This is a genomic window from Allotabrizicola aquatica (SeqCode) (genome assembly GCF_965194375.1).
Lineage (GTDB): Bacteria > Pseudomonadota > Alphaproteobacteria > Rhodobacterales > Rhodobacteraceae > Tabrizicola_A > Tabrizicola_A aquatica.
Genome location: NZ_CBDAEL010000011.1, coordinates 1 through 57,671 on the forward strand (window position 1 = coordinate 1; position 57,671 = coordinate 57,671).

The following is a 57,671-nucleotide window of genomic DNA, read 5'->3' on the forward strand; positions in this document are numbered from 1 at the left end:
CGTCAGTGGTGAGCAGCAGACCCCGTCAGTCACTGCGTTGTCCGATGGCGGCTGGGTGGTGACTTGGATGTCCCATGGGCAGGACGGTTCTGGCTGGGGCGTTTATGGCCAACGCTACGGTTTGGACGGTGCTGCAAGTGGCGCCGAGTTCCGGGTCAACTCCTTCGTCAGTGGTGATCAGCAGACCCCTTCAGTCACTGCATTGTCCGATGGCGGCTGGGTAGTGACTTGGATGTCCCAATGGCAGGACGGCTCTGACTGGGGAATCTACGGCCAACGCTACGGTTTGGACGGTGCTGCGAGTGGAGCCGAGTTCCGAGTCAATACCTACGTCCAAAGCGTCCAGGCAAGTCCTTCAGTAACGGCGTTGTCTGACGGCGGCTGGGTGGTGACTTGGCATTCTGCCGGCCAAGATGGCTCGTCTTGGGGTATCTATGGTCAACGCTACGGTTTTGACGGTGCGGTTAGTGGCGCCGAGTTCCGGGTCAACTCCTTCGTCAGTGGTGATCAGCAGACCCCTGCGGTTACTGCGTTGTCTGACGGCGGCTGGGTGGTGACGTGGATGTCCCATGGGCAGGACGGCTCATCATGGGGAGTCTACAGCCAACGCTATACCGCCGATGGATACGCTTATGGCAATGTCGACCTGCGGTTAATCGGCGCACCGACCGATGACCGATTGGTCGGTGATGCCGCTGACAACACTTATGCAGGGGGGCATGGAAACGATTTGCTCCGCGGAGGTGCGGGTAATGACCTGCTGATCTCGGGTAGTGGTGTTGATGCCTTGTTCGGGGACGCAGGCGATGATCGGCTCGTGGTGTCGGATAAGTTACTGGTACGCGATGCCCTTGACGGCGGCGATGGGTCTGACACGCTGGTCGTATCGGACGGGATGGACCTAACTGGTTCTACAATCAACCGAATTGAAAACCTGAAAGGCAACGGAACCATCATACTTCGTGGTGACCAACTGGCCGGAATGACCAGCATCGATGGAGTGGCTGTACAGCTTGTGGGCAGTTCGACCGCCTTCACCCTGCAAGGCGGCCTGACCTTGCGCAACGATGCGCAAGTCCGGCTCGCTGGTGCCGATCTGGTTAATGCGCCTGATGGCACGCAGATTTTCGGCACGAAGAACGATGACATGTTGACCGGCAACGCTGATGCCAATGTCATTGCAGGCGGTCGCGGAAGCGACACGATCCTGGGCGGAGACGGGAATGACACTCTCTATGGTGGCAGCGGAAACGATGTAATCGGTGGCGGGGCGGGTGATGATCGAATCGTCGTGCTTCCGTCTGAAATGCCCGACGCTTGGGTTTCGAGCTATACTAGCGATCGTCTTGACGGTGGTACCGGCACAGACACGCTGGAAATCCGCTACGGCAGTTACGGTCAGCGATTCAATATCAACGATGGCGCTCTCGTTTCGGTTGAGCGGCTGATCCTTTCAAATCTTAACTACAGTCATCTATCAATGTCTGCCGCACAATGGCGCGAATTTGAGAGTGTTGTTCCAAATAGTGAGATCCGCTTGGTACTGGCGGGCGACGGCGGCAATATATCATTCGCCAGCCTTCAGGGCAGCGCAGCGTCAAGATGCTACCAGTATCTGGAAGGTACCTGGGGCGAAATCGACGCCCGCAGCATCACCGCCAACATCGAGCGCCTTACCCGTTTCGACAGCCTCTGGCTTGGCGAAGGTGGCGACCGGATCCTTATCGATTCGGATGAGATCTTTACCCTTACCGCCGGTGCCGGTGATGACCTAATTCGCTTCAGTGGCTCACGACTCGCCGCGACAATCGACGGCGGAGCCGGCGAGGACAGCCTCGACTTGTCTAGCAACACGTATCTTGACCTGACAGCAGCGACGCTGACTGGGGTCGAGACAATCAACCAGGGTAATGCCACGCTGCTGGTGACCCAGCAGCAGCTTGATGGGTTTAGCTTCGAAGGCGCAGGAAAGAAGTACCTCAAGGACGGGATCAGTATCATCGGCACTCAAGAGGCCGACAGCTTCCAGGGCACTGGGGTAGAAACCTTCCGGGGCGGCAAGGGCGATGACTCGGTCAGCAACGTTAACACCTTTGTGCTGAGCGGCAATAGCGCCGATTACAACTTCACCCGTAACGGCGCGCAACTGACGATTGAACATGCGCGCGGATCGCTGGCCGATGGCACCGACGTATTGTCGGGCGTGATGAACCTGAAGTTCGCCGACGGCCTGCCCATGCAGTTGGATGATACGCCAGACAACGCCGGGCTGTTCTTCGGCTTAGCCGACCGTTCGCGACTGACCGATGTCGCCTATGATAAACAGATTTCGGGCAGCAAGAGCTATTCGGTCGATACCGATGTCTTCAGGGCGACGCTGGTTCCTAATTCCCCCCTAGCGCTGGAGGCGTCTTCGCAGACAGGTGGCGGATGGAATTTCAGTTTCTGGGATGCGGCCACCGGACAGCAACTTGCTTTCCGTTCTCTAGTGAACGGCGAAGTATACCATGTTTACTACCATTGGATGCAGGCAGGCAATAAATGGCTTCCCGGTTTTCAGACAAGTGAAGGCTTTCGTCCTTACTCTGGGGGCGAGATTGTTTTCCAGGCCAACATCTACACCGACGCCAACATTAACAAGGGTCAGACTGACTACGCCTTCACCCTACGATATCTTGATGATTACGCGGGCAGCATCGCCACCAATGCGACGCTTGACCCGCAAATGGGCGAGATCCGTGGTTACATAGGCACCAAAGCCGATAGCGACTGGATCGGGACCGAGCTAATTGCTGGGACCAAGTATGAATTCAGCCTAGCCGGCCTTTCCTCTGGTAGAGGCACACTTGTCGATCCAAAGCTGCGGCTGATGGACGATGCTGGACGCCACATCCTTGACGGTATCAACAGCAGTGTGAACACGGCGGGGCTGGATGACAGTATAGTTTTTCGCCCTCTGAGCACGGGCACGTATTTCCTTGCGGTGTCGGATGTTGCAGGGTTGTCGACCGGCTCTTGGACTCTGACGCAAAAAAGCCTTGATACCATCGCTGGTAACGTCTCGACTACCGAAAGGGTGGAATGGGGAAGTGCAAAGCGCTTTGCCGTATCAAGCGAAATCAATGCGCTGACAGATCATGATTGGTTCCGCGTTTGGCTCGATAAGGGTATTAGCTACACTTTCCGTGCCTTGGGCAGCGCTGGCGGAGGCGGCACGCTGGTCGATCCGCTTCTGGCATTGCGCTCGGCCACCGGTATCCTTGTATCGCAAGGTGACAATGACGGAGACAGCACAAGTTCCCGTATCACATTTGCAGCACCGGACTCTGGCTGGTATTTCCTAGACGCAGGCGCCTTCGGCAATGCCTCGAAGGGCACCTACATGATCCATGGCTCAACGCTCGTGGACGACTATGCTGGTGGCTCGCAAACGGAGGGCAGCGTTGAAGCGAACGGTAGCCCAGTTTCAGGCCTGATCTCATTCAGTGGCGACAGTGACTGGTTCGAAGTTGGCCTGAGCAAGAACCAGACCTATGTCATCGAATTGGCGGGCGACCTCTCGGACGGTGCGCAACTGGACCCGCTGATTGATCCGCTACTTCTCATCCGAAGCCAAGATGGTTCTATCATCGCGCAGGTCGATGATTTTGGGGGCTCGTTGACCCCCAGAGCCTATTTCCGCCCCGCAGCTGACGCAGTCTATTTTATCGAGGCAAAAAGTGCCTTCCGCTTTGCTGTGGGTGCCTATCAACTGAAGGTTGGTCTTGCACCGGCTGACGATTTTGAAGGCACCATGACCGGTGCTGCGTCGATCGTCATCGGCACCAGCAGAACGGGCGAGATTGGCATTCCAGGCGACCGAGACATGTTCAAGGTCACGCTGGAGGTCGGAAAAGTCTATCAGATTGGTCTGGCGGGAATGGCAGGTCACGCTGGAACAATGACCGACCCGCATCTACGCATCTTCGATGCTGCTGGGCGTTTGGTCGATTTCGATGCAAATGGTGGTGTGGGCAATGATTCCCAACTGTATTTTAGCCCAAGTGTGAGCGGCGTCTTCTATATTGAGGCCTCAGCCAACGGCGATCGTGGCATGGGGACATACAGCGTACAGGTTGTGCAGCGCGATCTGCCTGCCGACGATTATGCGGGAAACTTATCAACTGCTGGCCATATCTTGCCTGGTCAGGCGATAACCGGAACGCTTCTGACCCACCACGATCAGGACTGGTTCCGCGTGACTTTTGAAGGCGGTAAAGACTATGTCCTTCGACTGCAAGGGTCAAGCAGTGGCAATGGAACGCTATCGGACCCGCTCCTGGAAATCCGTGATGCTGGTGGCGCTCTGGTGCGAAGCATAGACAATACGCTTTTGGCAAATGAGTCGGCCACCCTTTTTGCCCCAGTTACGACCGGGACCTATTTCCTTGTAGCACGCGCCGCTGACGGCGCTACCGATACGGGCAGCTACCGACTTGTCGTGCGCGCGCCGGATGACCACGGCAACACACGTGACGATGCTAGTGCCATGGTGCTGAATGCAACGGTAGATGGTGCCATCCAGTGGTCTGACGGCGATTTCGGGGTGCGCGCCTTTGACAGTATGGGCCTAGCCACCGACATGGACGAGGACTGGTTCCGGTTCGAGGCGCAGCAGGGGCAGGTTTTGTCTTTCCGTGTCCAGATGGCGGAGGGTTCGACCCTGAGCCGACCGATGGTCGAAATCGTCGACGCGCTTGGCCGTATGGTCGCACTTGCCGACGGCCTAGAAACCGTCAACGGCAATGCCACCGCGATGTTTCGCGCAGCAAGTGCGGGCACATACCATGCCCGCGTGATCGACGGGGCCGGTGCGACAGGCAGCTACAACGCCACTCTAAGCACGGGTGACGTTTCGGACGAAGATGCGAATGGCGTGGTAGCCTTGGCATTCGATAGCGATGCCACTGTGCCGAAGGCCGAAGCGACGGCGCGCCTTGGCCTTGCTGAAGACACTGACAGCTTCGATGTCGTGCTTCAGAAGGACCACAGCTACCGGATCGAGGTTATCCCCGTGCGCGATGGCACTACTGCACCGCTTGCGTCGGGCCGACTAGGTCTTTCATGGCACCCGACCGGTGTAGATGGCAGTGAGGCGGTTGAGATTGTGCGCGACTACGGCACTGCGTCGTTTTTTGACAGTACACTGTTCACGGCGACAAGCGATGGTGCTATGCGCATTGCCGTTTCAGCAGACGATACATTGCAGACCGGCCAATACCGTTTGCGTGTCACCGACCTTGGTCAAGACGAACTGGATCAGAGCCCTGACCGAGTGTCGGATTATGATTCTGATCGCCACGGCGTTTTAGCAGTGAACGAGAATGTTGCCGGCAAGATCGACAATCTGGATGACAGTGACCTCTTTGCAATCGACCTGACCGAAGGTCAGGTGTACGATTTTTCGGTCAAGGGCTTCGCGGATGGTATTGGCACTTTGGCGCAGGCCAACCTCACATTGCTGGACGCGGCGGGACAACTGGTTAGCAGTGGACTGTTCGATCCCGAAATGGGCCGTACCGATCTTGTGATTTCGGTCTTCGACACCGGTCGATATTACGTGAAGGTTTCACCTGCCGAACTCAGTGGAAATACTGGGACATATATTCTGAACACCCAGTTGCGGGACGCTATCAGCCTTCCCGCCGACGACATCTCTGGCGATAGCCGTTCCGGTGTTAGCGTCGCGCCTGGCCGCACTATTGCAGGGCGGATCGACTATGCGGGCGATTCAGACTGGCTCCGGATGTCGTTGGAGGCAGGCAAGGTATATGTCCTTGACGTTCTGGCGGATGGCGATGGCGCGGGCGGTACCCTGCTGGATGCCACCCTACGCCTGTTTAACGAACAGGGTGTTGAGATCGCCAGCGACGACGACAGTGGTGCAGGGCGCGATGCGAGGCTTCAAGTGGCGCCCCTTGTGAGCGGTACTTACTACCTTGATGTTGGCGGTGGGGCGGGCGCGACGGGGACCTATACTGTCCGGATGCGTGAGTTGTACAGTGGCGAAGCCGATCCCCTGCGAAGCGCTCAGTGGTATTTGCCAAAACTCGGACTGGACAGGGTCGACGGGCAGGTCAGCGGGGCTGGCGTCACAATCGGTATGATCGACGACGGGATCGACACATCGCACCCCGATCTGATGCGCCAGATCGACTATCGCAACAGCTATGACACGGTCGGCAATACCAACGACGGTAAGAATAAGATCCCCTTCCCCACCATTCCCTTCGGAGATTTTCACGGAACCGCTGTTGCAGGACTGATGGTGGCTGAGGCGAATAACGAAACCGGCATCGTCGGTGTCGCCCCAGATGCCGAAGTCGCCTCGATTCGCGTGAAATGGACGTGGGAACAAATCACCGAAGCGTTAGGGCTGCAACACCAGTTCGACATCAGCAATAACAGCTGGGGGGCCATTGCGCCCTTCTCGGATAATTTCAATAGCAGCAGCCTGACCTTCGCTTATGAAGCTTTGCGCAATGGGGTCGAGGATGGCCGAGAGGGCAAGGGGACTGTGTTCGTGTTCTCGGCGGGGAATTCCTCTGCCCATGGCATGAACACCAACTACTTCAACTTCCAGAACGCGCGCGAAGTCGCCACCATCGGTGCCGTAAATGAAGATGGAAGCGGCGCATCTTTCACCACACCCGGAGCCAATGTCCTCGTTGGTGCTTACGGGGTGAACCTATTGACGACCGACCGGCACGAACCAGGTCTTGGTCTGGCCGGCGGGAGCAACTACACAACGTTCAGCGGAACCTCGGCAGCCGCGCCGGTTGTCTCTGGTGTCGTGGCGTTAATGCTAGAGGCGAATCCGTCTCTCGGCTACCGTGACGTTCAGAAGATTCTCGCCTATTCGGCCGCACATTCGGAAGTTCAGGACTGGAAGACCAACGGTGCTTCGGACTGGAACCTCGGGGGGCTTCGGTTCAACGATGTTAGTGGCTTCGGACATGTTGATGCTGCCGCTGCTGTTGCGCTAGCCGAGACCTGGACCGAGACTAACAGCGCGATCAATGAGCGCGTCGTCTCTGCAAGGTCCTTTGGTATGAATACCAGCATTCCCGATGCTGGCGTGTGGAGAAAGACCTTCACGATCGCAAATTCGCTGCGCGTCGAACATGTGGAACTGGGCATTGACCTCTCGCATACACGGCTTGGTGATCTTGTGATCGAACTGACTTCGCCTAACGGCACAGTTTCGACGCTTATGAACCGCCCGACCGTCAATGCCGAACAGCCCTTCGGCCTGACCGGAGATGATAGCGGTGTGCCGACGCACCTACTTTGGGATTTCTCGTCAGTGCAGTTCTGGGGTGAAGATTCTGCCGGTCAATGGACGATCACAGTCCACGACCTGCGTGCCGAAGAAACCGGCTCCCTGTCTAGCCTGTCGCTGCGCGTCTATGGCGAGGATGAAGATGGCAACAACGTTTATATTTTCACCGACGAGGGTTTTGCTGATGTCGCGCCTGGCGTGCTTTCGGACGAGCGGGGTAACGACCACATCAACGCCGCACCTGTGCATCATGATATGATGATCGATCTTGAAGGTCGCCAAATTGCCGCCAATGGCGTCGGGCATCGCATCGACAACTGGACAGTGATCGAAGACGCAACAAGTGGCAGCGGCGATGACCGGTTGGTCGGAAATGCTGCTGCAAACCGCCTGAACGGCCGTGGTGGTGACGATGTGCTGGAAGGTGGGGTGGGCAACGACACGTTGATTGGTGGGAACGGGGCCGATGTGGCGCGGTATGGCGATACAATGGCGGGCTACCGTCTGTCATGGAATCCGATGACGCGGCTGCTGTCAGTCATTGATGTGAAGACGGCGAACGGCGATGACGGGAGCGACCTGCTGTCGGGAATTGAACGGCTGATGTTTACGGATGGTGAGATCAATCTGGCGCAGCAGACGGGCAACGCTGCCCCGATTGCCAACCGTTCGGTCTTTGATACGCCGGTGATCGCGGGCAGGGGCATGGGCCTTTACTATGACTTGCCGGACAACGCTTTCAGAGACGACGGCGGTGCCGAGGAGACGCTGCAGTTTACCGTTACCGCAGCGTCAGGTGGCGAATTGCCTGATTGGCTGGGATATGATCCTGAAACCGGCAAGATCGCTGGTGTTCCGCCCGAGGATATGCTCGGCCAGATCCGTCTGCTGGTCACGGCCACAGATTCCTTTGGCCAGAGTGCCACCGAAATGCTGACCATTCAGTTCGGAGATAATCAGGCACCGCTCATGGAGTATCCGCGCGAGCTTGTATTGGCCGAGGATTCTGGTCTGGTGCACCTTGGCCTGACAGTACCCGTTGATCCCGAAGGAACGATGGTCGAAGTGACAATCCTCGAGGTGCCTATACTTGGCACACTACTGGACAAGGCGGGCAATACGCTTTCCGTAGGGTCGAAGATAGCTGCCAGTGACCTGCAGGAACTGCATTATCAGACTGCAGGCGATGCCAATGGCGATGCTGGCTTGTTGCGCTTTGTTGCGCAAGACGAAGATGGCGTGGCCGCTGAAACCGGACTGCGGATCTACATTGATGCGGTTAATGACGCGCCGCGATTTGCGACGCCGTCTAGCAAGCTAGTTATCCAGTTTCCAAGTCAGTCAGAGGTGGCACTTGATCTGGCCCGCCCGTCTGATCCAGAAACTAAGCTCACCGATGTTCGCGTCGTCGCTCTACCGGCATTGGGGCGCGTCCTTTTGGACGGACAGGTATTGGCAGTCGGTCAAATGCTGACTTTGGACCAGATGGCGCGATTGAGCTTTGCGCTGTCAGAGAATGTGAATGGACCAATTGGTGCGCTAACCGTTCAGGCCCGCGATTCACAGGACGCGCTAGCCGAATGGAGCCTGAGCTTGGAGGTGCAGGGCGAAGCCGGTTCGACGCAGGGAACCGCTGGACATGATGCTCTTTATGGCAGCATCGGGCCTGATACGTTGTATGGCTATTCAGGCAACGATGTGCTTGTGGGCAACGCGGGCAGCGACCGCCTTTTGGGTGGGCTGGGCGAAGATACGTTGGTCGGTGGCAGCGGCAATGACCATCTCGACGGGTCCAGCGGCAATGATTACCTCGATGGTGGGACGGGCACCGACACCATGAGTGGTGGTCCGGGCAACGACATATACATCGTCGAAAATCTTGGGGATGTGGTTCTTGAGGTTGTTTCCGGCGGCGCAGGTGGGAAGGACAGCGTGGTCACAGCAGTCAGCATAACGGCACCTGCCAATGTTGAAAACCTCCTGGCCCAATCTGGCCCTGCCATCGATCTGACTGGAAACGCGCTGGACAACAGCCTTTCCGGAAACGAGATGGACAACCAACTGCGCGGCCTTGCTGGACGCGATGTTCTTATTGGGCATGCAGGTGATGACACGCTCGATGGCGGTGTGGATATTGATCGTATGCTCGGTGGAGCGGGCGATGACCTCTACTTTGTCGACTCGCGCTTTGACGAGGTGGTCGAAGTGTCGGGCGAAGGGATCGACAGTGTGCGGGCAACTAGTAGTTACACGCTTTCGGCACATGTCGAAAGGTTGTATCTGCAGGAAGGCGGTGACTGGACAGCCGGCGGCAATTCACTTGACAACCTTCTGGTGGGCAATTCAGGTAACAATCTGTTGTCTGGCGGCCTTGGCCGGGACACGCTGGAAGGCGGCATTGGTAACGACATCTATGTACTGGGCGACACGCTTGATTTGATCCTTGATGCTGGCGGGATTGATACTATCAGATCCAGCCTAGACATCGTCCTGCCTAGCGATATCGAAAACGGCGAGTTGATGGGGATATCAGATGCCAGCTTGTCCGGCAATTCTGGTGCGAACCGGTTACAAGGCAACACCGGCAACAATATTCTGGATGGCCAAGGCGGCGTTGATACCCTGACCGGTGGAGCTGGCAGCGATCAGTTTATCTTCCGCTCCAATGGACCGGCTTGGCCTCAAGATTTGGTCACTGATTTCAAGGCGGGTGAAGATCTGTTGGTCATTGATCTTGCGTCCTACGGTTTTGATCTGAAGGACATGGGTGTAGTGGCTTCGGGCCTTGTTTCGGCTGGCTCTTTTGTCAAGCGGGCCGGAGCGATGGCGCTGGACTTGGACGACCACTTCATCCTCGACACTGCACAGAACAGGTTGTTCTTTGACACTGACGGCTCTGGAAGCGCGGCCATGGTGGAACTAGCGCAGTTTGGTCCGAGCCTCGACACTAACTTCGGTGCCAGCAGCCTTTACGTCGTGATCTGATCGGGGGACCTGCATGAGCCTGCTCTTGCTTGCTGCGCCCGATCTTGCTCGCGTTTCTGTTGGCATTCCAAACCTGCACTATCTCGAGCCACTGGGGTTTTCGGCTGAAGGTCGGCTGCTCTTGGTGCGCGCAAGCTATACCGACAGTTTCGATGCCAACGGATCGGACCTGCGAACCGCCGTTTGGATCTACGATGTGGCCGCAGGTTCCTACACCATCTGCTTGAACGAGGTGGTGGCGGTCGATGCGGCGCTAGCGCGTGAAACAGACATTTTGTCCGCCAGTTTTGCCGGTGGCACGGAAGCAGAGCCACGTTTGATCGTCCACAGCGCTACCGACGAAGTCGAGGGCAGCGAGCAGCTATCCGTCGTTGTCGGCCAATCCGTGCAATCGAACATTCTCGGCGGAGTTCTGGGCGCGAATGTCCTACCGTCGTTGCAGACCTACGCCATCACCGAGGACGGGCGGTTTTTGGCAATCCAGACCGACAGCAGCCATTTCTCGGAGTTTGACACTAACACCACGAGCGACATCTATTTGATCGATCTTGACACTTGGAAGGTGACAAGGGTCAGCCTACTGGAAGGTGCGGAGGTTTATGCGTCGGTGTCTCTGGCTGGGGTGAGCGCAGATGGTGCCTTGGTCCGTGTAGCCTTCACGACCGAAGCCACATTTGCCCGCTCGGATGGCAACGAAGGCGCAAGTGACCCTGCCGGCCGTGTCGATGCTTATGTCTGGACCTGCGCTTACGTCGAGGGTGGTCTAATTGGGACGGGGTCGTTCCAGCTTGCTTCAGTGAGCTTGACGAACACGGCCAGTGGCTGGGTGTCGGCCGATTGGCCGCTTGCACTCACGGGCGAAGGTCTGTTCTTCACCAGCAGGGCCGCGATCCTTTCGGCCAACGACGACAACGGAGTAGAGGACGTATTCCTGTTCAGCTCTGAGGGGAGTGTCCAGCGTATCGGTCCCCCAGATTTGGCAGGTTTGCCCGAAGGTGCGCGGTTTATGGACAGCAGTTCAGATGGCCGCCTCGTTGCCCTTCTTGCAACGCCAGCAGAAGGTCTTCCTGCCGTAAGTGGGATCGCTCAGTTAATCGTGCTGGACCGTGAGACAGGCAATTGGATTGTAGCTTCAAGCGGGCCATCGGGTCCGGCGGATGACATGGTCATAGCTGCAATCATGGCTTCAAATGGCGGTTCCGCGGCCTTTGTGACGCAGGCGACGAACCTTAGCGGTGGGACGGCAAGCGCAGCAAGTGGCAGCCTCTATGTGATTGGTGATCTTTTCGGGCGGACCAACGGTGATACGACCGCCCCCACGGTTTCGACCTTCAGCCCCACCGACGGCGCCACGGGTGTGGCGGTTAGCAGCAACATCGTTGTGACCTTCAGCGAGACGATCGCACGGGGAACTGGCAACATCGAGCTGCGTGCTGGCTCAGCCACAGGGGCGATTGTCGAGACCTTCAACGCGGCCACAAGCGCCCAGCTGACCCTCTCCGACAACCAGCTGACCATCGACCCAACCGCGACCCTGTCCAACAGCACCCAGTACTTCGTCGTTATGGCCTCTGGCACGATCAAGGACAGCGCTGGCAACAACTACACAGGCACCAGCACCTACGACTTCACCACCGTCGCGGCGGGACCAACCGAAGGTAGTGACACCTTAGTCGGCACGGTGTCGAATGAAACAATCAATGGGCTGGGTGGAAATGACACAATTAGTGCGCTTGCTGGCAATGACACGCTGGATGGCGGGGCTGGCGACGACACGCTGGAGGGTGGCGCAGGTAATGACGTTCTGACGGGGGGCGAAGGAACGGACACGGCGAGCTATGCGAGTGCCACGGCTGGTGTGACGGTGAGCTTGGCGCTGGCGACGGCGCAGAACACGGGTGGCGCTGGCACGGACACGCTGGCGACGATCGATAACCTGACGGGCTCAGCGTTCAACGACGTGCTGACGGGCAGCGCAGCTGCGAACCGGATCGAGGGCGGCACGGGCAACGACGTGATGAACGGCGGTGCTGGGATCGACACGTTGGAGGGTGGCGAGGGCAGCGACATCTATCTGGTGACGTTGCTGGCCGACAAGACAGCGGCAGAAATCACCGACACGGGCACCACGGGCACGGACGAGCTGCGCTTTGCGGCAACTGCAGCCGGCACCCTCACGCTGCTTGCAGGAGATACAGGCCTCGAGCGGGTTGTGATCGGCACAGGCACAGCTGCAGCGGCCGTGGCGACGGCCACGACAGCTCTGAACGTCGATGCGACCTCGGCAGCCAATGCGCTGAGCATCGTCGGCAACGCTGGGATCAACACCCTGACGGGCTCCGCCTTTAACGACACGCTCGATGGTGGCGCAGGCAATGATACCCTGATCGGGGGCCTCGGCAACGACAGCCTGATCGGCGGCGCGGGCATCGACACGGCGAGCTATGCGACGGCGACAGAGGCGCTGACGCTGTCACTTGCAGTGCTGACGGGCCAATCGGCGGGCAGCTTTGGGACCGACACCTTCTCGGGCATTGAGAACCTGACGACGGGTTCAGGCAATGACAGCCTGACCGGGGACGCCAATGCCAACACGCTGATCGGCGGTGATGGCGACGACACGCTGGATGGCGGTGCGGGCAATGACGTTCTGACGGGCGGCGCTGGGGCGGACACGGCGAGCTATGTGAGCGCGACAGCCGGTGTGACGGTGAGCTTGGCGCTGGCGACGGCGCAGAACACGGGTGGCGCTGGCACGGATACGCTCACGACGATCGATAACCTGACGGGCTCAGCGTTCAACGACGTGCTGACGGGCAGCGCAGCTGCGAACCGGATCGAGGGCGGGGCGGGCAACGACGTGATGAACGGCGGTGCTGGGATCGACACGTTGGAGGGTGGCGAGGGCAGCGACCTGTTCGTCATCGCGCTGGTTGGCGACCATGTTGCGGGAGAGACGATATCTGGGGGCGATGGCACGGACGAGCTCCGCTTGACAACTGTAACGGCCAGTACGCTGACGCTGCAGGCCGGCGTGACGGGGATCGAGCGGATTGTTATCGGCACCGGGACGGGGGCCACAGCGACGACGACTGGTACGGTTGCGATCAACGTGGACGCAGCTGCTCTGACGAGCGATATGTCGATGACGGGGAACTCCGGCAACAACATCCTGACGGGCGGCTTAGGCAACGACACGCTGGATGGCGGAGCAGGCAATGATACGATGCGCGGCGGCGCAGGCGATGACAGCTACGCTGTGAACGCCACCGGCGATGTGGTGGACGAGAGCATTGCGGGCAGCAATGGCACGGACACGGTGCTGTCTTCTGTGACGTATACACTGAACACCACGGCGGCAGGGGGGATCGAGAACCTGACGCTGACGGGGACAACTGCGATCAACGCCACCGGCAACGCGCTGGCGAATATGCTAACGGGGAACGCGGGCAATAACAGCCTCACGGGCAACGATGGCGACGACACGCTGGAGGGTGGCGCAGGTAATGACGTTCTGACGGGCGGCGAAGGAACGGACACGGCGAGCTATGCGAGTGCCACGGCTGGTGTGGCGGTGAGCTTGGCGCTGGCGACGGCGCAGAACACGGTTGGCGCCGGTACGGATACACTTGCGACGATCGAGAACCTCAGTGGCTCGGCCTTTGGCGACAGGCTGACCGGCAGCATTGCAGCCAATCTCCTCGACGGCGGCGCCGGCGACGACACTCTTACCGGCGGTGCGGGCAATGACACCATCGTTGGGGGCGATGGGACGGATACGGTGGTGTTCTCCGGAACCCAAGGAGCGACCTCAGTTGTCTACGACAAGGCATCAGGTGTGTTCACAGTCACGGGTGCGGATGGCACAGATAGGATGTCCGGGGTCGAGTTCTTCCAGTTCTCCAGCGGTACAGTCTCGGCGGAGAGCCTCTCTTACGAGGTTCTGACGGCCGGTAATGACACGCAGAGTGGAAGCGAGTTGGATGACCGGATCGACGGGCTTGGGGGCGATGACACGATCTCAGGTCTTGCCGGCAACGACGGGCTTCGCGGTGGTTTGGACAATGACGTGCTCGACGGCGGCGACGGCAATGACGTGCTGGACGGTGGCTCTGGCGACGACACGCTCACTGGCGGTGCTGGCAATGATGCGCTGACCGGGGGCGATGGCAGCGACACGGCAGTGTTCAATGGGAACCGTGCCTCTTATGTGATCAGCTATGCGGCAGGTGTGTATACGGTTTCTGGCCCCGAGGGGACGGACGTTCTGACGGGGATCGAGGAGCTGCAGTTTGCGGACGGCACGATCGACATTCCGGCAATTGTCTCAATTGCCGGGACCTCATCCTCGGTCCAAGAGGGCAACAGCGGGACGCGTGAAGTCAGCTTCACGGTGAGCCTCGATGAGGCGTCCTCGCAGCAGCAGACGGTCGGCTATGCGATCGTGCTGGGCAGCGGTGGGGGTTTTGCGAGTGCGGCGGATTTTGTGGGCGGCACGGCACCGTCCAGTGGGACTCTGACCTTTGCTCAAGGCGAGAAGCTAAAGACGATCACGATCTTGATCGCCGGGGATACGCTCTCAGAAACGGATGAGACTTTCACGGTTCAACTGACGACGCCCTCCTCTGGCCTTGTGCTCGGGACCTCGAGTGCGACAGGCACGATTGTGAACGATGACGCTGTGACGCTGACGTCTGGCAATGACAGCTGGACGGGGACATTTGGTGACGATTGGGCGCTTGGTCTTGGCGGCAATGACACGCTGAACGGTGGTTTGGGGGATGACCTTCTTGAGGGCGGGGACGGCAACGACAACCTGCAAGGCGGTGATGGCGACGACACGCTGGATGGCGGTGCGGGCAATGACGTTCTGACGGGCGGCGAAGGAACGGACACGGCGAGCTATGCGAGTGCCACGGCTGGTGTGACGGTGAGCTTGGCGCTGGCGACGGCGCAGAACACGGGTGGCGCTGGCACGGACACGCTGGCGACGATCGATAACCTGACGGGCTCAGCGTTCAACGACGTGCTGACGGGCAGCGCAGCTGCGAACCGGATCGAGGGCGGCACGGGCAACGACGTGATCAACGGCGGTGCTGGGATCGACACGCTGGATGGCGGCGAGGGCAGCGACATCTATCTGGTGACCTTGCTGACCGACAAGACGGCGGCAGAGATCACCGACACCGGCACCACGGACACGGACACGGACGAGCTGCGCTTTGCGGCAACGGCAGCGGGCACTTTGACGCTGGCGGCAGGTGACACGGGCCTTGAGCGGGTTGTGATCGGCACGGGTACAGCCCCATCGGCCGTTGCGACGGCGACGACGGCGCTGAATGTCAACGCAGCCGCGGCAGCTAATGCGCTGACCATTATGGGCAACGCTGGGATCAATACGTTAACGGGGTCCGCCTTTAATGACACGCTAGACGGCGGCGCAGGCAATGACGTGCTGATCGGGGGCGCTGGCAACGACATCCTGATCGGCGGCGCGGGCAATGATGTGATCGACGACGGCCTTGGTACTGATACGATTGACGGCGGAGAAGGCATCGACACCCTTCGTCGGCAGCTCTCTTCGGATTACGACTTCACCTTCACGGCTGTTGTCGACCTAGCTGCGGGCAGGTTCTACAGTGTTGGTTTCCCTGAGCCATTCGACACTCTAATCTCTATCGAGAATGTCGACATGCTGGGCACGTTCGATGACATCCTGCTCGGGTCCTCGGTGGCCAACCAGCTATCGGGCGGTGGTGGCAACGACAGCCTTTACGGCGATGCAGGCAATGACACGCTGATCGGCGGTGATGGCAACGACACACTGGATGGTGGCGCGGGCAATGACGTCCTGACGGGCGGCGCAGGTACCGACACGGCTAGCTATGTGAGCGCGACATCCGGTGTGACGGTGAGCTTGGCGCTGGCGACGGCGCAGAACACGGGTGGCGCTGGCACGGACACGCTGGCGACGATCGAGAACCTGACCGGCTCAGCGTTCAACGACGTGCTGACGGGCAGCGCCATCGGGAACCGGATCGAGGGCGGGGCTGGCAACGACGTGATCAACGGCGGTGCTGGGATCGACACGCTGGATGGCGGCGAGGGCAGCGACATCTATCTGGTGACCTTGCTGACCGACAAGACGGCGGCAGAGATCACCGACACCGGCACCACGGACACGGACACGGACGAGCTGCGCTTTGCGGCAACGGCAGCGGGCACTTTGACGCTGGCGGCAGGTGACACGGGCCTTGAGCGGGTTGTGATCGGCACGGGTACAGCCCCATCGGCCGTTGCGACGGCGACGACGGCGCTGAATGTCAACGCAGCCGCGGCAGCTAATGCGCTGACCATTATGGGCAACGCTGGGATCAATACGTTAACGGGGTCCGCCTTTAATGACACGCTAGACGGCGGCGCAGGCAATGACGTGCTGATCGGGGGCGCTGGCAACGATACCTTCATTTTCACCGCTGTGGCACAGTCCGGCATAACTGCGACAGCGTCGGATGTGATAGCCGATTTTGTACAGGGCGAGGACAAGATCGACATCAGTGCTATCGATGCCTTTGCAGGATCAGCGAACGTCAATGATACCTTTATCTGGCGAGGCACTGCGGCATTCAACAGCACCACTCAAGGTGAAGTTCGGTACGAGAAGTTTGATGTTACTGGAACCGCCAACGATCACACAATGGTCTGGATCGACAATGACGTAGACACCGTCGTGGAAACGGCGATCCGTTTGACCGGTTTGTATGACCTAACGGACAGCGATTTCATCCTCTAAGCACGGTCAGCTTTCTCGGAATGCGGCGGCGAAGTAGTCTGTGAAGGGTTTGAGAAGATAGGCCATTGGGCTGCGCGCGCCGGTCTGGATGAAGGTTTCGACAGGCATGCCGGGGATTAGGGTCAGCCCTTCAAGGCGGTCTATCTCGCCGGGGTCAAGCGCGATTTCGGCCTTGTAATAGGCCATCTGAGCGCGTTCATCGACCAAAACATCGGCCGAGACGGTGACGACATGACCGTTCAACTCGGGCGTGGTGCGGGCCGAAAAGGCTGGGAACATCAGCCGCACCTTTTGGCCGACAAAGACCTGATCGACGTCGATGGTCTGCACCTGCGCGGTGATGATCAACGGGCGATCCTGCGGGATGAGATAGAGCAAGGGTTCCGCTGGACGGATCACGGATTGCGGTGTGCTGACCGCAAGGCCAAGGACCGTGCCAGACACTGGCGCCCTGATCTCCAGCCGGGCGATTTGTTCGGTCAGCGAGCGGCGGCGCTCAGCCAGTTCCAGAACGCGTGCGCCGATGTCGCGCAGTTGGGTATTGGCCTCTTCCCGCCGCACGGCAGCAAGACGCAGCACCTCAAGTTCCACCTCGGTCGCGCGACCCTCGGCCTGCGCGCGCGAGGCCTGCAATTCGCCCACCGACCCCTGCAGCCGCGAGGCTTCGCGTTCCAGCGCCAGCACGCGGGAGGATTGGGCCAAGCCCTTTTCCAAAAGCGTGCGTTGATCGGTCAGCTCTTGTTCGATCAGGTCGAGTTGCTGACTGAGAGCGGCAACCTGCGCATCCACGCCCTCGATCTGCGAGCCGATCTGGGCGGCGCGCTTCTGCAACTGTTCAGACTGTTTCAGAACGGATTCCCGGCGCGCGGTGAAGAGGCTGCGCTGACCTTCGATCAGGTCGGCCACTTCAGGGCGGGTCTTTGCCAGTTCGGCCAGTTCGCCCGAAAACTCCGGCGCGGGGGCGTCGTTGCGTTCAGCCTCAAGCCGGGCGCTGCGGGCCATCACTTCGAAAAGCTGGCCTTCGACGATCGCGAGTTCCGACTTCACCAAGGCCCCGTCCAGCCGGATCAGAAGATCGCCCGCCTTCACCGGTTGCGCCTCTTTCACCGCGATTTCGGCCACCACCCCACCATCGGGGTGCTGCACCACTTGGCGGTTCTGCGATACCTCGATCTGGCCCGAGGCGACCACCGCCCCGGCGATTTCTGATGCGACAGACCAGACGCCAAAGCCGAGCACCAGAATTGCGGCGGTCACGCTGCCGACAATCACCGAAGTACGGGCCGAGAGAAGGGACTGCACTTCGGAAGGCGCGCGCGGTTTGGGTGCGGCAAGCTCTGTCTTGGCGGGCTTTGCCGGCAGAGGGGTATCTTTATGGGCCACAGTCGGCCCCGGCTTTTTGCGCAGCAGGCTCATGACACACCTCCGGGTCCGGCGGAGCGGACAATCTCGCTGTGGTTCTTGACCATTTCTTTCAGCACCTGATCACGCGGACCAAAGGCGCGGCGCATGCCATCTTCCAACACCAACAGAAGGTCACATTCCTGAATGGCCGCCGGTCGGTGCGCCATGATGAGAACCGACCCTCCCGCCGCCTTAAGGCTGCGGATGGCGATGTTCAGCGCCACTGTCCCGTCATTGTCGAGGTTGGAGTTCGGCTCATCCAGCACCAAAAGCACCGGGTTGTCATAGAGCGCGCGGGCAAGGCCGATGCGCTGAATCTGGCCGCCCGACAACCGCCCTCCCAGCGTCGAGACGCGGGTGTCATAGCCTTCGGGCAAGCGCAGGATCATGTCATGCGCGGCGGCTTTCTGGGCGGCGTCGACAATCTTGGCACTGTCGGCATTGGGCTGCAGCCGGGCGATGTTCTCGGCGATGCTGCCTTCGAACAGGGTCACACGCTGCGGCAGATAGCCGATGTAGCTGCCCAGAACGTCAGGGTCGTATTGGTCAAGCGCCGCGCCATCCAGCCGCACCTTGCCCGCCGCAGGGCGCCAGACGCCGATCAGCGCGCGCGCCAGCGTCGATTTGCCCGCGCCCGAAGGGCCAATCACGCCCAAAGCCTGCCCTTCGCCCAGTTGAAAGGTAACACCCCGCAGGACGGCCTGACTTTCGCCCGGCGGGACCACCGACAGCGCCTGCACATCCAAAATGGCGCGGGGGCGCGGTAAGGCGGTGCGCTGCGGCTCAGGCGGAACCCGGGTGAGGAGTTCAGCCAGACGTTCGGTCCCTTCCTGCGCACGGGTGACAACGGCCCATTGGCCGACCGCCTGTTCGATGGGCTGCAGCGCGCGGCCCATCAGGATAGAGCCGGCAATCATCGCGCCGGGGGAAAGCTGGTTCTCCAGCACAAGCCAAGCCCCAACCCCCAGCATCGCCGATTGCAAGAAGAGCCGGAAGGTCTTGGAGATGGACCCAAAGCGGCCACCGACATCGCCAGCCTGCAACCCTTCGGCCAAGGCGGCGCTGCGGGCCTTATACCAGCGTTCAAAGGCAGCGCCGGTCATGCCCAATGCCTGAACCGCCTCGGCCTCGGTTTTGATAAGGTCGGACATCCGTTCAGCCTGCAGCGTCAGGCCATTGGTGCGGTTGATCGGCACCTGCGTCATGCGCTGGTTCAAAACGGTGATGGTGATGAGAAACACGCCGCCCGCCACAGCGAGCCAGCCCAGAAGCGGGTGAAAGACAAAAATCGCAGCAATGAACAGCGGGGTGAAGGGGATGTCGAAGATCGACATCAAGACCGGCGAGGCCCAAAGCCGCTGCACCGCCTCCAGATCGCGCTGTGCGGCCAGCCCGACCTGATCGGTTGGCACCAATGTGAGCCGCTTCATTGACGCGGCAAAGACCCGGCGGTCCAGCTTGTCTTGCATCGCCGCGCCAATGCGGGCCATCACCCGGCTGCGCGCATGGTCAAGAATGCCCATCGCCAGAAACAAGAAAGCCACCAGCACCGACAGCGCGACCAAGGTCGCCTCCGACCGGCTGCCCAGCACACGGTCATAAACCTGCAGCATGTAAAGCGGCCCGGTCAGCATCAGAAGATTGACCAGCACCGAAAAAACACCAACAGCCCAAAGCAAAGCGCGATGGTCAGCCCGGGCTGCCTTTAACTCGGCATAGCCCCGAGCAAATTCACCTTGAGACATACGTCCCCCTAATATGAACTTGCCGATGCAAAACAGCATCGGCGGAAAATGTCTTGCGTCGCCTCTGTGCCACGGTTTGGCAATTGCCTTGCCGGGAGCGTAACCTTATCCCTTGCCTTCCAAGTGGCCAGTCTATGTTAGGCTGATATCCTTGATAAGCTAGAAACAACTCCTGTCTGATTCCATCGCATCCATGACCGTATCGCAAAAACCCTTTCGTTCCGTGATCGCCTGTTGCCTGATTGGCGCGGTTTTGTCGGGGTGTGCGCGGCAAGATGCGCCTTTGGCCATGAATGACCCAATCGAACCTTTCAATCGCAAGGTTCACGCGTTCAACAAGACCGTTGACCAAGCTGTCCTGCGGCCTGTTACCGCGTCGCAGGGGGGCACGGGGGAGGTGGGTGAGCGGCTTGGCGATTTTGCCGACAATCTGGGCAAGCCTGCGGATATCGTGAACAACGTGTTGCAACTGCGGTTGGTCAAAGCGAGCGAGAACTTGTTGCGCTTTGGCATGAACACGGTCTTTGGCCTTGGCGGGCTGTTTGACGTGGCCAGCGCCGCGGGCATGCCCGAAAATGACACCGATTTCGGCGAAACCCTGCATATTTGGGGCGTGGGCGAAGGCGCCTATCTTGAGGTGCCCTTCATCGGTCCCTCGACCGAACGGGATCTGGCGGGCGCGGTGGTGGACATACTGATTGACCCGCTGAACCAATTGCCCCGCAAGCAACGGCTGGCGGCAACCGGGGCCAAAGTGGCCGGAAAAATCGCAGATCGCGGACGCTATTCCGGTCTGACCGATTCCGTCCTATATGAGAGTGCAGACAGCTACACGCAGGCCCGGCTTTTGTATTTGCAGAATCGCCGGTTTGAGCTTGGCCAGACTTCCGACGAAGGCAGCTTCGTCGATCCGTATGAGGACCCCTATGCTGAATGACACCTCATCGCTTTCGCGCCGTCGCTTTGCGGCAGGCCTTGCCCTTGGCACCGTGGCCTTTGTGCTTCCGATGCGGGCTGCAGCGCTGAGCGTTGAGCAGGCGCGCGCGCTGATTGATCAGGCGGTGGCCGATATCAATGCCGTGATTTCGTCGGGCAAGTCAGAAGGCTCGATGATCGGGGATTTTGAACGCATCTTTTCGAAGTATGCCGATGTGCCGGTCATTGCCCGCTCGGCCCTTGGCCCGGCGGCCAAGCAGGCGTCAAAGGCGCAGTTGACGGCCTTTACCAAGGCGTTTCAAGGCTACATCAGCCGCAAATACGGTCGCCGCTTCCGTGAATTCATCGGCGGCACCATCGAGGTGACCGACGCCAAGCCTTTGAAAAGCTATTACGAGGTGATCTCGGTCGCGCGCCTGAAGGGTGAGGCACCGTTTGACCTGCGTTGGCATGTGTCGGACAAATCAGGCTCGCTCAAGTTCTTCAACCTCATCATCGAAGGGGTGAACATGCTTGCCAGCGAACGCGCCGAAATCGGCGCGATGCTGGACAAGGCCAAGGGCGATGTGGACGCGCTGACCGCGACCTTGAAGAACGCCTAACGCTGCAAACTGCGGCTTTAGCCTTCTGACAGTCTTTCCCAAGGAGTGCGGTCAGGGTAATCAGACCTATGCCTATGACCCTGACCGAGATCTATGACGCCCGTGTCGCCGCCGGACAGCTGCGGCCAGATCCCGCGCAGCATGCAGTCTTGCCAAAACTTGACGCCCTGCGGCACTGGTTGGAGGCCAACGCCAACCGCCGTGTCGGTCTGTTCGCCGGTCTGTTTGCCAAACCGGTCACGCCGCCTGCGGGCCTTTATCTGTGGGGCGGGGTGGGGCGTGGCAAGTCGATGGTGATGGACCTCTTCATCGAAAACACCGCGATTGCGCAAAAGCGCCGCGTGCATTTCCACGCCTTTATGCAGGAAATCCACAAGGGTATGCATGAGGCCCGCAAGACCGGGGTTGATGATGCGCTGGCCCCAGTGGCAGAAGCGGTGGCGCGCGACATCCGGTTATTGGCGTTTGACGAGATGCAGATCACCGACATCACCGATGCGATGATCGTGGGACGGCTCTTTGAAAAGCTGATGGCGGCGGGGGTGGTGATTGTCACCACGTCAAACCGCGCGCCGGAAGAGCTGTATAAAAACGGGCTGAACCGGGCCTTGTTCCTGCCATTTATCGCCATGCTGCGCGAGAAAATGCAGGTGATGGAACTGGAAAGCCCGAACGATTATCGCCAGCATCGCCTTGCCGGGGCGCAGGTCTACTTTCACCCGGCTGGAAAGGTGAAAGGCGAGATTCAGGCGATTTGGGATGATTTGACCGGCGGCGCGGCGGGTGCGCCGTTGATCTTGCCCGTGAACGGTCGCAGCATTGACCTGCCATGCTTTGCCAATGGCATTGGGCGGGCGACGTTCTGGGATCTGTGTTCACGCCCCCTAGGCCCCGGTGATTTTCTGGCCATCGCGCAGGCGGTGCGGGTGCTGATCCTTGAAGATATCCCGCAGCTTTCGGCGTCCAACTACAATGAGGCCAAGCGGTTCGTCACGCTGATTGATGCGCTTTATGAGGCCAAGGTGCGGCTCATCTGCTCGGCCGCCGATGTGCCAGAGCGGCTGTATCTGGAGGGTACGGGCGCCTTTGAATTTGAACGCACCGCGAGCCGCTTGCGCGAGATGCAGGGCGCGGAATGGGGTTCAGATGCTCATCCCACCGGCGACTGACAAGATCAGCCCAGCGGTAAGGACCGACTGATCCGAAGCCAGATAAAGCGGTTCCATCGCAAACTTGTGGCTTCCCGCGGTTTCAGGGATATGACAAGTTTTTCAGAGGGCTGGCAACAAGGTGCTAGAGCCGAGCCGCCAGTCGCGCGCCCTGATCAATGGCGCGCTTGGCGTCGAGTTCAGCGGCGACATCGGCCCCACCGATCACATGAGCCGTCATGCCAGCGGCGACAAGCCGGTCATAAAGCCCCCGCGCGGGCAGTTGACCGGCACACAGCACCACATCATCCACCGCCAAAAGCTGCGGCTGCCCGTCGCGGGAGATCCACAACCCCTCATCCGTGATGCGGTCATAGCTGACGCCGCCCAGCATCTTCACACCCTTGGCCGCCAAGGCTGCCCGATGGATCCAGCCGGTGGTCTTGCCCAGACCACGTCCGGGCTTTTCGGCCTTGCGCTGCAAAAGCCAGACCTCACGCGCGGGCGGTTCGGGCGCGGGTTCGCGCAAGCCGCCTGCGGTTTCCGCAGGGTCACCGACGCCCCATTCCTTGCGCCACTCGACTGGGTTCAAAGTCACCGAATGACCGTTCGCCACAAGATATTCAGCCACATCAAAGCCGATGCCCCCTGCGCCCACAATAGCCACCCGGCGGCCGATCGGGGCGCCATGCAGCACCTGCAGATAGCTTTTCGCCCGCTCTTGCCCCGGGATTTGGGGATCGCGGGGGCTGACACCGCTGGCGACGATCACCTGATCAAACCCTGCCAAATCTGCGACATCCACCATCGCCCCAAGCCGGGTTTCCACACCCAGACGGTGGGTTTCATGGACAAACCACGCGACAAGCCCATGAAATTCTTCCTTCCCCGGCACCTGTTTGGCCAGATTAAGCTGACCCCCCAACTCGGTAGACTGGTCAAACAGCACCACCTTATGACCGCGCAAAGCGGCGACCTTGGCCGCCATCAACCCCGCCGGGCCAGCGCCCACGACGGCGATGCGCTGCGGGTTTTGAGCAGGCTCATAGGTCAGAACCGTCTCATGGCAGGCGCGTGGATTGACAAGGCACGAGGTCAGCTTGCCGCTGAAGGTGTGGTCCAGACAGGCCTGATTGCAGGCAATACACGGCGCAATCTCCGCGGCGCGGCCGCTGGCGGCCTTGGCCACAAAATCCGGGTCCGCCAGAAAGGGCCGCGCCATAGACACCATATCGGCCATGCCCGAGGCAAGCAGGCCTTCGGCGACCTCGGGCGTATTAATGCGGTTTGAGGTGATGACAGGAATCCCCACCTCCCCGCGCAACCGCCCGGTCAGATGCGCAAAAGCGGCGCGCGGCACGCTGGTGGCGATGGTCGGCACCCGCGCCTCATGCCAACCGATGCCGGTGTTCAGAATGGTGGCACCCGCCCCCTCAATCGCGCGGGCCAGCCTCACCACCTCATCCCAGGTTGAGCCATTGGGGATAAGATCGATCAGGGAAATGCGATAGATCAGAATGAAATCCGGCCCGACCGCTTGCCGCACCCGGCGCACCACCTCAACCGGCAGGCGCATGCGGTTTTCATAGGGCCCGCCCCAACGGTCGGTGCGGCGGTTGGTGTGGGTCACCAGAAACTGGTTCAGGAAATAGCCCTCGGACCCCATAACCTCGACACCATCATACCCCGCCTCTTTCGCACGGGTCGCGGCGGTTACGATATCAGCGATCTGCTTCTCGATGCCCTCTTCGTCCAATTCGCGCGGGACAAAGGGTGAAATCGGGGATTTGACAGCACTGGCCGAGACGCAATCCTTGCCATAGGCATAGCGGCCCGCGTGCAAGATCTGCATGGCAATCCGCCCGCCCGCCTGATGCACCCGGTCGGTGACAGTGCGATGATTTTCGATGTCTTTTTCGCTGAACAACCCGGCAGCACCGGGAAACACCCCACCCTCGCGGTTCGGCGCCATCCCACCTGTGACCATCAGGCCCACGCCGCCACGGGCCCGTTCAGCATAAAACTCGGCCACCCGATTCCAGTCGCCGGTTTCCTCCAGCCCGGTATGCATCGAGCCCATCAGAACCCGGTTCTTCAAGGTCACATGCCCCAGCGACAGCGGGGCCAAGAGGTGGGGATATTGGGTCATGCTGTTCTCCTGCCTGCCACGATGCACCGCCGCGTCCCGGCTGTCACGCCCAACGCGGCGTCACGCAGTTGACGCGGCCTAAACGGCCCCCTATCCCTGCGGTGTTGCGTGGAGACATGATGCCAGACCTTTTCGCCTATACTGACGGAGCCTGCTCGGGCAACCCCGGCCCCGGTGGTTGGGGGGTCTTGATGATCGCGCGTGACGGCGGCGCGGTGGTGAAAGAGCGCGAGTTGCAGGGCGGCGAAAAGCTGACGACCAACAACCGGATGGAGTTGATGGCTGCGATTTCGGCGCTGGAGGCGCTGTCAAAGCCGGTTGAAATCACCATCGTGACGGACAGCGCCTATGTGAAGAATGGTGTGACCGAATGGATTCACGGCTGGAAGCGCAACGGCTGGCGCACGGCGGGCAAAGACCCGGTCAAGAATGTTGAACTTTGGCAAAGGCTTGATGCGGCCCAAGCGCGCCACAAAGTGATCTGGCGTTGGATCAAGGGGCATGCGGGGCATGCCGAAAATGAACGCGCCGACGCGCTGGCCCGCGCCGGGATGGCACCCTTCAAAGGGTAGGGTCAGCACCTATATCCAGTCGAGATTAACCTTACCGGGCGCATAGCTTTCTGAAACCGTGTCACGCAGCGCCTTATAGCGGTCACGAAGATCTTTGAACTTGCGCTCATGGGTTTCGGCGACCAGACAGCGAACATTTTGGAACAACTGTTCGGCATCCATCTTTTCCAGGATATCAAGCTCGGCACCTTCGATGTCCATCTTGATAAAGGCGACCTCGCCACGCGTTTTCACCTGATCGTCCACCCAGCTTGGAAAGTCGATCAAGGGCACCTCAACCGCGTTTTCCGCATCAATCCGCCGGCCTCCATCCAGAATGGTGGACTTGACCGAGGCGCCCTCGGGATTGTCACCGAAATTGTCCGCCCGCATCAAACGCACAGTGCCAGAGCCAACGCCGACAGCGGCATTGATCAACGTGACATTCGGGAGGTTTGCTAACTTCTGTTCGAGAGTCTTGAAGGCAAAGGGGTCAGGCTCAAAAGCAACCACATCTGCACCAGTGGCGGCTAGCCGTTCGGTCACCACCCCCATGTTCGCACCGCAATCCACCGCCAGATCGCCGGGTTTAAGCATCGCGGTGATCGCGGTCAGATAACCCTCAGCCCAAGCCTTGCGAAGATTGCGCTTCTGGCGCCTGATCAGCGCTTCAATCTCGTCCGGCGTTTCTGGCAAGGGCTTGTTCTTTTGACCTTTCTTGCCACGTTTTCCAAGAATTTCCTCGGGCTGATCCTCATCGTCGTCGCTCATTCCTCAAGCGCTCCGGCCGGGTTCACACCCAGCTTCTCACACATGCGAGCAGCGTAAGATCCGTCCATTGGCGGGTTCTTGCGCCACCAGGGCCTTGTGCCATTGGTATAGAGATGAACCGAGAGTGTGTTTTCGGTGAAATGGCCTTCAACATTGCAATGAGGGTCGTAGAACACATCGTTCAGCTGGAACGGAACCGGATAGAGATAGTCATAACCAAGCGCCCGTTCATAATCGCCGGTCTGCTGGGCAAAATAGGTGAACGCCTGCGGGCCAAAAGCGGTGCGTTCGGCATTATAGATACGAACGGCCTGCGGTAGGCTGGGGTCCTGTTTTTCAATGCGCTTTCTCTGCTGCTTGTTGAACCACGCTGGTGCCGCGGGCAGATTGTCATAGTAATCAAGAAGTTGATCCATCAACGGGCCCTTTTGGGGGATGTAGACCACCCCACAGTTCAGGGCCCCGCGAAAGCCGTGACCGGCAAAGATGTGGGTCATGTCATCGGGGAACGGCTTGTGACAATAGGCATCACAGTCAATCCAGACCGCATCGGTTTTCTGAATCATCTTGTAGCGAAACACATTCGACAGAAACGATTCCGAGGTCTGACGCACAATGTCCATGTCGATCGCCATGATATCGGTGGCCGGCTTTACGATGACACCCTCTGGCACGTTCGACACCGTATCGGTGCAGTAAAGCGTTGTCGGATGACCCTGCCGCACATGCGACAAAAGGCAAAGCTGGTTCAGATAATGCAGCTTCTCCCCAATCCAAAGCGAAGCAACGGGGCGGCGAATGGGAGTGGACATGAAATAATGGCCTCTTTTGTATCAATACTGGAAACATTGCCGCAGAGAATGGGGCAAGTCTAGTTGGTCAGTTCAAGTCGCCAGAGCGCAGCGATGCAAGGTCCGGCTGCAAACGGAAAGCGCGGCAGATGTTTTGATCAAAACTTTCTTCAGCTTGGTACCCGAAGGATTGAAGCAGCGGCTGAATCTCGGACCGTTGGGAGTAACACGCCTCGAGCAGGCGCCCATATAGGAAGATCTGCCTTGGTCGTAACGCCGGTCCTCCAGAAAAAACTTTAGACAGAACGTCCAGTCCCAGCCGCGCATCCGCCAAAAGGAGGCTGGTTGGATTGGTTTTCAGGATCAGCGATCCAAGGTCAGGGACCAGATCCTGCAACTGCTGTTCCGATAGGACGAAGCGGTCATTAAACGCGCGGTTGGACATGGCGCAAACCGCCAGCATCATCTGTCGCAGGCCGGGATTATCTTCGTGCAAGGTAAAGTGAACATCTGTTCGAATATTGGCGCAATGCCCGGACAGAAACCCGACGGCAGAGCCGATTTCCAGCACGCGCGCTTGCTTGTCTAGAACCAGCGGCATCTTGCGGGCCAATCCGCGCTCAAACTTTCCAGACTGAATAAGAGGCAAGACGTGGGCCGCAAAGACCCGATGGTCGAGTGGCAACTTCATGCTGTGGTTTGCAAAGACCTCAAGCTGCATGTCCACGGACAGGTCGATGGGTCCGGGATTGTAGGAACCCATGGGCACCGCTTCGGCCGGTGGTTCCTTGGGCCCGGCCTTGCGGTCAGCCTTGGCCTTGGCACCGCGCTGCTTTTCAACATCCGACATCAAAGCGGCGATCTTTTCCTTATCGCGGACCTGCGGCGGCTTGGCAACGATCTGAGAGATCGGCACGGCCGAGGCAGTGGAAAGACTGGTCACCAGACTGCGGTAGGCGTCCGTCTGTTTCAGTTCGGCTAGTCTGTTTTCCGCTCGCTCGACCGCCGCATCATGCAAACGGCGCAGCGTTGGATCTGTCAGAAGCTGAGAAATGATGCGTTTCCGGACCTTACTATAGCGGAGCATGGTCTCGTCGCGCACCTCGTTTCGATCCTGTAAGGACCAGTAATCACTGTTATATTTATCTGCCTTGTTGTTCACATTGCCACGCATCTTTCGGATCGCATAGCTGTCCACCGACTTGACCGCGTAATGGTTCAGCTGGACCCACTCATAGCCGACGGTCCGCGTGATTGATCGCCAGCCGCGAAACTTGAAGTAATCCTCCATCTCGCGCCCCGACCCGTTCAACCATTTCACCTGATCGGGAAACTCAGTCTTGATGTGGCGGGTTTTCATCTTGGGCCGATGAATGCCCAGCTTCCAATAGTCGGGGTGGAAGGTGAAAAGGGTCTTGACGCCCCACCCCTTGTTCCATGTCGGTGGGGCCGCCATCAGATACTGTTCGGTCACCGGAGCGCGGCTCCAGTCAACCACACCACCCGATCCGAAAATGCGCCATGTCACAACAATGCCATTGGCATTCTGCGCTTTGGCTGCCGCGATCAGATCATCCAGAGTGCCATCACCGTACTTGATCGACAGAAACTCATCTGCGTCAAACACCATGACCCAATCAGATTGCCCAACCACCGGCTCATCTTGCGCATAGTTCAAGGCAGAGGGTTGTGGCCGAATACCTTGGGGAATGACATTGCGGCGATGATGACAAAGACCAAGCTCTTCCAATCGGATCAGCATATCATCGGTGCCATCTGAGCAGTCGTTCGTATAAACGACAAGATCAGTGAAACCGATGGCCAGATGATGCGCCACCCATTCGATGACAAACGGGCCCTCGTCCTTCATCATCGAAACGGCAGTCACTTGGCCATGGGGACTGACGTGGCGCTTCACGTCAAACGGCACAGTGCCCCAGTGGTCAGATGCCCCCCGCGGCCGATCCGCCGACACTGTCGTTTCACTGGCTTTACGTCTCACCGCCACGTTTGACCTTCCTGCGGGTTTCAGTTCAGGCCAGCCGCCCGACCCCTTTTCCCGATCTCTTGCTGCGATACAGGATAGGCGATCCTCGGCACCATCGGCAAGAAGTCCCCCCGCGGATACACCCCAAGAAGTGGCAAGTTCAGTCGTCAACTGTTGCTAATATGGCTACAATTGGGCGATTATGACACTGACTTGCAGGTGACAGATGTCTATAACTTCGACATACTTTGAAATGCGGCAAATAATGGCCGATCAGCAGAGTGTCGAATGTCTCCTCGCCTGACCGTTTATTTCATTGTGGAACCGCCCAGATATGAGCTGATGGCCTGCTATCTTGCCGGTTCATTGCGTCAACAGTTTGGCAAAACAGTTGCCTTGGTCGGCTATTGCCCGGATGACAAGATCGCGACCGTTTCCAAGGATGTGCTCAGCGTTCTTGCCAAGCTGGAATGCGAGGTGCGCCCGTTCAGAGTGCCCGGTCGATTTTCTCCAGACTACCCCCACGGCAACAAGATTCTCGCAACACTTGAGCCTCGTGATACCGAATTCTCTGCCTTTTTCGACAGCGACATCCTGTGTCTGCGCCCCAACGCGGTTGAGAACATCATTAAGGCTGGCCATGTGTCCCTAACACCTGCCGCGTCGATGGTCTGGGGCAATGGCAAGACCTGGCACATGATTTATGAGACCTGCGGCATGCCGCTTCCCGAAGGCCGGGTGAAGTTGATGCGGCAAAAGGGTGACCGGCAAAGGCTGCCCTACTTCTCGTCAGGTCTGTTTTCCTTTCCTGAACAGCATCGCAACGCCCAAGGGCAATCCTTCCCAGAGGTCTGGATAGATGTCGCGCAAACCATTGACAAAAATGATGATATTCCTGGAAGGCGCCCCTACCTTGACCAAATCAGCCTGCCGCTTGCGATTCAGAAATCGGGCCTTGCGTGGAACCTTCTACCCGAAGAACAGCATTTCATTCTGGGCGGCAGCCTGCGAGGGGAACCCTTGCCTGAGGGGCGCGAGATTTTCACGGTGCATTACCGAAAGTGGGAGATCCTGAAGGAAGTTGGTCTTGCCAAGCACGGCAAACGGATGCTTGAGGCACAGGCAGGGGTTCGTAGGATCGATCAGATCTCAAAGTCGGCACAGGCGGGCGCTGCGTGATATTCGCGCTTGCATAATACGAACAACTGTTCATAATTTAGACATGGCACGCAAGAAAACACAGACAGACGTCGATATCGCCGCACATCTTCTGGCAGTTCTCGCCGAACACGGTGAAAAGGGCCTTACCTTTGGTATCCTGTCGCAACGGTGCGGATTGGCACCGGCGACACTTGCCCAAAGATTCGGATCGGTCGAAGGTATGGTGCGCCGCGCGATCCTTTGTGAGTGGGAACGCCTCTCCGTGGCGGTCACCGAGCTAGAAGCCGAGGCCCTTATCTCGTCAAAAGGCACACAGGCGCTGCTCAAGAATCTGCCCCTGCCCAGCCCGCATGTGCTGGCGCTGTCACTGCGCGAACCCGAGTTGCGCGCCGCAGCAGAGGTCTGGCGCGAACAGGTCGAAACCGCTTTGGCCGCGCGGCGCGGCGGCGGGTCGCGCGGGCGCGATGCGGCGGCGATGATTTTCGCCGCGTGGCAAGGCCGTTGCCTGTGGGATGCCGCGGGCGGCAAAGGATTCCGGCTGAGCGATCTGCTAAAGGCGCGTCCCTAACGGCGATAGGTTTTCCAAAGCCAAATCAAAAGGATGGCGCCAAGAACCGCCCCAACGAAGCCTGCCATCCACCCCGAAACCATCACCAAAGTCCGCAAAACAAAACCGCCCACAAGGGCCCCCGCGACCCCAATCGCAATGGTCGTCAATGGGTCAGTGTCCAGCCCCATGATCCGGGTGGCAAGGAAGCCTGCGGCGATACCGACGATGAGAAACAGAACGATGGTCATTTTGGCCTCATGGTTGCCCATCCATTATATGGGAACCAACGCAGGCCAGTGAAAGGTGCTTAGTCGACGAATTCCGGCATGGCAAAGCCCCGCAGAAAATCATCAGGCGGCATCGGCCTTTTGCCCTCACGCTGCGCCAGCGTGATCTCGACGGCACCAGCGCCGCAAGCGATGGTCAGCCCGCCCAGAACCTGCCCCGGCCGTCCCTGCCCCGCAGCAAGGCGCGAGCGCAACAGTTTCACACGCTCGCCATTGATCTGGCACCATGCGCCGGGAAAGGGTGACAGGCCACGGATTTGGCGATCGACATCGATGGACGGGCGAGCCCAGTCGATCCGCGCTTCGGATTTGTCGATCTTGGTAGCATATGTCACGCCTTCAACCGCCTGAGTCTGCGCGACGAACGGCAAGTCGTTCAATACCTGAACGATCATACGAGATCCCATCATCGCCAGCCTGTCATGCAGGTCTGCTGTGGTCTCTTCTGGGCCAATCGTTGTGGTTTCACGCAGCAAAACCGGCCCGGTGTCTAACCCCGCCTCCATCTGCATGATGCAAATTCCGGTTTCGAGATCACCCGCCAGAATCGCACGGTGAATCGGCGCCGCACCGCGCCAGCGTGGCAAGAGCGAGGCGTGGATGTTCAGACAACCAAGCCGCGGCGCATCTAGCATTTCTTGCGGCAAGATCAGCCCATAGGCCACAACCACAGCCACATCCGCGCCCAGTTCCATAATCTCCTTTGCTGCAGTTTCGCTGCGCAGCGAAACCGGATGGCGCACGGGCAAACCAAGCTCCAACGCACGGGCGTGAACGGGCGTAGGTCGATCCGCCTTGCCGCGCCCTGCGGGACGCGGTGGCTGGCAATAAACTGCAACGATCTCATGGGCTTGATGCAGTGCATTCAGTACTGGAACCGAAAAATCGGGCGTGCCCATGAAGATAACTCTCATGACCGTTTCCGCAGTTTTTCGGCCTTGGCCAGCAGCATTTTCCGTTTAAGCGGCGAGAGGTGATCGAAGTACATCTTGCCTGCCAGATGATCGATCTGATGCTGCACCGAGGTGGCCCAAAGGTTCACGAAGTCGCGCTCTTCAACTTCGCCCTTCTCATTCAAAAAGCGCACAGTCACCGCACGCGGGCGGGCTATCACAGCGGACACGCCGGGCAGGTTCGGGCTGGCCTCTTCATGCTCACGCGGTTGCACCGAGGCGTGCAGCACCTCGGGGTTGGCCATCAAAATGGCCTCACCGCGTGCCTCGGAACAATCCACCACTGCAAGCCGCAGCGGAACACCAATCTGCACCGCCGCCAGCCCATAGCCCGGCATCGCCTCCATCGTGTCCACCATGTCAGCCCAGATGGCGCGCACCTCGTCCGTGATGGCGGGCACATCGGCGGCGGGGGCTTTCAAACAGGCGCTCGGCCAAGTCAGGCAGCGGCGAACGGCCATCAGGAAAACCGCGCGCGTTCGCGCTTTAGCTTTTCCATCTTGCGGGTGATCATCTGGCGCTTCAGCGGGCCAAGATAATCAATGAAAAGCTTACCATCGAGATGGTCGATCTCATGCTGCACGCAGGTGGCCCAAAGCCCGGTAAAGGTGCGCTCCTGTGTGGCACCCTCAAGGTCCATCCATTCCACGGTCACCGAAGCCGGACGTTTCACATCGGCATATTGCTCGGGGATCGACAGGCAGCCTTCTTCATAGATGTTCACATCTTCAGACGCCCAGACAATACGCGGATTGATCAGGGTCATCGGCTCGGGCGGGCCGTCCTTGATGCAATCCATCACGATCAGCCGCTTCATGATGCCCACTTGCGGTGCCGCAAGCCCAACACCGGGCGCGTCATACATGGTTTCCAACATGTCTAAGGCCAAGGTCCGCACTTCAGGCGTGACATCAGCCACAGCCTCGCAAGGCTTTTTCAGGCGCGGGTCGGGATGGATCAGGATGGGACGGATCATGTTTTCGGATTTACGGCGCAGGGACGAATGGTGCAAGTAGGGAAGGTAAATTTCGATAGGCAGGCCATGACTGACTTTGACACCCCAATCAACCGTTTCGGCACCCACTCTGTAAAGTGGGACTCGATGGAGGGCTATTATGGCGTACCCGCCAAGGATGGCATCGCCATGTGGGTGGCGGACATGGATTTCCGCCCACCGATCGCAGTACAGCGCGCGCTGGAGGGGATGCTGGCGCATGGGGTCTACGGCTATTACGGCGACGAGGGCCCCTATCTTGACGCCATCCGCTGGTGGATGAAAACCCGCCACGGCTGGGAGGTCGAGCGCAGCCATATCTTCACCACGCATGGCTTGGTCAACGGCACTTCGATGTGCGTCGATGCCTTCACACAACCAGGCGATCATGTGGTGCTGACGACGCCGGTCTATCACGCCTTCGCACGCGTGATTAAAGCCGCCGGGCGCGGGGTGACGGAATGCCCGCTGGCGACGGTGAATGGCCGCTACGAAATGGATTTCGCCACCTGGGACGGGATGCTGACAGGTCGTGAGACGATGATGATCCTTTGCTCGCCGCACAATCCGGGCGGGCGGGTCTGGACGCCCGAGGAATTGCGCGGCGTGGCCGAGTTCTGCAAACGGCATAACCTTTTGCTGGTGTCGGATGAGATCCACCACGATCTGGTGATGCCCGGGCAAACCCACACCGTGATGGCGAATGCCGCGCCTGAGATTGCCGATCGTCTGGTGATGATGACGGCCACGACCAAGACCTTCAACATCGCAGGTGCCCATTCGGGCAATGTGATTATCGCCGATGAGACCCTGCGCAAACGGTTTGCCGATCGCATGATGGCCATGGGCATTTCGCCCAATTCCTTTGGTCTGTTCATGGCCGAGGCCGCTTATTCGCCCGAAGGCGCGGCTTGGGTCGATGAGCTGACCGCCTATCTCGATGGCAACCGCAAAATCTTTGATGCCGGGATCAATGCCATTCCGGGCCTGAGGTCCATGCCGCTGGAAGCGACGTATCTTGCTTGGGTAGATTTTGCCGGCACGGGCATGACAGCAGCCGAGTTCACAGCGCGGGTGGAAAAGGGCGCAAAGATTGCCGCAAATCACGGCGACAGCTTTGGTCTGGGGGGCGAGACCTTCCTGCGCTTCAACCTTGCCACCCCGCGATCGGTGGTGGTTGAGGCGGTGGCTCGGCTGCAAAAGGCGTTTTCTGATCTGCAATGAAACGCCTGGCCCGGGTCTTTTCAGCGCTGGTGATGCTGGCCCTGTTGGGGCTTGGGGCGGCGTGGTTCTACTTTGCGCCCACTCCCCCAACGCCGGCCCAACCGCCGATCCTCGGCACGGTCTATCGGATCATCGTCGAGAAATCGGCACGGCGCATGGTTCTGGTGCAGGCGGGCGAGAAGGTGCGCGAATATCGCATTGCCCTTGGATTTTCGCCGCAGGGCGACAAGGTGCGGCAAGGCGATGGGCGCACGCCGGAAGGGATCTTTCGGATTGACCGTCGCAACGACCAGTCAGCCTTTCATCTGTCTTTGGGGCTGGATTACCCGCAACCCGAGGACCGCGCCCGGGCGCAGGCCGGAGGCTATGATCCGGGCGGTGATATCATGATTCACGGCCAACCCAACGCCGTAGGCGATGAGGTTGTGCTGCGGGGTGATTGGACAGCAGGTTGTATCGCTGTGTCAAACGCCGAGATGCGCGAGATTTGGGCTGCGACGGACGCAGAAACTTTGGTCGAAGTCAGGCCTTAGGCAAGTAGCCCACTGGCGCATGTTCATCGCGCCAGTAATCCAAAGGCGCCGTATCACGCACCGCCGTGTTGCGTTTGAACTCATACACGATCTGGCCATGTTCTTCCGAAGACGCAATGATCAGGCACTGGAAAATGTGTCGACCACCGTCATAGACATCAACCAAACCGCGCAGTTTTGGGGTCATTGCAGCATCCATGGCAAAGCCATCGTGCCAGAAGCGCAACAGTGGAAACACAGCCTCACCCACCTGAACCCGCAGGCGTGACTTGCGCGCCGCCTCACGGTTGCGGGCCATGGCCAGCCCGTCAGCGATGTCTTTTGGCAGGAATTCCAGCATCTTCGCCTCCCTTGCTGCGCCCAGTATTTGCGGCAATTCGTTTACGAATATGACAATTGCCAATGCGTTGCCGATTTCCCCGATTTCCGTGGCTGAAATGTCGCATTTTTGGTGGTTTCTCAGGGCCTTTGCCACCCCCTAACCATGGGTTATGCCTACAAGCCCGACCGAAGGAGCAACCATGTCTGCGACTCTGCTGATTCCCGCCATGCTTTTGGATGCCGCTCTGGGTGAACCCAAAGCGGTTTGGGACCGCTATCCGCACCCCGCCGTTCTGATGGGTCGACTGATCGGCTGGTGCGATTCCCGGTTCAACGCAGGGGCGAACAAGCGGGCGAAGGGCATGGGCGTGATGGTTACGCTGGCCATTGGTGCAGCGGTGCTGGGACAGATCATTCATCTCTTGCCCGATTTCGGGATCATCGAGGTGGTGGTGGCCGCAATCCTCTTGGCGCAGAAATCCTTGGTCGAACATGTCGCCGCTGTGGCGCGCGGGCTGCGCATGTCATTGAAGGACGGCCAGCGTGCCGTGGCCATGATTGTTGGGCGCGACACCGAAGTGCTGGACCGGTCGGGCGTTTCCCGCTCAGCCATTGAAAGCGCGGCCGAGAACCTTTCCGATGGGGTGATTGCACCCGCCTTTTGGTTTCTGGTTGCGGGCCTCCCGGGGCTGATGGTCTACAAAATCACCAACACCGCTGACAGCATGATCGGGCATATGACCCCGCGTCACCGCGAGTTTGGCTGGGCGGCAGCCCGTTTTGATGATCTCCTCAACCTGATCCCCGCACGACTTTCAGCGCTGCTTGTGGCGTTGACCAATGGCTGGACCAACGCAAAGCCGATCCTGCGCGACGCGCCCTTGCACCGCAGCCCCAATGCCGGCTGGCCCGAGGCCGCCGTGGCCTGTGTGCAGGGCATCGCTCTGGCTGGACCGCGCAGCTATCATGGCCAGATGACCGACTACCCTTGGGTCTATCCCGAAGGGCGGCGCGAACTGGGTCCCGAGGATATTGACCAGACCATCCGCACCCTGTGGCGCGCTTGGGCGGGGATGCTGGCACTGTCGGTCCTTTGGGCGCTGGCTGTCTGATCTAGGCAGACGTTCAGACCGAATTGGACACGCTCAACGTTTGAGAACATCCAGCCGTCAGGCCGCATTAAAGGTGCGAACAGGCCAATCTGACCGCTTACGCCACCAGCGCTTCGGCGCGTTTCAGATCGACGCTGACAAGCTGGCTGACGCCTTGCTCCTGCATCGTCACACCAAAGAGGCGGTCCATCCGCGCCATGGTGACCGCGTGGTGGGTGATGACCAAAAACCGCGTTTCGGTGCGGCGGGTCATCTCATCCATCATGTCGCAGAAGCGAGTGACGTTGGCATCGTCCAAAGGCGCATCGACCTCATCAAGCACGCAGATCGGCGCGGGGTTGGCGAGGAACACGCCAAAGATCAGCGCCAGCGCGGTCAGGGTCTGCTCACCACCCGACAAAAGCGACAGCGTCGACAGGCGCTTACCGGGTGGCTGGGCCATGATCTCCAGCCCCGCCTCCAGCGGATCGTCGGATTCCACCAGCACGAGCCGTGCCTCACCACCACCGAACAAATGGGTAAACAGTTGGCCAAAGTTGGCGTTCACCTGTTCGAACGCGGTCAACAGCCGTTCGCGCCCCTCGCGGTTCAGGCCTGCGATACCGGCGCGGAGTTTCTTGATCGCCTCTTCAAGGTCCAGCTTTTCCGCAGCCAGCGCGGTGTATTCGGCGTCCACCGCCTTGGCGTCTTCTTCGGCGCGCAGGTTCACCGCGCCCAGCGCTTCACGCTGGCGTTTCAGGCGCTGAACGTCGGTATCCAGCGTCTCAGCGTCGGGCATCCGGTCTGGATCGACCTTGAGCGTATCAAGCAGTTCGGCCGGCGTGGCTCCGGCCTCTTCCATGATCCGCTCGGCCGCCAGTTGCACGGTCGACCGCGCAGCCTCGGACCGGGCTTCGGCGCGGGCACGGATTTCGCGGGCGTCCGAGGCCATGCGTTCGGCGTCGCGTTCCAAATCGCGGGTCTGGCGCAGGTTGCCTTCCGCTTCGGCCAAGGCGTCGGCGGCGATTGCACGGCGCGCCTCGGCCTCGGCGATGGCGTCGGACAATTCCTCGCGCTTGATCGCAATTTCCTCGGGCGCGGCAGAGGCTTCGGCCAGTTCGTCCTCGGTTTCTGCTTTGCGGGCATCAAGTTCGGCAATGCGCTTGGCGGCGGTGTCGAGACGGTGCTTCCAGCCTGAAAGCTCTTTGGTCGCTTCTTGGCGGCGGCGCACCCGGGCCTCGCCCTCGCGGCGCACCTCCTCATGGGCCGAGCGGCGCGACATCATGGTGATGCGCGCAGCCTCAACCGCCACACGGGCGGTTTCTACCCCATCGCGGGCGGTGTCGAGATCGCCCAGATCTTCGACCGAGGCGAGCGCGCCTTCCAGCCGTTCCCGCGCCTCGGTGGCCTCATCAGCGTAGCGCGCAACCGAGATGCGGGCGGTTTCCAAACGCCCTTCGGCCAAAGAGCGGTCCGCCTCGGCGCGGGCGGCGGTACGGTTGGTTTCAGCCACACGCGCATCGGCAGCGCGGCGGGCATCGCGCGCCATCTGGTCAGCGCGGGCCAAATCGGCAAGGCGCGCCTGCAGCGTAGCATGGGCTTGGGCAGCCCCTTCGGCGCGGGCAGCGACCTCTTCAAGATCGCGCTTCAATTGAGTCAACTTGTTGAGTTGCTGCAAGCGCAGGGCCGCAGCCGAGGGCGCGTCTTCGGCGCCTGCGCGGAAACCGTCCCAGCGCCAAAGATCACCCTCGCGGCTGACAAGGCGTTGGCCGGGCTGCAACAACGGCTGAAGGCGTGGGCCGTCTTTGCCGTCAACAAGGCCGATCTGACCAAGGCGACGCGCCAGAACGCCGGGGCCTTCGACAAACCGCGCCAAAGGCGTAACACCATCCGGCAGACTTTGAGGGCTGTCATAATCGGGCAATCCAACCCAGCCCGAAGGGCGATCTACACCCACAACGGGCGCGCGCAGATCGTCGGCCAACGCGGCCCCCAGCGCCTTTTCTAGGCCGGGTTCCACCTGCAACTGATCGAGCAATTGGCTGCCCGCATTCGCCTCGCGCTGCACCATCTTGGCCAACGCGGCCACCTCGGCCCGAATGGCAGACGCCTCGCCCTCAGCCGCAGATCGTGCAGCGCGCGCCTCGGATTCACGATCTTGCACAGTCGCGCGCGCCTCTTCGGCAGCGGCCAGCGCCTCATCAGCGGCTTCGGCCATCGCGACGGCCTCGGCCTTGCCCTCATCGGCAAGAACCATCGCTTCGCTGGCAGCGGCAAGCGCGGCTTCGGCGGCACGCACAGCCTCGGCGGCGCGGGCGGCTTCGGCCTCGGCCTTGTCCACGGCGGTGCGGCTGTCGGCCAAGAACCGTTGCGCCGACTGGTGGCGGGCGGCAAGCCGGGCGGCATCCTCGGTTGCGGCGGTCAACACCTGCTCGCGGTCGGTCAGGATGCTTGAGGCTTCGCGCGCCACCTCGGCGGCTTCAGCCAGTCGCTCTTCATGCCCTTCATGCGCGCGCTGAAGCTGCTCGACCTCCCATTCCAACCGCTCGATCACCTCACCGGCGTCACGGTTCAGACCTGCCTCGCGGTCGGCATCGCGGGCCAGTTCAGCGATCCGGGCTTTCAACGTTTCAATCTGATTGCGGGCGCGGGACTCCTGTTCGGAGAGTTGGTCGCGCTGGACCATCAGGCGCTGCAGGATGGCTGCGGCAATTGCCTCCTCCTCGCGCTTGGGCGGCAGGGCGTCTTCGGCCGCTTCGCGCAGTTTGGCAGCGTTGCGGGCATTTGCCTCGGCCTGAGAGGCCTCAACCACGCGCTGGCGCAGAATGCCGTCCGCCTCGGACCGGGCCAGATCCGCCTCGCGCCAGCGGCGGAACAGAAGCTGCCCTTCCACGCGGCGCAACTCCTCGCCGATCTCGCGGTACCGGGCGGCTTGCTTGGCTTGCCGCGTCAGGGTGGAGAGCTGCTGGGCCAGTTGCTCCAGCACGTCATCCACGCGCAGAAGGTTGGTCTCGGCGCCGGAGAGTTTAAGCTCGGCCTCATGGCGACGGGCATACAGACCAGAAATCCCGGCTGCCTCTTCCAGCACGCGGCGGCGCGCCTTGGGTTTGGCGTTGATGAGTTCCGAGATTTGCCCCTGCCGCACCAAGGCCGGGCTATGGGCGCCGGTAGAGGCATCGGCAAACAGCATCTGCACGTCACGCGCCCGCACGTCTTTGGAGTTAAGCTTATAGGCTGACCCGGCATCGCGGGTGATGCGGCGGGTGATTTCGATGCTGTCGCTGTCATTAAACCCGCTGGGTGCCAGACGGTCAGAGTTGTCCATCACCAGCGCCACTTCGGCAAAATGCCGCGCGCCCCGGGTGGCGGCCCCGTTGAAGATCACATCCTCCATCCCGCCGCCCCGCATGGCGGTGGGGCGGTTTTCGCCCATCACCCAGCGCAAAGCCTCCAGCAGATTGGACTTGCCGCAGCCGTTCGGGCCGACCACACCGGTCAACCCGTCGTGGATCACCAGATCGGTGGGGTCCACAAAGCTTTTAAATCCATTGAGCCGCAGCTTGGTAAAGCGCACAGGGAAAGCCCCGATGATTCCGTAGAGACGCCATCGTCGGCAGAGTCGGTCGGGGAGTCAACCGCACGCCGCAGGATATAGCCAGTTGCCTAGGATTATCCCCAAGATATTGACAGAATCCACTTCCCGGCGCGAAACGATCAGGCCAGATAGGCGCGGAAACTGCGGACGACCTCTTCATAGACCGCGCGCTTGAAGGGAACGATGCTGGCCACCATCTCGTCAGCCTGAATCCAGCGCCACGCACCGAACTCGGGGTGATCGGTGGCAATGTTCACCTGATCGTCACGGCCGAGATAGCGGTAAAGGAACCACTTCTGCTTTTGCCCGCGAAACTTGCCGCCCCAAATCTTGCCCAAAAGCTCGGGCGGCAGATCATAGGTCACCCAGCCGTGGGTTTTGCCGACAAACTCCACCAGATCGGCGGTGATCCCGGTTTCCTCCCACAACTCGCGCAGCGCCGCCGCACGGGGCTTTTCACCGTCATCAATGCCGCCTTGCGGCATTTGCCATGCGGGCACCGGGTTATCCAAACGCTGGCCGCCAAAGACCAGCCCCTCGGCGTTGATCAGCATCACGCCTACGCAGGGGCGATACGGCAAGGAAGCGGCGTCAGTCATGGTGGGATGGACCGCCCGTTTAGGGGCGGCCTCCTTTCTGGCAAGGGGTCTCAGGGCTGCGGTGCAACAGCAGCCAACCCGCGCAGGATATCGACGGCATAGGCCAGTTGATAATCCTCATCGCGCAGCTTCGCTGCCTCTTCGGTACGAGCGCGGTCAGCCTCAAGCTGGTTGCGCTCGTCCTCGCTCATCGAATCGTTCGTAATGGCACCGCGCAGATCCGCCTCCGAGCGATCATTGCGCGCCTCTTCGGCGTCCCGTGCCTCTTGCTCTTCTTCGGTCAAGGGCTCAACAATCGGCTGGTTCACCACGATGTCAGGCATCACGCCCAGCGCCTGAATCGACCGACCCGAAGGCGTGTAATACCGCGCGGTGGTCAGGCGCATCGCGCCGTCGCCTTTCAGCGGGATAAGGGTTTGAACCGAACCTTTACCAAAGCTCTTGGTGCCCACCACAATCGCGCGGCGATGGTCCTGCAAAGCGCCAGACACAATTTCAGATGCGCTGGCAGAACCGCCGTTGATCAGCACCACAATCGGCTTGCCCTGCGCAAGATCACCGGGTTCGGCGTTGAAACGTTCGCCCTGCTCGGGGTCGCGGCCACGGGTCGAGGTGATCTCGCCTTTTTCAAGGAAGGCATCCGACACCATGATCGCCTGATTCAAAAGGCCACCGGGGTTGTTGCGAAGGTCAATGACAAAGCCGTTGACCTTGTCCATACCGCCGGCCTCTTCGGCCATCTTCTTGATGCCTTCTTCAACACCAACAAAGGTCTGGTCGTTGAAGGTGGAAATCCGCAGCACCACGGTATTGCCCACAAGGCGCGGCCGGACGGCCACCATCTTGATGGTGTCGCGGATGATCGACACGTCGAAGGGTTCCGCCACGCCTTCACGCACCACGGTGATGATGATCTCTGATCCGACCGGGCCGCGCATCTTGTCGACCGCGTCATCCAGCGTCAGGCCCAGAACCGATTCGGAGTTCACATGGGTGATAAAATCGCCCGCCTTGATGCCAGCCTTGTCCGCGGGCGTGCCGTCCATCGGGGCGACGACCTTCACAAAGCCGTCTTCCTGCGTCACCTCAATGCCAAGCCCGCCGAATTCACCGCGGGTTTGTTCCTGCATCTCGTCGAAATCCTTGGCCGACAGATAGCTGGAATGCGGGTCAAGCGATGTGAGCATGCCGTTGATCGCAGCTTCGACCAACTGTTCGGTGTCAACCTCTTCGACATATTGCGCGCGGATGCGTTCAAAGATGTCGCCGAACAGGTCAAGCTGCTCATAGACCGAGACGGTCTTTTCAGCCTCTTGGGCGATCAGCGGCCCGGCGATCTGCGTCGTCAGGATCGTGCCTGCAAGCGTGCCACCAAGGGCCGCCAATGCAATCTTCTTCATCAAAGCGTCATTCCTTTGCTTCGGCCAGTCCAGCGAACCATTCGGTTGGGTTCACCGCGTCGGCACCTTGCCTGAGTTCCATATAAAGCGTTTCCGTGCCCTCGATGCCACCACCTTCTGCAGCATCAGCCAGAAAGTCTGTGTCCACGTGGTCACGCGCACCCATCAAGCCCAGAGCAGCCCCACGCGCCACCACTTCGCCCACCTCACCATAGACCTGTTCAAGCCCGGTGAGCACCAAAAGATAACCCCCGCCGGGCTCAAGGATCATCACGTTTCCGTAGTCCAGCAGCGGGCCAGTGTAGCGGATGGTCGCCGCCCACGGGCTGACCACCAGCGCGCCGGGCCGGGTGGCTAGCGTTAGGCCGGGCCGCGTTACGCCTCGGGCATCGGTTTCGTTGGGCATCAAAAGGACCTTGCCCAGCACCGGCATCGCCAAGCTGCCCTTGGCCTCGGCAAAGGTGGTGCTGCCGGTGTCGTCCAACGCCAACCCGGCGGCAAAGGCGTCCAGCGTGTCAGCACTTTCCAAAAGACCCTTCAGAACCTCAGGGTCCTCGGTAAAGCGGCGCGGCAGATCGGTGCGATCCGAGATCGCTTGGCTGAGCGCCGAGCGCGCGTCTTGCGCGGCGGCCAGCCCTTCGGACAGGGTCTTTCCCGCCGCCAGTTGCAGGGTCCGCAGGTCGTTCAATTCGGTCAGATCGGCGCGCAGGCGTTCGGCCTCGACCTGCAGGGCGGGGGTGACATCGGCCAGCATCATGCCCGACCGCACGGTGCCCAAAGGACCGGTGGGGTGCAAAAGCAAAAGCGGGCCGGGTTCGGCGTTGATCGAGGACAAAACGCCCAAAAGCTGGGCGATGCGGTCACGTTCGGTTTGAAACCGCAGTTCCAACGCCTCTTGACGCAACTCGGCCTGACGCAGGGCTTCGCGCAGGGCGGCAAGGCCCTCTTCATAGGCGCGGATCGTCGCGGTCAGCGACGCAACCCGGTCTTTGCCGCCTTCGGCCTCTTGCAGCGCCTGCACCGAGGCTTGAAGCGCCGCTGCCGCAGCTGCCGCATCCTCGGCCACGCCCGCTTGGGCCGCAGGGGCGATCAGGCAAAGGCAAAGGGCAGCGGCGCGGATCATGCGATCAGGCTTTCCCCGGTCATCTCAGGCGGCTTAGCCAGCCCCATGAGCTGCAGCACAGTCGGCGCAAGGTCGGCCAGCCGCCCACCACTGCGCAGGGTCGCGCCCTTGGGGCCACCGACAAGGATCACCGGAACCGGGTTCACCGTATGTGCGGTGTGCGGACCACCGGTGACCGGATCGACCATCATCTCGCAATTGCCGTGGTCGGCGGTGACAATCATCGCTCCGCCCTTGGCCTGAAGGGCGGCAAGCGCCCGGCCAAGACCAGCATCGACCACCTCACAGGCCTTGATGGCGGCGGGCAAGCTGCCCGTGTGGCCCACCATGTCAGGATTGGCGAAGTTGACAACGATCAGGTCAAACCCCCGCTCAATCGCGCTGACAAGATGGTCGGAAACCTCGGCCGCACTCATCTCTGGCTGCAAATCATAGGTGGCCACCTTGGGCGAAGCGGGCATCGCGCGCTCTTCGCCGTCAAAGGGTATCTCGCGCCCACCATTCAGGAAGAAGGTGACATGGGGGTATTTCTCGGTTTCTGCCAGCCGAAACTGGCTGCGGCCTTGCTTTGCCACCCATTCGCCAAGGCAGTTGACGATCACCCGCTTGGGAAAAGCGGTGGCCATATAGGCATTGTGACCAGTGGAATACTCCACCATCCCCAGCATGGCAGACCAAACGGGGCGCTTTCCGGTGTCAAAAGCGGTGAACTCGGGCTGGCCCAGTGCCGCAAGGATCTCACGCGCGCGGTCGGCGCGAAAGTTCAGGCAGAACATCCCATCCCCATCCCGCGCGCCAGCATAGTCACCGATCACCGTTGGGGCGAGGAATTCATCGGTTTCGCCCTTGGCATAAGACTGTTTCACGGCGTCCGATGCGCTCGTCGCCTGGGTTTCCGAACGGGCATTCACAATCGCCTGATAGGCGCGCGACACACGCTCCCACCGGTTGTCGCGGTCCAGCGCCCAATAGCGGCCAATGACAGTGGCAATGCGGGCGCCGGGGGGCAGTGAAGCCTCAAGATCGGCGATAAAAGGAACGGCTGAGGAGGGCGCGACGTCACGCCCATCGGTGATGGCGTGCAGCGCCACTGGCAGGCCCAGCGCGGTCAGCGCGCGGGCGGCGGCGATGACATGGGTGATATGGCCATGCACCCCGCCATCGGACGCCACGCCCATCAGATGCGCGGTGCCGCCTGCCGCCTTGACCTTGGCCGCAAAGGCCAGAAGTTCGGGGTTTCGCGCTAAAGACCCATCTTCCACCGCCAGATCAATCGCACCCAAATCCATCGCCACCACACGGCCTGCGCCAATGTTGGTGTGCCCGACCTCTGAATTGCCCATCTGTCCGCGCGGCAAGCCGACATCGGGGCCAAAGGTGGTGAGGGTCGCATGCGGGCAAGTGCCCCACAACCTGTTGAAGTTCGGCACATGGGCCTGCGCCGGGGCCGAGGTGGCCGGATCAGGGCCGATGCCCCAGCCGTCAAGAATGCACAGAACAACCGGTTTATGCGCGCCCATCGGCTTGGCCCTTTCTTCAATGCCCCGCTTCTAGCGCCCAATACGGCAAGGGGCAACGTCAGCCGCGCGTGACCAACCAATCCAGCGCCCGCGTCGGCAGCAACCGGCGCGCGATGCCGGCGATATAGGTCGGCACCGTGACGTAATAGCGTGCGCGCGGACGGCGAGACTCCAGCGCATGGATCAGCTTTTTCGTCACCGCCGAGGCGGGCAACTCAAATGAGTCGGGCTGGGTCTTGACCCCGTAAAGCCGCCCCCGCAACGCACCATATTCCTCGCGCCGGGCCGAGTTCTCCCAATCAATCCACTTCTCGAAATGTGGAATAGCCTTGGCGCGGATCTCGGTCCCGATGGGGCCGGGTTCGATCAGGATCACATCAATCCCGGTGCCAGCCATTTCAAACCGCAGGACATCCGACAGACCTTCCAGCGCGAATTTGGTCGAGACATAGGCCCCGCGCCATTTCGCACCGACCAGCCCCAGCACCGAGGAGCAATTGACAATCCGCCCATGGCCCTGGGCGCGCATTGTCGGGATCACGCGGCGCGTCAGGTCGTGATAGCCAAAAAGGTTGGTTTCATAAATCTCGCGCAGCGCCCCGCGCGGCAGGTCCTCCACCGCGCCGGGGCAGGCGAACGCGCCGTTGTTATAGAGCGCATCCAGCGTGCCGCCGGTCCGCGTCAGCGTTTCAGCCACAGCGGCTTCGATGCTGGCCTCGTCGGCATAATCGAGCACGAAACTCTCCAGACCCTCGGCCCGCAGCCGCGCGCAATCGGCCTCTTGGCGGCAGGTTGCAAAGACGCGCCAGCCACGCTTGGCAAAGGCATGGGCGGCGTCATAGCCTATACCAGAAGAACAACCGGTCATCAGGACGGAACGCTGCATCATGCCTCCAAGTGGGGTGTTCAGGCATGGTGTAAGCGGGAAACCTTGGCATGAAAAGCCGCTGATTTCCGCTGACGCAACTGATGTCGGGAGAGGTTATTCGGTCAAAAGCCGAGAGGCGATGTAACCCTCAACGCCATCGCCCTCAACCCGAACCAAGGACCAGCCATCGCGACCCTCGCCTTCGACCAGCACCAGAACAGCCTCACCGCGCGGCAGACTGTCCAGTACGGCGTGATCCTTGCCCGGGCCTTCGCGGACATTCACGCTTGGGGCGTCCACGTAAAATAGACGGCCTTGCGGTTCTAGCACACTCAGCTCAACCGCTTCGGCTTCAACCGGCTCGGGCTGGGTCAGCGCAACCTCGACCGGGCCCGGAATGAGCATAAGCGGCTTTTCCGGCGCGAAAGAGGCCGAGACGATCTGCGGATCATCAGGCCGCAGATATTCAGACTGGAATTCAGCCACCGGCGCGGTGCCTTGGGCGAGGGCGAAGGCATCACGCTTTTCGGCCATACTGGATTGCAGGCCCAATCTGATCTGGCCGCGATCTTCGCCACCAACCAGCATTGCCACGTAAAGACCTAAACAAAGGACCGCCAACCACCGAAACATGAAAACCCCATTCGCCTACAATAACCAATTCTTTAAATGACCAATGCTTTAACACGATTCGCGCTAACGTAGAGGGGAATGATACCGCATTCTTCCACCCTGCCGCATTATCGCCACATTTTTCCCGCTGGACCGGAGCGGTTCGCCCGAATACACAACATCCATGTCCAAGACCGACGATGACGACAACATACAGCCGATGACGGTGTCAGAACCCCTATCGCGCGCCATTGGCGAGCGGTATTTGACCTATGCGTTGTCCACCATCATGCACCGCGCGCTGCCCGATGCGCGCGATGGGCTGAAACCGGTGCATCGCCGCATCCTGTTCGCCATGCGCGAGTTGAAACTCAGCGCGACCAGTGCCTTCCGCAAATCAGCCAAGATTTCGGGCGATGTGATGGGGAACTATCACCCGCATGGCGACACCGCGATTTATGACGCGATGGCGCGCTTGGCGCAGGATTTCAACGTGCGTTATCCCTTGGTCGACGGCCAAGGCAACTTTGGCAACATCGACGGCGATAACCCGGCCGCCAGCCGCTATACCGAAGCGCGCCTGACCGCGATTGCCGAGACGCTGATGGAAGGTCTGGCCGAGAACGCCGTGGACTTCCGCCCGAATTACGACGGCACGCTGGAAGAGCCGGTGGTAATGCCCGCCGCCTTCCCGAACCTGCTGGCCAATGGATCGTCCGGCATTGCGGTGGGCATGGCCACCAACATCCCGCCGCACAATCTGGATGAGCTGATCCAAGGTTGTCATGCGCTGTTGAAAGACCCTGACACCAGCGATGAGGCTTTGGTTGGGCTGATCCCGGGCCCTGATTTCCCCACGGGTGGGGTGATCATCGAAAGCCGCGCCGCCATTCTGGAAGCCTATCGCACCGGGCGCGGCAGTTTCCGCACCCGCGCGAAATGGGAGATCGAGGATCTGGGCCGTGGGATGTGGCAGATCATCGTCACCGAGATTCCCTATCAGGTGCAAAAATCGCGGCTGATCGAAAAGCTGGCAGAGCTTGTGAACCTGAAAAAGGTGCCACTTCTGGCCGATGTCCGCGACGAATCCGCCGAAGATGTCCGCATCGTGCTGGAACCCCGCTCTCGCACGGTCGAACCCGAGATGCTGATGGCAGCGCTGTTCCGCAACTCGGATCTGGAAAGCCGTTTCAGCCTGAACATGAACGTGCTGATCGACGGCAAGGTGCCAAAGGTCTGCAGCCTTAAGGAAGTCTTGCGCGCCTTTCTGGACCACCGTCGCGAGGTTTTGCGGCGCCGGTCCGAACACCGGATCGAAAAGATTGATGCCCGGTTGGAGGTGCTGGAAGGCTTCATCATCACCTTCCTGAACCTGGACCGCGTTATCGACATCATCCGCTATGACGCCGACCCCAAACGCGCGCTGATGGCCGAAAACTGGGGCGAGACCCATGTTCGGGCCACCTCGGAAAAGGATTACGTCTCGCCCAAACCGGGTGACGGCGAGCTGTCCGAAGTGCAGGCAGAGGCCATTCTCAACATGCGCCTGCGGTCCTTGCGCCGCTTGGAAGAGATGGAGCTGATCGCCGAGCGTGACGCCTTGATGAAAGAGCGCGCCGATCTGGCCGACCTTCTCGACAGCGACAAACGCCAGTGGAGACAGGTCGGCACCGAACTCGAAGCCATTCGCAAGCAGTTTGGCCAAGCCACCAAACTCGGCGCGCGCCGCACCGCCTTTGCCGAAGCCGGCGATGTGGAAGAGGTCAGCTATGAAGCGATGATCGAGCGCGAGCCGATCACCGTGATTTGCAGCCAGATGGGCTGGATCCGCGCCATGAAGGGCCATGTCGATCTGGCGGTTGAACAAAAGTTCAAGGACGGCGACGGCCAGCGCTTCGCCTTCCACGCCGAGACGACCGACAAGATCATTCTGGTCGCCGCGAATGGCCGCTTCTTTACCCTTCTGGGCGCAAACCTGCCCGGTGGGCGCGGCATGGGCGAACCGGTGCGGCTGATGGTCGATTTGCCGAATGACACCGAGATCGTCGATCTGGTCATTCACCGGCCGGGCGAGAAATGGCTCATCGCCTCCAGCGCCGGAGATGGGTTCATTCTGCCCTCGGATGAGGTGGTGGCCCAGACCAAGGCTGGCAAGCAGGTGCAAACCTTGGGCGCCGGCGTGAAAACCGTTCTCTGCCGCCGCGTCGCGGGCGATGCAGTGGCCGTGGTCGGCGACAACCGCAAGATGCTCGTCTTCCCGCTGGACGAATTGCCAGAAATGGCCAAGGGCAAGGGCGTGCGGTTGCAGAAGTACAAGGATGGCGGGCTGTCGGATGCCACCACCTTTACGCTGGCCAACGGTCTTTCGTGGAAAGACCCCGCCGGGCGCACCCGCACGGAAACCGAACTGTCAGAATGGCAAGCGGCGCGTGCCACCGCTGGCCGCATGGCCCCGCGCGGGTTCCCGCGCGACAACCGGTTCAACTAATCCGGGATCAGCCGAGCTTGACGCCACCACGCCATGTGGCGGCTAGGCTGAAATCATCCGTCAGATGAACAAAATCGGCAACCGCTCCAAGGCGAAGTTGCCCAAGATCCGGCCTGCCGATCACCTGCGCTGGGATCGAACTGGCCATCGCCAGCGCCCGTTCCGGCGGCAGACCGACATGGCGCACCAGATTGCCAACGGCTTGCGCCAAGGTCAGATCGGCCCCGGCCAGCGTACCATCGGCCAGTGTCAACCGCCCCGCGCGGCGCAGGATTCGCCGATCACCCAAAGTGAAGGCGTCCTGCGTGCTGCCCGCCACGGCCATGCAATCTGACACAAGATAAAGCCCCTCGGGCCGCGCCGCGCAGGCGATCTTCAGCGTGTCCCACGCGACATGCTGGCCATCGGCGATCAGCCCGGCGGCGATGTTCGAGGATAAAACCGCCCCCACAAGCCCCGGCTCACGCCCTTGCAACTGGCTCATCGCGTTGAACAAATGCGTCGCGCAGCGCGCACCGGCAGCGATCAGGGCCTGCGCCTCGGCACCTGTGGCCTCGGCATGGCCAAGGCTTACGATCACACCAGCCGCCGCGAGCGTGGCGACCTGCTCGGGCGTCACCGATGCCGGGGCAAGCGTGATCATCAACGCAGGCAAGTGCCGCGCGGCCGTGGTGTAAAGCGCAAGATCCGCCTCCGTCATCGGGCGGATATGGGCAGCGTCATGCGCGCCCTTGCGACGGCGATCCAGATGCGGACCTTCCAGATGCAGACCCAGAAAGCCGGGGGTCCCGACAGCCTGCCCAGCGGCGGCCAGCACGCGGGCGGTCACCTCGGGCGTGTCGGTGATAAGCGTGGGCAGAATACCCGTCGCCCCAAGCCCGCCATGCACCGCGCAAAGCCGGGCAATCTGCGCGGCGTCGGTGGTGGCCCCCACCATCTCACCCCCGCCGCCGTTGACCTGAAGATCCAAAAAGCCGGGGGCAAGGATGCCACCCGAAAGCGTGGTCAGCTGGGCCCCTTGCGGCACGTGGTCAGCAAGTCCCGAGACTCGTCCCTCTTCGACCAAAAGCACGGCATTGGTCTGCAGCGACGTGCCGTCAAAGACAGTTGCACCGGCAAAGGCTTGGATCATGGCAAAGTCTCCCGCGCCAGCAACAGCGCACCATCCAGAGCCGAGCCTGCAGCGGGGCGCTGGGGCCAATCGGTGATGCGGGCGGCATAGACCGGGCCAAGCCCGCCGATGAAGGTCACAGGCAGCGCGGCATTACCTTGCAAGGCAACAAGAGATCCACGCACCTCAGCCACTGCCTGCGCCATGATCGCTTGCGCAGCGGCATCATCCGACGCCACGACACGCGGCGCGAAGGCGGCATAATCAACCGCCTTGGCGCCCAGCGAGAAGGTGACCAGCGCCTCGGCCGTAGCAAACTCCTCCAGCACCGCTTCCAAAAGCGGGCTCATCGGCAGCGCCCCATCACGGGCGCGCAAGGCGCGGGCCAAAAGCGCGCGGCCCAGAACTGCGCCACTGCCCTCATCGCCCAAGGCCAGACCCCAGCCGCCAATCTGCCGAACCCGTCCGGCGCGCTGCTCGGCAAAAACTGATCCCGTGCCAATCGCCGCCACGATCCCATCGTCGCGGCCCAGCGCGCCTTTGACCGCCGTCACCGCATCGGTGACAATCTGCGCACGCGCAAAGGGCAACCGCGCGCCCAGCCATTCGCCCGCACCTGCCGCATTGGCCCCGGCAAGGCCAAGACCGGCCTGCAACCGGGACATCGGAACATCGCCGCCCAGCTGCACAAGCGCCGCGTCGCTGGCGGACAGAATGTTGCCAAGGGCAGCTTCGGGTGCCGAAGCGATATTGGCCGGCCCAGCCTCGGCGCGGGCCAGAATGTGGCCCTGCGCATCGCAGATTGCGACCCGGCAACCCGTGCCGCCGCCGTCAACGCCAAGGAAAAGTGGTTCCATGCCCGCGCACCCTTCTTTGTCAGATTGAATGCCGTGTTGTGCGGGGCTTTGCAAATCATCTGTGCAACGGGCATGGTGCGGCCATGATCCTTGACCCCATTCGCACCGAAAACCCCTTTGGCGACCCGCATCTTTTCTGGTGCGAAGCAGGCTTTGTCGTTGCCGATGTACAGGCACTTCACCACGACGGGCCACTCGGCCGCACCAGCTTGCATCTCCCCGACGATCTGACCCAAGCCGTGCCCAAGCGGCGGTCTGAGTTTCTGGCCGGGCGGCTGATGGCGGCCTTGGCCTTGCGACAGGCGGGAATGGCGGAAGCCGTGGGCCGGGCTGGGCGTGCACCGGTCTGGCCGGAGGGCGTGGCAGGCTCGATCACCCACAGCAAAGACCGGGCGATTGCAGCAGTCTCAACACGCTATCATGGCGTGGGGCTGGACTGCGAGGCGCTGGTCAGCACCGACCGCGCCATGCAACTGGCCGCGACCATCTTTTCGGAAACCGAGTCGCGCCTGCGGCCCGATGCCCTGCCCTTCGGCACATTCTTTACCTTGGTGTTCTCCGCCAAAGAGGCGCTTTACAAAGCGCTTTCGCCCCAGCTAGCTCGGATCCCCGGCTTTCACGAGGCGGCACTAACAGCCTTGCAGCCCGGCGAAATGCTGGTCGAGATGCACGGCCAAAGCCATCGCATCCGGTTTCGGCTTTCGGCAAAGGACTGCGTAACGCTGGTGACCCAGCAAGGCGACTAGCCCTCAGGGCTTATACAGATCCAGCGCCTGCAACTCGTCCAAAAGGTCCAAAAGCTCTTCCAGCTTTTCATGACCAAAGTCCCGCTCAAGCCGGGCAAAGATCGCATTACTTTCAGCCATATGCGCCACGATCAACGCCCGGCCCGCGTCAGTGATGGTGGCAATGGTCTTGCGGCGGTCTTCAGGATCTGTGGCGCGTGTGGCAAGCCCCTCCTCCTCCATCGCGCGGATGATGCGGGTCAGGCTGGGCAACAAAAGACAGGCGTCCTTGGCCACTTGGGTCAACTCGCAAGGCCCGCGCTCATCCAGCACCCGCAAGACCCGCCATTTCTGTTCGTTGATGTCCGATTGCGACAGCATCTCGCGGATCGGGCCCATCACGGTTTCCCGCGCGCGCAACAGCGCGATGGGCAAGGAGCGCCGTGTGCGGCGCAGGGGCTGGGTTGGGTTGGACATGACCTTTCTTGCCCGGTTTCGGCCCATCAAACAAGAGTTGGTGCCGGGGATCAGCCCGCGAAATGCCGCTCACCGCGCGCTTCGGCCAGATCCATCTGGCGCTGGCGTTCGCGGAACCGGGCGCGGTCTTCGTCGGTGTATTCGCGCACGCATTGGTGGCACTGGCAGCCGCGGTCGTATTCGGGGCGCAGCTTGTCCTCGGCCGACAACGGTCGGCGGCAGGCGTGACAACTGTCATATTGCCCCGGCACCAGCCCGTGGCCCACCGACACCCGGCCGTCGAACACATAGCATTCCCCGTCCCACAACGAGGTTTCGGGCGGCATGTCTTCCAGATATTTCAGGATACCACCCTTCAAGTGGTAAACCTCATTCTCGCCCAGACCGAGCAGATAGTTCGTAGACTTCTCGCAGCGAATGCCACCGGTGCAGAACATGGCAATCCGCTTGCCCTGAAACTTGGCGCGGTTTTCTTCCCACCAGCGGGGAAAGTCACGGAAGGTGCGAATGTCGGGATCAATCGCGCCCTTAAAGGTGCCGATCGCCACCTCGTAATCATTGCGAGTGTCGATCAGCGCCACATCCTCGGACGCAATTAGTTCGTTCCATTCAGCGGGCGACAGATAGCTGCCGACGCGCGCCGTGGGGTCCACACCGGGTTGCCCCATGGTGACAATCTCGCGCTTCAGCTTCACCTTTATGCGGCCAAATGGCATGGCCTCGGCATGGCTTTCCTTATGCTCCAGCGCAGCACAGCCCGGCAGGGCGCGCAAATGGGCCAAAACCGCATCAATCCCAGCGCGCGGACCGGCGATGGTGCCATTCACCCCTTCACGGGCCAAAAGGAGCGAGCCCTTAACCCCATGTGCAGTGCACTGGTCCAACAGCGGCCCGCGCAAGGCGGCCGGGTCGTCGAAGCGGGTAAAGTGATAGAGGGCGGCGATCGTCAGCATGGGCTTGGGCATAGGACAAGCGCGCCGGTCCGGCAAGAGCCCGCAAGGCCGCAGCTTGACCGTTGCCAACTGGGGCGTTGCGCCTTACCGATAAGAAAAACCTGTGGGAGACCCTGATGCGCGGCGCAGATGAAGCCCTGATCGTGATCGATGTGCAAAACGACTTTTGCCCGGGCGGCGCTTTGGCCGTGACGGGGGGCGATGAGATCATCGCCCGGATCAACGCCCTGATGGCCGAGTTTTCCTGCGTGGTGCTTACCCAAGATTGGCATCCTGCAAACCATGCGTCTTTTGCCGCCAACCATCCGGGTGCTGCACCCTTCAGCCTGACGCAAATGCCCTATGGCCCGCAGGTTCTGTGGCCCACCCATTGCGTGCAAGGCACCAAGGGCGCCGAGTTTCATCCCAACCTGCGCACCGATCCGGCGCAACTTGTGATCCGCAAAGGCTTTCGGGCCGGGATCGACAGCTATTCGGCCTTTTTCGAAAACGACAAGACCACGGCAACCGGGCTCCACGGCTATTTGCAAGACCGCGGCGCGCGCAAACTCACGCTGGTGGGGCTCGCCACCGATTACTGCGTTGCCTATTCGGCGCTGGATGCGGCGAAACTGGCCTATCAGGTGACAGTCCTTGAAGGGGCCTGCCGCGCAATTGATTTGAACGGATCTTTGGCCGCCGCAATGACCGAGACGCGCGCGGCGGGCGTCATCTGGGCCGCATGACCCCATCGCTTTGACCTTCAGGGGCTGTTTGGCTTAGATGCCCGAAATACGAAAGGGGCTGCCATGGTCGACATCGCCACACGAGTGCACAACCACAATTGGAGAATTGATCCAATCGTGCGGTCCCTGATCGATACCGATTTTTACAAGCTATTGATGTGTCAGTCTATTTTCAGAAACAAGCCAGATACACAGGTGACCTTCAGCCTGATCAACCGCAGCAGCAAAGTGCGGCTGGCCGAGTTGGTGGACGAAGGCGAACTGCGTGAGCAATTGGACCATGTGCGCAGCCTGTCCTTGACGCGGGGCGAAAGCACATGGCTGCGCGGCAACATGTTTTATGGCAAGCGCCAGATGTTCCGCCCCGATTTCATGGAATGGTTCGAGGGGTTGCGGCTGCCCGATTATCATCTGGAAAAGCGTGACGGCCAGTTTGAGCTAACCTTCGAAGGCCGCTGGGCCGATGTCATGATGTGGGAGATTCCCGCTCTGGCCGTTCTGATGGAATTGCGCAGCCGGGCGGTTCTAAGAACCATGGGCAAGTTCGAACTGCAGGTGCTTTACGCCCGCGCCATGACGCGGCTTTGGGAAAAGATCGAAGAGTTGCGCGCGATTGAAGGGTTGAAAATCGCCGATTTCGGCACGCGCCGCCGCCACAGCCATTTGTGGCAGGACTGGTGCGTGCAAGCCATGCAAGAGGGGCTGGGGCCGAAGTTCATCGGCACCTCGAACTGCAAGATCGCCATGCGCCGCGACATCGAGGCGATTGGCACCAATGCTCACGAACTCCCGATGGTCTATGCAGCCTTGGCCAATTCCGATCAGGAACTCGCCGAGGCCCCCTATCAGGTTCTGGCCGATTGGCACGAAGAGCATGACGGCAATCTTCGGATCATCCTGCCCGACACCTTCGGCACCGAGGGTTTCTTGAAAAACGCCCCCGATTGGCTGGCCAGCTGGACCGGCATCCGCATTGACAGTGGCGACCCAGCCGCCGCGACCGAAATTGCCATTCGCTGGTGGCAAGACCGGGGCGAGGACCCAAGGACCAAGCTGGTCATCTTCTCCGACGGGCTGGATGTGCCGGAGATCCAGCGCCTTTACGCGCGCTTCCATGGCCGGGTGAAGGTGTCGTTCGGTTGGGGAACCAACATGACCAACGATTTCCGTGGTCTGGTGCCCGAAGATCGGCTCGCGCCCTTCTCGCTCGTCTGCAAGGCCGTTTCAGCCAATGGGCGACCGACCGTCAAACTGTCGGACAACCCGGCCAAGGCCATGGGTCCGGCGGCCGAAATCGCGCGGTATAAGCGGGTGTTCGGTGTGGGTGACCAACAGGCGCAAGAGGTCGAGGTCTGATTGGACATTTGAGTTCAGCACATTAGCCGTACTGCGCAAACATCGTCTCGGCCCACATGCAGGCGCGCGCCAGATGGCGCGGATGCACGGGGTCTCCGGGGGCGAGGCGCGGCATCGTCCACCCCACCGAGGCACAGGTGCGCGCCAGGGTGAAGATTTCGACTATCGCACGATCAGAGGTGCCATACCCCTCCATCAGCGCATCGCGAATTTCGGGGTAGGCGGGCTCATAAAGGTTCTGCGACAGGACGGTTCCAAGGTCATAAAGGGCAAATCCCCAGCCGGAATCGTCAAAATCGATCAGTGAAAGCGAATGATCGTTCACCAAGACATTTTCACGCAGCACATCAGCGTGGATTGGCACGATGGCGGCCGTAGTAGCATGGTCCGTCAACCGCTCGCGGAGGAAGGCACGGGCGCGGATCAGCGTGGCGCGCTGGTCAGGGGTCGCCTCGGGATGCTCCCAGAACCGGCTCCAGAACGGGGCTTCACCCACCAGACCCGGAATATCCCAGCGCGGGCGGGTGAAAGCCTCGGGCAGGGTCAGCTGTGCGGTGGCAGCATGAAATTCGGCAACCAAGCGACCCAAAGCGCGGTGGCGGTCCAGAAGCACCGGCAAAGGCAGCTCGAACGGTTCGCCAGCGATGCCCAGCGCCTCACCCTTGACCCATGAGATCACGCTGGCCTTGCGACCATTCGACAGCGTCACCAGAAGATCGCCCCGCAGGTTGGGCAAAGCCGCTGGCACGGCCACGCCTTCAGCGGCCAATGCCGCACACCACCACAGCTCAGACCAGATCGCGGCATCTGACTGATAACCCATGCGATGAAGCCGCAGCGCCGCCGGGCCCGTCGGCAAGGTGATCTCAAACACCGCATTCTCGCGGTTGCGGATCAGTCGCGGAGACTCGCCTCCCCAGTGCTGGGCGGCCTCTTGGGCAAGGGTTTCGATCATACGGGCACCGGGGTGGAGGTCAGGGCCGCCTCTAGCCGGTCCATCAAGACATCAGCGTTTTCAAGCGAGAACGGCATCGGCGGGCGGATCTTCAAAATGTTCCGCCCCGCGCCGATCACATTCATCAACACGCCGCTGGCCACCATCGCTTCGACCAGATCGGCGCAGAACCGGGTGGCGGGCTGGCCGTTATCCAAGATGAACTCCGCCCCAAAGAACAACCCGTTCGACCGCGTGTCGCGCAAAAGCGGGTGGCGCAGCGCAGCCATACGCTCGGCGACATGCGCCGAAACGCGGGCGGCGTTATCTTGCAAGCCCTCATCGCGGATCACATCGAGCACGGTCAAGGCCGCCGCCGCAGACACCGGGTTGCCGCCAAAGGTGTTGAAATACGAAAACGCGTTGCGAAAGGCCGCCATCACATCCGGCCGCGTCGCCACGGCGCCAACCGGATGGCCATTGGCCATCGGTTTGCCCATAACCACCACATCTGGCGCAAAGCCCAGTTTGTCATGGCCCCAGAAATGACTGCCCGCACGACCAAAACCGGGCTGCACCTCATCCGAAATGACGATGCCACCAGCGGCGCGGATGATGTCGACCGTCTTGTTCAGCCAGCCCTGCGGCAGGCTTGGCAAACCTTCATTCGCAAACATCGGGCAAAGGAGGATGCCCGAACAGCCAAATCCCGCCGCTTCCAACTCTTGCACCGCCTGAGCGACATGGCCCGCGAAAATCGACCCGTCCGGATCGGGGCGCCTCAAACTGTCGGGCGCGGGGACCAGCCGCACATTCGGCCAGCGCCCGCCAATCGGCGGCTTGCGCGTCGACAACTGGCTGACCGCCATCGTGTTGCCGTGATAGGTCGCATCCGTGGCGATGATCCCGGTTTTCCCAGTGGCGGCCTGCGCCATGCGCAGAGCAATGTCATTCGCCTCAGACCCGGTGCAGGTCATAATCGCCTGCGAGATGCCATGCGAGAAGGTGGCCGTCAGGCGTTCGATGTAATCCAGCACCCAATCATGCAAATAGCGGGTATGGGTGTTCAACTGCCCGACCTGGGCGCAGATCGCCTGTACCACACGGGGGTGGCAATGGCCGACATGGGGCACGTTGTTGTAGCAATCCAGATAGCGATTGCCTGCCGCATCCCACAGCCAGACGCCCTCACCCTTCACAATGTGAACGGGCGTTCGGTAAAAGGTTGGCACATTGGGGCCCATCAGCCGGGCGCGGCGGTCGATCAAGGTTTCGCTCATTCCTCATCCCCCACTTTGCCGCGCAAAGACTTCACCTCGCCGCGCTGCACCTTGGCCATGATGCGGCGGCGCTGGCTGCCAAGGGTTGGCTTGGTGGCAATGCGCCGTTTGGGTGCGACCAGTGCCGAGCGGATCATCTCGGCCAGCCGTTCACGGGCAATCTCGCGGTTGCGCGCCTGTGACCGCGTATCTTCCACCTGCACGATCAACGCGCCTTCCAGCGTCCATTTGCGCCCAGCGATCTTTTTCAACCGCGCCTTCACGGCGGGCGACAGATGGGGCGAGCGTTCCGCCTCAAACCGCAGCTCAACGGCGGTGGACACCTTGTTCACATTCTGCCCCCCCGGCCCCGAAGACCGCATGAAGCTTTCCGACAATTCCCAGTCGGCGATGTGAAGGGTTTCGGTGATCCACAGCATGGTGGCAGGCTAACGGGGTGCGCAGAAAAGAGAAAGGGTTGCCGACACGCGGCAACCCTTTCCGAGATCTAAGGAGATGAGCCAGTTAGGATGGGTCATCCAATCTTGTGGTCTGTATCCTAAGGGGTTGCCCTTAGAAGACACCCCCCATGACTGTCCCGACACGTCTCTCCAATATCACTCTAGACACTGGATCACCTCCTTTCAAATGGTTGCCGATAAGCTGAGCCTGACACAGATTTTGTGTTCGTCAACAGTTTTTACGCAACCCGTGCTATCAACCTTGCAACAATGATGCGGAAGGGAAGCAGTGCCGCAATCGCGAGCAGAAG

General features: G+C 60.7%; 41 protein-coding genes (1 of these 41 running past the window's edge). 15 read left to right on the forward strand and 26 right to left on the reverse strand.

Translation table 11 applies throughout. The features are described from left to right. Positions 1 to 67: 67 nt before the first annotated feature. A complete protein-coding gene (locus AC72UB_RS12045) occupies positions 68 to 10,306 on the forward strand; it encodes a S8 family serine peptidase (protein ID WP_505190042.1) in 10,239 nt (3,412 codons plus the stop codon). 13 nt (positions 10,307 to 10,319) lie between these two features. Further along, complete coding sequence (locus AC72UB_RS12050) at positions 10,320 to 17,099, forward strand: Ig-like domain-containing protein (protein ID WP_505190003.1); 6,780 nt, start codon at positions 10,320 to 10,322, stop codon at positions 17,097 to 17,099. Between the two features lie 6 nt (positions 17,100 to 17,105). Here the strand turns inward: AC72UB_RS12050 and AC72UB_RS12055 are convergent, their stop codons facing one another. Then, positions 17,106 to 18,515: an HlyD family type I secretion periplasmic adaptor subunit gene (locus tag AC72UB_RS12055; RefSeq protein WP_505189761.1), complete on the reverse strand. Its 1,410-nt coding sequence runs from the start codon at positions 18,513 to 18,515 to the stop codon at positions 17,106 to 17,108. Then, the gene (locus tag AC72UB_RS12060; RefSeq protein WP_505190004.1) at positions 18,512 to 20,248 is read right to left on the reverse strand and encodes a type I secretion system permease/ATPase; all 1,737 of its coding nucleotides are present in this window, start codon (positions 20,246 to 20,248) and stop codon (positions 18,512 to 18,514) included. Before AC72UB_RS12060 ends, AC72UB_RS12055 begins: the two co-directional genes overlap by 4 nt. A 193-nt stretch (positions 20,249 to 20,441) precedes the next feature. Here AC72UB_RS12060 and AC72UB_RS12065 point away from each other — a divergent pair, with 193 nt between their 5' ends. From AC72UB_RS12065 to zapE, 3 genes are all read left to right on the forward strand, one after another. Next, complete coding sequence (locus AC72UB_RS12065; RefSeq protein WP_505190005.1) at positions 20,442 to 21,185, forward strand: MlaA family lipoprotein; 744 nt, start codon at positions 20,442 to 20,444, stop codon at positions 21,183 to 21,185. After that, positions 21,175 to 21,786: an MlaC/ttg2D family ABC transporter substrate-binding protein gene (locus tag AC72UB_RS12070; RefSeq protein ID WP_505190006.1), complete on the forward strand. Its 612-nt coding sequence runs from the start codon at positions 21,175 to 21,177 to the stop codon at positions 21,784 to 21,786. The genes AC72UB_RS12065 and AC72UB_RS12070 overlap by 11 nt, the downstream gene beginning before the upstream one ends. A gap of 68 nt (positions 21,787 to 21,854) precedes the next feature. Continuing rightward, a complete protein-coding gene (gene zapE / locus AC72UB_RS12075; RefSeq protein ID WP_505190007.1) occupies positions 21,855 to 22,955 on the forward strand; it encodes a cell division protein ZapE in 1,101 nt (366 codons plus the stop codon). A 124-nt stretch (positions 22,956 to 23,079) separates the two neighbouring features. Here the strand turns inward: zapE and AC72UB_RS12080 are convergent, their stop codons facing one another. After that, positions 23,080 to 25,083 carry an oxidoreductase gene (locus AC72UB_RS12080; protein WP_505190008.1) on the reverse strand — a complete coding sequence of 668 codons (2,004 nt, stop codon included), beginning with the start codon at positions 25,081 to 25,083 and terminating at the stop codon, positions 23,080 to 23,082. Between the two features lie 119 nt (positions 25,084 to 25,202). Between AC72UB_RS12080 and rnhA the strand changes: the two genes are divergently transcribed. Beyond that, complete coding sequence (gene rnhA / locus AC72UB_RS12085; RefSeq protein WP_463288811.1) at positions 25,203 to 25,655, forward strand: ribonuclease HI; 453 nt, start codon at positions 25,203 to 25,205, stop codon at positions 25,653 to 25,655. Between the two features lie 9 nt (positions 25,656 to 25,664). Here the strand turns inward: rnhA and AC72UB_RS12090 are convergent, their stop codons facing one another. The 3 genes from AC72UB_RS12090 to AC72UB_RS12100 all read right to left on the reverse strand — a co-directional run bounded on the left by AC72UB_RS12090 (position 25,665) and on the right by AC72UB_RS12100 (position 29,084). Further along, positions 25,665 to 26,405 carry an FkbM family methyltransferase gene (locus tag AC72UB_RS12090; protein WP_505190009.1) on the reverse strand — a complete coding sequence of 247 codons (741 nt, stop codon included), beginning with the start codon at positions 26,403 to 26,405 and terminating at the stop codon, positions 25,665 to 25,667. Continuing rightward, complete coding sequence (locus AC72UB_RS12095; protein ID WP_505190010.1) at positions 26,402 to 27,217, reverse strand: hypothetical protein; 816 nt, start codon at positions 27,215 to 27,217, stop codon at positions 26,402 to 26,404. Before AC72UB_RS12095 ends, AC72UB_RS12090 begins: the two co-directional genes overlap by 4 nt. Positions 27,218 to 27,284: 67 nt before the next feature. Continuing rightward, positions 27,285 to 29,084 carry a glycosyltransferase family 2 protein gene (locus AC72UB_RS12100; RefSeq protein ID WP_505190011.1) on the reverse strand — a complete coding sequence of 600 codons (1,800 nt, stop codon included), beginning with the start codon at positions 29,082 to 29,084 and terminating at the stop codon, positions 27,285 to 27,287. Between the two features lie 417 nt (positions 29,085 to 29,501). Between AC72UB_RS12100 and AC72UB_RS12105 the strand changes: the two genes are divergently transcribed. Beyond that, on the forward strand, positions 29,502 to 30,362 hold the full coding sequence (locus AC72UB_RS12105) for a GT-B fold glycosyltransferase domain-containing protein (RefSeq protein ID WP_505190012.1): 861 nt from the start codon (positions 29,502 to 29,504) through the stop codon (positions 30,360 to 30,362). Positions 30,363 to 30,405: 43 nt separating this feature from the next. Beyond that, complete coding sequence (locus AC72UB_RS12110) at positions 30,406 to 30,912, forward strand: TetR/AcrR family transcriptional regulator (RefSeq protein WP_505190013.1); 507 nt, start codon at positions 30,406 to 30,408, stop codon at positions 30,910 to 30,912. Here the strand turns inward: AC72UB_RS12110 and AC72UB_RS12115 are convergent. From AC72UB_RS12115 to def (AC72UB_RS12130), 4 genes are read right to left on the reverse strand one after another with little or no spacing between them, the layout of a single operon-like run. Continuing rightward, entirely contained in the window at positions 30,909 to 31,142 is a 234-nt protein-coding gene (locus AC72UB_RS12115) for a GlsB/YeaQ/YmgE family stress response membrane protein (RefSeq protein WP_505190014.1), read from the reverse strand. The two genes, AC72UB_RS12110 and AC72UB_RS12115, sit on opposite strands and share 4 nt — an antisense overlap. Positions 31,143 to 31,201: 59 nt before the next feature. Continuing rightward, complete coding sequence (gene fmt / locus AC72UB_RS12120; RefSeq protein WP_505190015.1) at positions 31,202 to 32,095, reverse strand: methionyl-tRNA formyltransferase; 894 nt, start codon at positions 32,093 to 32,095, stop codon at positions 31,202 to 31,204. Beyond that, a complete protein-coding gene (gene def, locus AC72UB_RS12125; protein ID WP_505190016.1) occupies positions 32,092 to 32,595 on the reverse strand; it encodes a peptide deformylase in 504 nt (167 codons plus the stop codon). The genes fmt and def (AC72UB_RS12125) overlap by 4 nt, the downstream gene beginning before the upstream one ends. Beyond that, a complete protein-coding gene (gene def / locus AC72UB_RS12130; protein ID WP_505190017.1) occupies positions 32,595 to 33,110 on the reverse strand; it encodes a peptide deformylase in 516 nt (171 codons plus the stop codon). Before def (AC72UB_RS12130) ends, def (AC72UB_RS12125) begins: the two co-directional genes overlap by 1 nt. A 66-nt stretch (positions 33,111 to 33,176) precedes the next feature. Here def (AC72UB_RS12130) and AC72UB_RS12135 point away from each other — a divergent pair, with 66 nt between their 5' ends. After that, positions 33,177 to 34,352 (forward strand): MalY/PatB family protein, encoded by a 1,176-nt coding sequence (locus tag AC72UB_RS12135; RefSeq protein WP_505190018.1) that lies wholly within the window; start codon positions 33,177 to 33,179, stop codon positions 34,350 to 34,352. Then, positions 34,349 to 34,885, forward strand: coding sequence for a L,D-transpeptidase family protein (locus tag AC72UB_RS12140; protein ID WP_505190019.1), 537 nt, complete (start codon positions 34,349 to 34,351; stop codon positions 34,883 to 34,885). The genes AC72UB_RS12135 and AC72UB_RS12140 overlap by 4 nt, the downstream gene beginning before the upstream one ends. Here AC72UB_RS12140 and AC72UB_RS12145 read toward each other — a convergent pair. Beyond that, entirely contained in the window at positions 34,875 to 35,360 is a 486-nt protein-coding gene (locus AC72UB_RS12145; protein ID WP_505190020.1) for a hypothetical protein, read from the reverse strand. The two genes, AC72UB_RS12140 and AC72UB_RS12145, sit on opposite strands and share 11 nt — an antisense overlap. Positions 35,361 to 35,406: 46 nt before the next feature. Here AC72UB_RS12145 and cbiB point away from each other — a divergent pair, with 46 nt between their 5' ends. Continuing rightward, the gene (gene cbiB / locus AC72UB_RS12150; protein WP_505190021.1) at positions 35,407 to 36,318 is read left to right on the forward strand and encodes an adenosylcobinamide-phosphate synthase CbiB; all 912 of its coding nucleotides are present in this window, start codon (positions 35,407 to 35,409) and stop codon (positions 36,316 to 36,318) included. Between the two features lie 97 nt (positions 36,319 to 36,415). Here cbiB and AC72UB_RS12155 read toward each other — a convergent pair whose 3' ends face one another. The 7 genes from AC72UB_RS12155 to AC72UB_RS12185 all read right to left on the reverse strand — a co-directional run bounded on the left by AC72UB_RS12155 (position 36,416) and on the right by AC72UB_RS12185 (position 45,990). Continuing rightward, positions 36,416 to 39,871, reverse strand: coding sequence for a chromosome segregation SMC family protein (locus tag AC72UB_RS12155; protein ID WP_505190022.1), 3,456 nt, complete (start codon positions 39,869 to 39,871; stop codon positions 36,416 to 36,418). A 140-nt stretch (positions 39,872 to 40,011) separates the two neighbouring features. After that, the gene (locus AC72UB_RS12160; protein WP_505190023.1) at positions 40,012 to 40,491 is read right to left on the reverse strand and encodes an RNA pyrophosphohydrolase; all 480 of its coding nucleotides are present in this window, start codon (positions 40,489 to 40,491) and stop codon (positions 40,012 to 40,014) included. A gap of 50 nt (positions 40,492 to 40,541) precedes the next feature. After that, positions 40,542 to 41,891: a S41 family peptidase gene (locus AC72UB_RS12165; RefSeq protein ID WP_505190024.1), complete on the reverse strand. Its 1,350-nt coding sequence runs from the start codon at positions 41,889 to 41,891 to the stop codon at positions 40,542 to 40,544. Between the two features lie 7 nt (positions 41,892 to 41,898). Continuing rightward, entirely contained in the window at positions 41,899 to 43,014 is a 1,116-nt protein-coding gene (locus AC72UB_RS12170; protein WP_505190025.1) for a murein hydrolase activator EnvC family protein, read from the reverse strand. Next, entirely contained in the window at positions 43,011 to 44,534 is a 1,524-nt protein-coding gene (gene gpmI / locus AC72UB_RS12175; protein WP_505190026.1) for a 2,3-bisphosphoglycerate-independent phosphoglycerate mutase, read from the reverse strand. Before gpmI ends, AC72UB_RS12170 begins: the two co-directional genes overlap by 4 nt. A 58-nt stretch (positions 44,535 to 44,592) precedes the next feature. After that, positions 44,593 to 45,423, reverse strand: a complete 831-nt coding sequence (locus tag AC72UB_RS12180) for an SDR family NAD(P)-dependent oxidoreductase (RefSeq protein WP_463290228.1) — start codon at positions 45,421 to 45,423, stop codon at positions 44,593 to 44,595. 93 nt (positions 45,424 to 45,516) lie between these two features. Then, on the reverse strand, positions 45,517 to 45,990 hold the full coding sequence (locus tag AC72UB_RS12185) for an SH3 domain-containing protein (RefSeq protein WP_505190027.1): 474 nt from the start codon (positions 45,988 to 45,990) through the stop codon (positions 45,517 to 45,519). Positions 45,991 to 46,198: 208 nt separating this feature from the next. On the opposite strand from AC72UB_RS12185, the gene AC72UB_RS12190 reads away from it, so the two are divergent. Next, positions 46,199 to 48,502 carry a DNA topoisomerase IV subunit A gene (locus tag AC72UB_RS12190; protein ID WP_505190028.1) on the forward strand — a complete coding sequence of 768 codons (2,304 nt, stop codon included), beginning with the start codon at positions 46,199 to 46,201 and terminating at the stop codon, positions 48,500 to 48,502. Between the two features lie 7 nt (positions 48,503 to 48,509). Here the strand turns inward: AC72UB_RS12190 and nagA are convergent, their stop codons facing one another. Further along, positions 48,510 to 49,634, reverse strand: a complete 1,125-nt coding sequence (nagA, locus tag AC72UB_RS12195) for an N-acetylglucosamine-6-phosphate deacetylase (protein ID WP_505190029.1) — start codon at positions 49,632 to 49,634, stop codon at positions 48,510 to 48,512. Beyond that, on the reverse strand, positions 49,631 to 50,470 hold the full coding sequence (locus tag AC72UB_RS12200) for a glucosamine kinase nucleotide-binding domain-containing protein (RefSeq protein ID WP_505190030.1): 840 nt from the start codon (positions 50,468 to 50,470) through the stop codon (positions 49,631 to 49,633). Before AC72UB_RS12200 ends, nagA begins: the two co-directional genes overlap by 4 nt. An 83-nt stretch (positions 50,471 to 50,553) precedes the next feature. Between AC72UB_RS12200 and AC72UB_RS12205 the strand changes: the two genes are divergently transcribed. After that, positions 50,554 to 51,216: a 4'-phosphopantetheinyl transferase family protein gene (locus tag AC72UB_RS12205; RefSeq protein WP_505190031.1), complete on the forward strand. Its 663-nt coding sequence runs from the start codon at positions 50,554 to 50,556 to the stop codon at positions 51,214 to 51,216. Between the two features lie 3 nt (positions 51,217 to 51,219). Here the strand turns inward: AC72UB_RS12205 and hpaR are convergent, their stop codons facing one another. Together hpaR and trhO are read right to left on the reverse strand one after the other, a co-directional pair. Continuing rightward, entirely contained in the window at positions 51,220 to 51,672 is a 453-nt protein-coding gene (hpaR, locus tag AC72UB_RS12210) for a homoprotocatechuate degradation operon regulator HpaR (protein ID WP_463290233.1), read from the reverse strand. A 50-nt stretch (positions 51,673 to 51,722) separates the two neighbouring features. Next, positions 51,723 to 52,625 (reverse strand): oxygen-dependent tRNA uridine(34) hydroxylase TrhO, encoded by a 903-nt coding sequence (gene trhO, locus AC72UB_RS12215; RefSeq protein WP_505190032.1) that lies wholly within the window; start codon positions 52,623 to 52,625, stop codon positions 51,723 to 51,725. A 116-nt stretch (positions 52,626 to 52,741) separates the two neighbouring features. On the opposite strand from trhO, the gene pncA reads away from it, so the two are divergent. Both pncA and pncB read left to right on the forward strand, forming a co-directional pair. Then, positions 52,742 to 53,350, forward strand: a complete 609-nt coding sequence (gene pncA / locus AC72UB_RS12220; protein WP_505190043.1) for a bifunctional nicotinamidase/pyrazinamidase — start codon at positions 52,742 to 52,744, stop codon at positions 53,348 to 53,350. A gap of 63 nt (positions 53,351 to 53,413) precedes the next feature. Then, the gene (pncB, locus tag AC72UB_RS12225; protein WP_505190033.1) at positions 53,414 to 54,706 is read left to right on the forward strand and encodes a nicotinate phosphoribosyltransferase; all 1,293 of its coding nucleotides are present in this window, start codon (positions 53,414 to 53,416) and stop codon (positions 54,704 to 54,706) included. 22 nt (positions 54,707 to 54,728) lie between these two features. On the opposite strand, the gene AC72UB_RS12230 is transcribed toward pncB, so the two are convergent. The 4 genes from AC72UB_RS12230 to AC72UB_RS12245 all read right to left on the reverse strand — a co-directional run. Then, complete coding sequence (locus tag AC72UB_RS12230) at positions 54,729 to 55,661, reverse strand: phosphotransferase enzyme family protein (RefSeq protein WP_505190034.1); 933 nt, start codon at positions 55,659 to 55,661, stop codon at positions 54,729 to 54,731. Beyond that, positions 55,658 to 56,920 (reverse strand): aspartate aminotransferase family protein, encoded by a 1,263-nt coding sequence (locus AC72UB_RS12235; RefSeq protein WP_505190035.1) that lies wholly within the window; start codon positions 56,918 to 56,920, stop codon positions 55,658 to 55,660. The genes AC72UB_RS12230 and AC72UB_RS12235 overlap by 4 nt, the downstream gene beginning before the upstream one ends. Then, positions 56,917 to 57,339 carry an alternative ribosome rescue aminoacyl-tRNA hydrolase ArfB gene (gene arfB, locus AC72UB_RS12240; protein WP_505190036.1) on the reverse strand — a complete coding sequence of 141 codons (423 nt, stop codon included), beginning with the start codon at positions 57,337 to 57,339 and terminating at the stop codon, positions 56,917 to 56,919. The genes AC72UB_RS12235 and arfB overlap by 4 nt, the downstream gene beginning before the upstream one ends. Before the next feature lie 260 nt (positions 57,340 to 57,599). Then, positions 57,600 to 57,671 carry the 3' portion of a queuosine precursor transporter gene (locus AC72UB_RS12245; RefSeq protein ID WP_505190037.1) on the reverse strand. It continues 549 nt past the right edge of the window, so only the last 72 of its 621 coding nucleotides appear in the window; its start codon lies beyond the right edge, outside the window — the gene reads right to left on this strand; it ends in the stop codon at positions 57,600 to 57,602.

What these genes read in the sequence shown, in the direction of transcription:
- AC72UB_RS12045 (WP_505190042.1), top strand. Translation starts at nt 68, where the DNA reads ATGTCCCATGGGCAGGACGGTTCTGGCTGGGGCGTTTATGGCCAACGC.
- pncB (WP_505190033.1), top strand. Translation starts at nt 53,414, where the DNA reads ATGGTCGACATCGCCACACGAGTGCACAACCACAATTGGAGAATTGAT.
- AC72UB_RS12110 (WP_505190013.1), top strand. Translation starts at nt 30,406, where the DNA reads ATGGCACGCAAGAAAACACAGACAGACGTCGATATCGCCGCACATCTT.
- AC72UB_RS12140 (WP_505190019.1), top strand. Translation starts at nt 34,349, where the DNA reads ATGAAACGCCTGGCCCGGGTCTTTTCAGCGCTGGTGATGCTGGCCCTG.
- def (WP_505190016.1), bottom strand. Translation starts at nt 32,595, where the DNA reads ATGGCCGTTCGCCGCTGCCTGACTTGGCCGAGCGCCTGTTTGAAAGCC.
- AC72UB_RS12165 (WP_505190024.1), bottom strand. Translation starts at nt 41,891, where the DNA reads ATGAAGAAGATTGCATTGGCGGCCCTTGGTGGCACGCTTGCAGGCACG.
- AC72UB_RS12070 (WP_505190006.1), top strand. Translation starts at nt 21,175, where the DNA reads ATGCTGAATGACACCTCATCGCTTTCGCGCCGTCGCTTTGCGGCAGGC.
- AC72UB_RS12135 (WP_505190018.1), top strand. Translation starts at nt 33,177, where the DNA reads ATGACTGACTTTGACACCCCAATCAACCGTTTCGGCACCCACTCTGTA.
- def (WP_505190017.1), bottom strand. Translation starts at nt 33,110, where the DNA reads ATGATCCGTCCCATCCTGATCCATCCCGACCCGCGCCTGAAAAAGCCT.
- AC72UB_RS12180 (WP_463290228.1), bottom strand. Translation starts at nt 45,423, where the DNA reads ATGATGCAGCGTTCCGTCCTGATGACCGGTTGTTCTTCTGGTATAGGC.
- fmt (WP_505190015.1), bottom strand. Translation starts at nt 32,095, where the DNA reads ATGAGAGTTATCTTCATGGGCACGCCCGATTTTTCGGTTCCAGTACTG.
- pncA (WP_505190043.1), top strand. Translation starts at nt 52,742, where the DNA reads ATGCGCGGCGCAGATGAAGCCCTGATCGTGATCGATGTGCAAAACGAC.
- AC72UB_RS12065 (WP_505190005.1), top strand. Translation starts at nt 20,442, where the DNA reads ATGACCGTATCGCAAAAACCCTTTCGTTCCGTGATCGCCTGTTGCCTG.
- AC72UB_RS12235 (WP_505190035.1), bottom strand. Translation starts at nt 56,920, where the DNA reads ATGAGCGAAACCTTGATCGACCGCCGCGCCCGGCTGATGGGCCCCAAT.
- zapE (WP_505190007.1), top strand. Translation starts at nt 21,855, where the DNA reads ATGCCTATGACCCTGACCGAGATCTATGACGCCCGTGTCGCCGCCGGA.
- AC72UB_RS12050 (WP_505190003.1), top strand. Translation starts at nt 10,320, where the DNA reads ATGAGCCTGCTCTTGCTTGCTGCGCCCGATCTTGCTCGCGTTTCTGTT.
- AC72UB_RS12170 (WP_505190025.1), bottom strand. Translation starts at nt 43,014, where the DNA reads ATGATCCGCGCCGCTGCCCTTTGCCTTTGCCTGATCGCCCCTGCGGCC.
- cbiB (WP_505190021.1), top strand. Translation starts at nt 35,407, where the DNA reads ATGTCTGCGACTCTGCTGATTCCCGCCATGCTTTTGGATGCCGCTCTG.
- AC72UB_RS12185 (WP_505190027.1), bottom strand. Translation starts at nt 45,990, where the DNA reads ATGCTGGTTGGTGGCGAAGATCGCGGCCAGATCAGATTGGGCCTGCAA.
- AC72UB_RS12090 (WP_505190009.1), bottom strand. Translation starts at nt 26,405, where the DNA reads ATGAGCGACGACGATGAGGATCAGCCCGAGGAAATTCTTGGAAAACGT.
- arfB (WP_505190036.1), bottom strand. Translation starts at nt 57,339, where the DNA reads ATGCTGTGGATCACCGAAACCCTTCACATCGCCGACTGGGAATTGTCG.
- AC72UB_RS12200 (WP_505190030.1), bottom strand. Translation starts at nt 50,470, where the DNA reads ATGGAACCACTTTTCCTTGGCGTTGACGGCGGCGGCACGGGTTGCCGG.
- trhO (WP_505190032.1), bottom strand. Translation starts at nt 52,625, where the DNA reads ATGCTGACGATCGCCGCCCTCTATCACTTTACCCGCTTCGACGACCCG.
- nagA (WP_505190029.1), bottom strand. Translation starts at nt 49,634, where the DNA reads ATGATCCAAGCCTTTGCCGGTGCAACTGTCTTTGACGGCACGTCGCTG.
- AC72UB_RS12055 (WP_505189761.1), bottom strand. Translation starts at nt 18,515, where the DNA reads ATGAGCCTGCTGCGCAAAAAGCCGGGGCCGACTGTGGCCCATAAAGAT.
- AC72UB_RS12230 (WP_505190034.1), bottom strand. Translation starts at nt 55,661, where the DNA reads ATGATCGAAACCCTTGCCCAAGAGGCCGCCCAGCACTGGGGAGGCGAG.
- AC72UB_RS12190 (WP_505190028.1), top strand. Translation starts at nt 46,199, where the DNA reads ATGTCCAAGACCGACGATGACGACAACATACAGCCGATGACGGTGTCA.
- AC72UB_RS12115 (WP_505190014.1), bottom strand. Translation starts at nt 31,142, where the DNA reads ATGACCATCGTTCTGTTTCTCATCGTCGGTATCGCCGCAGGCTTCCTT.
- hpaR (WP_463290233.1), bottom strand. Translation starts at nt 51,672, where the DNA reads ATGTCCAACCCAACCCAGCCCCTGCGCCGCACACGGCGCTCCTTGCCC.
- AC72UB_RS12095 (WP_505190010.1), bottom strand. Translation starts at nt 27,217, where the DNA reads ATGTCCACTCCCATTCGCCGCCCCGTTGCTTCGCTTTGGATTGGGGAG.
- AC72UB_RS12080 (WP_505190008.1), bottom strand. Translation starts at nt 25,083, where the DNA reads ATGACCCAATATCCCCACCTCTTGGCCCCGCTGTCGCTGGGGCATGTG.
- gpmI (WP_505190026.1), bottom strand. Translation starts at nt 44,534, where the DNA reads ATGGGCGCGCATAAACCGGTTGTTCTGTGCATTCTTGACGGCTGGGGC.
- AC72UB_RS12205 (WP_505190031.1), top strand. Translation starts at nt 50,554, where the DNA reads ATGATCCTTGACCCCATTCGCACCGAAAACCCCTTTGGCGACCCGCAT.
- rnhA (WP_463288811.1), top strand. Translation starts at nt 25,203, where the DNA reads ATGCCAGACCTTTTCGCCTATACTGACGGAGCCTGCTCGGGCAACCCC.
- AC72UB_RS12060 (WP_505190004.1), bottom strand. Translation starts at nt 20,248, where the DNA reads ATGTCTCAAGGTGAATTTGCTCGGGGCTATGCCGAGTTAAAGGCAGCC.
- AC72UB_RS12160 (WP_505190023.1), bottom strand. Translation starts at nt 40,491, where the DNA reads ATGACTGACGCCGCTTCCTTGCCGTATCGCCCCTGCGTAGGCGTGATG.